This window comes from Paenisporosarcina sp. P4_B8, from assembly GCF_056402175.1.
Map to the genome: position 1 here is coordinate 1 of NZ_JBFUHX010000019.1, position 55939 is coordinate 55939.

Genomic DNA, 55939 nt, shown 5'->3' on the forward strand with positions numbered 1-55939 from the left:
ACTAATCGATCGAGGACTTAACCAAAATGAATTTGAATGGTTTTCAATGACCCGTTTATCCAGTTTTGAGTGAACAAACACTCAAAAAAGTCTAGTGATAATGGCAAAGAGGTCACACCCGTTCCCATACCGAACACGGAAGTTAAGCTCTTTAGCGCCGATGGTAGTTGGGGGTTTCCCCCTGTGAGAGTAGGACGTCGCTAGGCAAAGTAAAAAACCGGTACCTTTCGAGGTATCGGTTTTTTTGTGATCTTTTTTAATGTTTGAAAGGAGCGCAGCGGAAACAAGACCATTAAGTTTTATGGCCAGCCATATTTTGAACCCTAACTCCTAAATGGGAGACATTCCGCTGACGCTGCATGGCTCTTTTCTGTTGGAGAGGGATTCTTTAGAACAAGTCGATAAAAAGACGTCGATGGGTTCAGCAAGTAAACTTGCGAGTGAGACGGCTTTGAGCGATAAAGTGGTTCATATGAGCGATAAATTCCCAGTATGAGCGATAAGTACCGTTATCTGAGCGATAAATATAGGAAAGCAACTTTCCAGAACAAAATCTTGTTTCATGCGCCAACTTAACTTGCCTTATGAGACACGACAATTTGATAAGCCACAAAATGGGAGCCACTCCACTGACGTTGCATGGCTCTTTTTTGTTGGAGAGGGATTCTTTAGAGCAAGTAGATAAAAAGACATCGATGGGTTCAACAAGTAAACTTGCGAGTGAGTGAGACGGGTTTGAGCGATAAAGTTCATATGCGCGATAAATGTCCAGTGTGAGCTATAAATATAGGAAAGCAACTTTCAAGAATAAAAACTTGTTTCAAAGACCAACATAACTCTTCTTATGAGACTGCCAATCTATCATTTCGTTCACGATGACGTCTTTTTTCTCTCAGGAGAGGAAAATGTATATTACAAAAAAGCCTTGCAGATTGGTCATCTGCAAGGCAAATAATTATTTAATGTATTTTGAAGCAATGTAGCCATAGTAAGTCTTGCCATTTTGCTCCACTTTGACAGGATACCATGCAAAAGTATTGGTAGAATACGTTTTTTCGTCATAAACAAGACCTCCAAGGATGATGATTTGGTCTTTAGACGTGATTGTCGCTATTTCTTTAGAGGAAGTTCCAGGAGATGGACGTAGTCGGCCATCATACAGCACAGTATCGTTTCCAGCTTCGAACATTTCTTTCGATAAAGTTCTGTCGGCTGCCGAGACTTCATAATGCATTTTCTTGAACTCGATATTCGCTGTTGAATTTTTATCGTATTGGAAATCAGACGTTCTCATGTCCTTGGGAACAAGATTAACATTCGATAATTCATAGGCTGAATACAATAAACTGTAAACACCTTCTTGATAAGCTGTAGTGTTTGTTAGACCGCTATCTTGGTAGAGTGGGCTGTTTTTAGGTTTAATCCCATTGTACGCCATTACTGCAAAGTACCAGCTTTGCAATTCTTCTCGATTCATTTCACCGATTGATGGCAGATTTTTATTTTTGAAGTTCGTGTTCAACATATCTACTCCAGCATAAATGTTATACGCAAGATCAGATTTTAATAGGTCTACATTGTATCCGGCGGTAGTTGTGATCTGCATCAATCCAATCCCACCATCAGGTGTAATGACAGGAGTACCATCCGAATTAAATTGTTTCCACTGTCCACTTTCTTTTGTAGCAACTGACTTTACAATTTCCGGTGGAATACCTGCTTTGAGCGCTTCTCGCGTCAATAAACAGTTAACTGTTTGTCGATTCGGGTTCTTGTTCGTAACATCATAACCACAAGCTTTTACAGATAACTTGAAGTTCTTATCCGCAGGGTTTAAAGCACGTGCCAGTAGAGAAGAAAATTCACTACGGGTCAATTTTTTAGATGGTTTGAATGTTCCATCCTTATAGCCTTCAGTGACACCCGCGGCTAACAACTTGCGGATAGCAGAGTAAGATTTAGTATTGATAGATATATCTGAGAAAGAAATGACCTCTTCGTCTTTTAATTTAAAAGCCCTAGCGATCATTAATGCCATTTGGCCACGATCAACAGTTGCATATGGATTGAATTTTCCATTGCTGCCTTGGATGATGCCTAGGTCAGCGGCTGACTGGACTGCACCTGAGAAGTCATCAGTTATATTAACGTCTGGGAAATCAGTATCTCTTGGCTTTGTATCTAAATCCAACGCTCTAGCAATCATTAAAGCAGCAGCTGCACGTGAAACCGTATCTTCCGGACCGAAACGTCCGTCCCCATATCCATTAATTATTCCTTCTTTAGATAAATACATGATCATGTCATAAGTAGCACCAGGTTTCACATCCGTAAACCCTTCAGCATTTGCTTGTCCAACATTTGCTGTTAATATCAGAACAAATGAAAATAGTAAAACATAAATCTTCTTCACTCATATCCTCTCCCTTTATCAATAGAATAACAATAATGGAATATAATTGGTACATTTTTCAATGTTTACTTATTTCTAGAACGTAAACATTCTTCCAAACTCTACTATCAGCAAGCACGAAAAAAAACTTTAAAAGTTTTTTCGAAAAACTATTGTAATATTTTCATACATTGGTATAATAAATCTTGTCGTTAAATATTGTGTGGTCCCGTGGTGTAGCGGTTAACATGCCTGCCTGTCACGCAGGAGATCGCGGGTTCGATTCCCGTCGGGACCGCCATTTATCTTAAATTTACAATCCGCAAAGAAAGGAAACTTTCTCTGTGGATTTTTTTGTATAATTAAAAAGCCCATCGCTTTACGCTGCTCTTGTTCAAATAAAGTGAAGTATTGCGGTGGATTCGGTACACTAGAGAAAACATCAGTGAGGTACTAAATATATGACTTATATAAAACGAGTCACATCACTTGAAGAAACTGAACAATTTGGCCAGCGATTAGGGTCTCTTGTTCAAGCACAAGATGTGATTACACTTGAAGGCGATCTTGGCGCAGGAAAGACGACTTTTACAAAGAGCTTTGCAAAAGGATTAGGCGTCGAGCGTAATGTGAACAGCCCAACCTTTACGATATTAAAGCAATATGAAGGCCGCTTGCCTTTCAATCATATGGATGTTTATCGTCTAGCTGACAGTGAAGAAGACTTAGGTTGGGATGAATTGTTTTACGGAGATGCCGTAACGGTGATTGAGTGGGCAAAGTTGATTGAATATGATTTGCCGAAAGAGCGTTTGCAAATCGAAGTTTTCTACGAAGATGAATTTGCTCGACGTTTTGAAATTACGCCTATAGGTGAACGCTATGAGCAATTATGTAAGGAGTTATTTGCATGATATGGTTAGGGATTGATACATCGAATGTGCCATTGACGATAGCGGTAGTTAAAGACAATCATTTATTGGTTGAATGGACAAGCTCGATAAAAGTAACGCATTCTGTAGGGGCTATGCCTGCTGTAGAAGAAGCATTAAGACAAGCGGATATTAAACCGAATGAACTGGATGCAATTGCCGTAGCAGAAGGCCCAGGATCCTACACAGGAGTTCGCATAGGGGTCACAATAGCAAAAACTTTGGCTTGGACGTTGAAAATTCCGGTTGTTGGGGTTTCAAGTCTTCAAACGCTTGCTGGCAACGGTTCACTTTTCAATGGAATCATTTGTCCAATTATGGATGCTAGAAGACAAAATGTATTTTCAGCCATTTATACGAATGAGCTGGAATCTATTCTGCCAGATGGTCATTATGCGTTGGAAGCAGTGTTGGAAGAGTTGGCGACGACAGAAGAAGATATTTTGTTTGTAGGGAAAGATGTAGCGATTCACTGGGAAGCCATTCAACAAGTTTTAGGTGAACGTGCTATTCGTGCACCATTTCATCAGGACTTGCCAAAAGGTTCTGTGGTAATTGAGCAAGCAATGATGAAACCATTGCCTTCAATAGAAGAAACGCATCATTTCGTACCGGATTATAAACGGATTACGGAAGCTGAAACAAACTGGCGTGCTGAACAGCAAAAGGCTGGTCAAACGTATGAGTGAATCAGTCAGCTATAGAAAAATGACCTTTGACGATATTGACGGGGTCTTGAGAATTGAACAGGAAGCCTTCAGTCAACCGTGGACACGCGATGCGTTCGTTCAGGAGATGACAACAAACCTGCATGCGTATTATGTAGTCGCTGAAGATGAAGATCAACAAATTGTAGGTTTCTGTGGGATGTGGCTCGTAATGGATGAAAGCCATATCACAAACGTCGCAGTGACCGAGCATGTGAAAGGCCAAGGAATCGGGGTAGGACTTATGCGTGAAGCGATTCGAGTGGCAAAAGAGCATGGTGTGGTGCTGATGACGTTGGAAGTACGAGTTAGTAATACGATCGCTCAAAATCTGTACCGTAAATTAGATTTTCAAAATGGTGGAATCCGAAAAGGTTATTATTCAGATAATCATGAGGATGCACTGGTGATGTGGGTGGAATTCAAATGACGAAAGATCAAATTATATTAGGTATTGAAACGAGTTGTGATGAGACGGCTGCATCAATTGTGCGTAATGGAAGAGAAATCGTATCCAACGTCGTTTCATCTCAAATCGAAAGCCATAAACGCTTCGGGGGAGTAGTCCCAGAAATCGCTTCTCGACACCATGTAGAGCAAGTGACAATCGTGATTGAAGAAGCGTTGAAGCAAGCGAACATGCAACCAAGTGATTTGGATGCTGTAGCTGTTACCGAAGGACCAGGACTTGTCGGTGCATTGCTAATCGGTATCAATGCCGCAAAAGCATTCGCATTCGCAAATCAATTGCCCCTAGTTGGGGTTCATCATATTGCAGGACATATTTATGCAAATCAGTTAGTGGAGCCTATGCAATTTCCTTTATTGGCCCTGGTCGTATCAGGCGGGCATACGGAAATTGTATTAATGAAAGAACATGGGTCGTTTGAGCTGATTGGAGAAACGCGCGATGACGCGGCAGGGGAAGCGTATGACAAAGTAGCGAGAGTGTTGAAGCTTCCTTATCCAGGTGGTCCGCATATTGACAGGCTAGCGCATGAAAGCGAAGAAGCTATCGCATTTCCACGTATTTGGTTAGAAGAAGGATCGTATGATTTCAGCTTCAGCGGCTTGAAGTCATCTGTCATAAATTATATGCATAATGCTGAACAGCGTGGGGAAGAGATTAAACCACAAGCGGTTGCTGCAGGTTTCCAGAACAGTGTGGTTGAAGTGCTCACAGAGAAGACATTGCGTGCAGCCAAGCAATTTAACGCTAAGCAAGTAATTGCAGCTGGTGGAGTTTCTGCGAACAAAGGATTGCGAAAATCGCTGGAAGACACTTTTGCAAAAGAAGGAATTCCGTTTACAGTTCCACCTTTGTTTTTATGTACCGATAATGCGGCAATGATTGCTGCTGCTGGCTCCGTTATGTTCGAAAAAGGGATTACAAGTACACTGGCAATGAACGGCAGACCGGGTATGACATTATTCGACTGGAATTAAGAAGGATCGATTCTCTAATAAAAGAGAATCGATTCTTTTTTTAGCAAAAATGAATTGTGATGTCAATAGAGAACATCTGTACTTATGCACATTTTGTGGACAACTTGTGTATAAGTGACTGGAATTCAATATATAGTGGTACGATTTACATTGAAGTATGTGTATAAAAACTTTTTTCCCTGTGGATAGTGTGCATAAGTCTGTTGATAGATTGATATATCAGCCTTTTGCATGTGAATAAATTTGTGGAAAGAAAAATGTCGAAATTTGTACTTGACCCATATATATGGGTCTTAAATAGTAAGGAAATACCGCATGTTTTGACATGCGGTAACAGTTAATATGATTCTAACTCTTCTTCTAATTCAACCCATTCTGTCATGAATGTTTCTTGTTCTTCTTTATAAGCATCTAGCTCTGTTTGAAGGGTCATTAATTGCGTATGATCTTGGAAAATGGCTGGGTCACATAATTTTTCTTCCACAGCATTAATTTGTTCCTCAATTGTTTGTAATTGAGTTTCAAGTTCTTCCAAGCGTCTTGTGATTTGTCGTTCCCGTTTCTTTGCCTCTTTATCGATGGTAGAAGTGGATTGCTTCGCCGTTGCAGCTTCTATTGCTTTAGGACCTGCTTGCTCAGCTCGAATTTCTTCTAACTCTTTTTTCTTTTCGACATAGTAATCGTAATCACCTAAATATTCAAAGGCACCATCACTTGATAACTCAATCACTTTCGTGGCAATCCGGTTAATAAAGTAGCGGTCATGTGATACGAATAGGATCGTACCGGGATAATCGATTAAGGCATTCTCCAGTACTTCTTTGCTATCAAGATCCAAATGGTTAGTTGGCTCATCGAGAATCAAGGTGTTGGCTTTCAGCATCATCAGTTTCGCCAAAGCAACACGCGCTTTTTCACCGCCTGATAATGAAGAAATCGATTTAGTCACATCATCACCACTGAACAGGAATCGTCCTAACACATTCCGGACATCTTTCTCATTCATTAATGGCCATTCGTCCCACAATTCTCTCAGTACGGAGCGAGTTCCCGTCAATTTTGCCTGTTCCTGGTCATAGTAACCGAATTGAACATTGGTCCCGTAATGTATGGATCCATCAATCGGTGGGATATCCTTAACCACCGTTTTCAGTAAAGTGGATTTCCCGACACCGTTCGGTCCGACCAGGGCGATGCGGTCTTCACGGAATACACGGAGATTGACGTCCTGAGAGACAGGTTTCCCAGAATAACCGACTGTTACATCCTGCACTTTCAAGACGTCATTGCCACTTTGACGGTCAATAGAAAATCCGAAATTCGCAGATTTTTCATCCCCGTCCGGCGAATCCATCCAATCCGTTTTCTCCAATACTTTGCGACGCGACTGTGACATCTTAGTCGTGGAAGCCCGTGCAAGGTTACGTTGAACAAAATCTTCAAGTTTAGCTTTTTCCTCTTGTTGCTTATCAAATGTTTTCATATCGCGTTCGTACGTCTTGGCCTTTTCATCCAAGTAAGCACTATAATTACCTACAAAACGTTTCACTTTGTGACGGGAAACTTCATATACAAAGTTCACGACTTGATCAAGGAAGTAACGGTCATGCGAAACGATAAGTATCGCACCAGGATATCCTTGAAGATAACGCTCCAGCCAACTGAGCGTATCGATGTCCAAATGGTTCGTCGGCTCATCAAGAATCAGTAAATCTGGCTTTGTTAATAATAATTTAGCCAATGCCAGTCGAGTTTTTTGACCACCCGATAGCGATTGAATTGGTTTTGTGTATTCTTCAGGGAAGAATTGCATTCCGTGAAGGACGGAACGGGTATCCGCTTCATACTGATAGCCACCGGAGTCTTTGAATGCCACTTGTTTATTGTCATAGTCAGACATGATACGCGCATAAGACTCAGCGTTTTCATATACTTCGGGATTCGCCATTTGCTGTTCCAGGGAACGCAATTCTCTTTCAGCAGCCCGGTGATGCTCAAAAATGGTCATCATTTCGTCCCAAATGGATAAGTCGGAGTCAATGCCTGCATGTTGTTCCATATAACCGACTTTTGTGCCTTTAGGAATGATGATTTCTCCAGAGTCATACGACATTTCACCTGCAATGATTTTCAGGAGTGTCGACTTTCCGGCACCGTTTCGTCCGACTAAAGCCACACGGTCACGATGGTTGATTTCAAGTTTGACACCGCTTAATATTTCATCGACGACAAACGATTTATATAATTGATTCACTTGTAAGACAATCATGAATTCCACCTCAGTTCTCACTTAGTTTAATGGATGCCAGGAACTCATGCAACGACTGAACTTTACTTCTCTCATCTACTCATGTAAGATGAAAGCGATTTCGCTTGAATGCAGGAGGAACGGCATGAAACAAGAACCGCTTAAAATTCCACAAGCTACAACTAAAAGATTACCTCTCTATTACCGATTCATCCAAAACTTCTCGAACGCAGGGAAGAAAAGGGTATCTTCACAGGAACTGAGTGAAGCGATGAAAATAGATTCAGCAACTATTCGCCGGGACTTTTCACATTTTGGTGCGTTAGGCAAAAAAGGTTACGGTTATGATGTGCCAAATCTGTTGGCATTTTTCCGTCAAACACTCGATCAGGATGAAGAAACGAATGTCGCATTAATAGGTGTAGGTAGTTTAGGGACGGCATTTCTGAAATACAACTTCCATAAAAATCATAACACCCGAATTGTAGTGGCATTTGATACAAGTGCAACGGAAGATGGGATGATGCTTAGTGACATCCCGATCTTCGAGCCAAGCAAGCTAGAAGAAAAAATACAGGAATACGGAATCGAACTCGTGATTTTAACCGTGCCTTCAAGAGCAGCGCAGGAAGTAACGGACCGATTAACGAAAACATCCGTAAAAGGGATTTTGAACTTCACGCCGATTCGTCTGACTGTCCCTGATACGATACGTGTTCATACCATTGATTTGTCAGTAGAGCTGCAAACACTGATTTACTTCATTAAACAGGATGAAGAAACGTTCACACATAATTCATAGAAGCAAATAGCAAACTAAGCAAAAATGCGTTAAAATAAATATAGACACGAGGAGGTGCCTATCATGCCTACAGGTCCATTGAGTATTTTATTGATTGTGGTAGTGGCTTTACTTGTATTCGGTCCGAAAAAGCTTCCTGAACTGGGACGAGCATTCGGCAGTTCGCTTCGCGAATTCAAAAATGCAACAAGAGGTCTAGTCGATGACGACGAAGATGACGATCATAATAAGAAGAAAAAGATAGAAGAAGATAAGTAAGTACGTTAGGGTGTTTTTCTGATGGAAGAAAGAGACATGACTACAGTTGAACATATTATTGAATTAAGAAAACGACTGATGATAATCGTCGTTTTCTTTGTTATAGCAGTGATCATCAGCTATTTCCTGGCTGGCCCACTGATAGAATTTTTGCAGGTAAGTGAAGAAGCACGCAACATAACATTGAATGCATTTAAAATTACGGATCCATTTAAAATATTAATTTCCGTAATGATGGTTTTGGCAATAGTCATGACATCCCCACTCATTTTATATCAAATTTGGGCATTCATTTCTCCAGGACTCTATCAAAAAGAGCGAACGGCAACTCTTAGCTACATTCCGTTTATCTTTTTGTTATTTATAGCAGGGGTTTCATTTTCCTACTATGTCGTATTCCCATTTGTCATCCATTTCATGGCTGACTTATCAGCTGATCTGAACATTGTACAGACAATCGGGATCAATGAATACTTCGAATTCCTGTTTCAATTGACCATTCCATTCGGTTTTGTTTTCCAAATGCCGGTTATCTTGCTGTTCCTGACACGATTAGGGATTTTGACACCGATGATGCTGACCAAGTATCGCAAGTATATTTACCTTGTGCTTGTGGTGGTTGCGGATATTTTAACGCCACCAGATATTATGTCGCACGTTTTGGTTACACTTCCTCTCATCGTGCTGTTTGAATTCAGCATTGTCATAGCCAAAATAGGCTATCGCAAATATATAAAGGCAGAAGCTCTTCAAAAAATCGAAGAAGCGAAACGCCAAAATGAAAGCCTTCCACCTCTATAATGGTGGAAGGCTTTTTGCTTTTAGTGCTTTTCTTATTGTGAATTGGATAGTGATTCTAAATACTTTTGATAGCGTTCAATGTTCTCCATATTTAATTGAATCAATACGACAAACCCATTCAACAGCATATGGGAGATGATCGAAGTCAAAATTCGTCTAGTTTTATAGTATAAAAATGCGAATATAAATCCTGACACGGCATAGAGTAAAAGGTGTGTGAAATCAAAATGGATAATCGCAAATACGATGGCACTCACTGCACCTGCAATGAAGAAATTTGTTTTTTGGACAAGGTTTCCGAAAATGACCCGTCTGAAAATCAGTTCTTCAAGAATAGGGGCAAACAAGGCAATCGCAAAAATCGCCATTGGCACTGCTTCGGCAATTTGTATTAGTGAAGCGGTATTTTCGGATTCCTGCTCGATGCCAAAGGATTGTTCAATAAGCGAGGCAATGGCTTGTCCGAAGAGAACCATAAAGAAACCGGCAATTCCCCAAAGAATCGAAGCGGGGACAGAACTCTTTTTACCCTTTAAGTGATTTAAAAAAGCACCATCTTTACGAATGATTAGTAAAACAATAAGTGTGGCCACTGCCATGCTCAGGAACACCCACCAGCCACTTGCTAACAACTTGGCTTGCTCGATTGTCATGCCTTCCTGACCTTTCAAATAGCTGAAAATGAGGGGAGCAAATAAGGCGCCAGACAGTTGCATTACGATGTAAACCAATATGAGATAAAACGCTGTTTTGTTATTTTTCACAGATAGTTTCCTTTCATCAAAAGAAGTTCTCTTCCTATTGTATTGTTTTTCGTGAGTCCTCGCAAAGAATACAAAAAATCTGTATGTTCCCACTTGCAAAAATGTGAGTGATTCATTATGATAGGAATTGTGTTAGCACTCAAGGAGAGAGAGTGCTAATAAAATAATTACTACCATTCAAGGAGGTTGTTTCACTTGTTAAAACCATTAGGCGATCGTATTGTAATCGAATTAATCGAAGCTGAGGAAAAAACTGCATTCGGTATCGTACTTCCAGACTCTGCTAAAGAGAAGCCGCAGGAAGGCAAAGTAGTTGCTGTAGGAACTGGTCGTGTACTGGATAACGGCACACGTGTTGAGTTGGATGTAAAAGAAGGCGACAAAATCATCTTCTCTAAATACGCAGGTACTGAAGTGAAATTTGAAGGTAATGAATTCTTGATTTTACGTGAAAATGATATTTTAGCAATTGTAGGCTAATACTTAAACATATTTTAGGAGGGTTTACAAAATGGCAAAAGAAATTAAATTCAGTGAAGACGCACGCAGTTTGATGCTTCGTGGTGTAGATAAATTGGCGGATGCTGTAAAAGTAACGCTTGGACCAAAAGGACGTAACGTCGTTCTTGAGAAAAAATTCGGTTCACCACTTATTACTAACGATGGTGTAACGATTGCAAAAGAGATCGAACTTGAAGATCCATTTGAAAACATGGGAGCTAAGCTTGTAGCTGAAGTTGCTTCTAAAACAAATGAAATCGCAGGTGACGGTACAACTACGGCAACAGTTCTTGCACAAGCGATGATTCGCGAAGGCTTGAAAAACGTAACAGCTGGCGCTAACCCAGTCGGTATCCGTAAAGGTATCGAAAAAGCGGTTGCTGCTGCAGTTACTGAGTTAAAAGAAATCTCTAAAGAAATCGAAGGCAAAGAATCGATTGCTCAAGTAGCATCTATTTCTGCTGCTGACGAAGAAGTTGGTCAATTGATTGCGGAAGCAATGGAACGCGTTGGAAACGATGGCGTTATCACAATTGAAGAATCTAAAGGATTCACAACTGAGCTTGATGTAGTGGAAGGTATGCAGTTTGATCGCGGATATGCATCTCCATACATGGTTACGGATTCAGAGAAAATGGAAGCTATTTTAGAAAATCCATATATCTTGATCACGGACAAAAAAATCACAAGCATTCAAGAGATTCTTCCAGTATTAGAACAAGTGGTTCAACAAGGTAAACCATTGATCTTGATTGCTGAAGACGTTGAAGGCGAAGCTTTAGCTACATTAGTAGTGAACAAATTACGTGGCACATTCAATGCAGTTGCTGTAAAAGCACCTGGATTCGGCGACCGTCGTAAAGCTATGTTGGAAGACATCGCGGTTCTTACAGGTGGCGAAGTAATCACTGAAGAACTTGGTTTAGACTTGAAGTCTGCTAACATCACTCAATTAGGTCGCGCAGCGAAAGTTGTGGTAACGAAAGAAAACACAACAATCGTTGAAGGTGCTGGCCAACCAGAAAAAATTTCGGGTCGCGTAAGCCAAATCCGTTCACAATTAGAAGATACTACTTCTGAATTCGATAAAGAAAAATTACAAGAACGTTTAGCAAAACTTTCAGGTGGTGTTGCCGTGATTAAAGTCGGTGCAGCAACTGAAACAGAACTAAAAGAGCGCAAACTTCGCATTGAAGATGCACTGAACTCTACACGTGCGGCTGTTGAAGAAGGTATCGTTTCTGGTGGTGGTACTGCACTAGTTAACGTCTACAACAAAGTTGTGGAAGTAACTTCTGATGCAACAGGTGACGTTGCAACTGGTGTGAAAATTGTTCTTCGTGCTCTTGAAGAGCCAGTTCGTCAAATCGCAAACAACGCAGGTCTTGAAGGTTCAATCATTGTGGATCGTTTGAAACGTGAAGAAATCGGTATTGGTTTCAACGCAGCAAACGGCGAATGGGTGAACATGATGGAAGCGGGTATCGTGGATCCAACTAAAGTTACTCGTTCTGCACTTCAAAACGCAGCATCTGTAGCAGCCATGTTCCTAACTACTGAAGCAGTAGTAGCGGAAATCCCAGACAAAAATGCAGGCGGCGGCATGCCTGACATGGGCGGAATGGGCGGCATGATGTAACTTGCCCTTCCAGCCCTTGATATATAAGGGTTTGTATGTAAGGTGAGAGTGAAATGCTAACATTTTGCTAAAATATAGGATTTTAATCGAGGCTTCTCATGAGTTCAGCGAACTTTTGGGAAGCTTCTTTTATATATATGTAAAATAAGACAGGAAAGACAATCCTAAAGAGAGTAAAGAAAGTGAAACCGAATGGTTCAAATGGCCTTCAACAGATTCAGGTGGAAGAATATTACATAAGTAGATTAGGAACATACCGTTTATTACAGAATTAAATAAGGGAAAATTAGAGGAATTGAGATGAAAAATCTTAATCCCTCTTTTTTTAATTGTCTGATTTATGAAGAATTGCTACGGATGTTCTTTAAAGAGATTTCAAAGCATCTGCAAAAACGGTCTGTTTCTAAGGCTCTATGAAAACCCAATTCTATATAATGATTATAAAAAACAGATACAAAGCAAATTATAAATCTGACTTTGCGTTCCTATATCTGTTTGGGGTTATGCCGGTACATTTTTTAAATACTGTTTGAAAATGACTTTGCGAGGAAAAAGCCAGATGTAATGCAATTTCAGCATTACTTTTGTTAGTAAACTGCAGTAAGCGCTGAGATTCTAAAATTTTTTCTTGCAAAATATATTGTGTTAAGGTAATACCGGTTTGCTTATGAAACTGATTACTCAAGCGGGAGCGTGATATTCCGAATTCGGCAGCTATTTCTTCAATCTTGATATTGTTAAACAAATTTATGGAAACATAATTTGCACATTTTAAAAATAATTTAGAAGAGCTATTGCAATTATATTTCACCTGTTTTGTACGTTCGGCAAACTCTAATAACATTTGCTTGATTAATGGGTATATGGATGCAGCATTGCGAAGCATTTCCAACTTTTGAATATACAAATCAGATAAATGGAATGCAGTCTGGACATTTAATCCCCCTTCGATTGAGGCCCGAGAAGCTACGGTCGCGCAAGAAATTCCCATGTTCTTAAGTTGGCGCAAGGTATCATTGGCCATTGTTCCGGCCTTTATTTTTGGAAAGGCACTGAATAATTCTTTTAAAGCGTCAGGCTGACCATTTTTTATATAGAACAATAGCATTTTTTCATTTTGATAGTTATCGATAAAAAGAGTACTGGATTCTTTTTCACCAGAAAAAAATAATGTATTCTGCATACTGCTATTCATAATATCATCTTGATGATTTTCTGATTTTGTTTCTACAAATACGTCTTCTACAAAAAGTGGATTCTTATTGATAGTGGAAGCAATAAAGGAAAGGAGCCATCCTATACGTTCGGCAGAAATAGAGGGGGCGCACTTCAGTTTACCAATATATTCTTCATGATATTTTTCTTTTACATCCAATAAAAATAAAAGGTTATCTAATTTATTTTTGTCATTCGTTAAAATGGAAGATGGACCTATCACAATTCGATAATCATCATCCAATGAAACATAACCATAAAATTGAAACAGATCGGTAGTAATGATACCGGCAATATGCTCAGACTGTAGCATGTTTTTCTCATAAAGCAGAAAAGGATCCGGATTCATGGGATATATCGAGTAGTAGTAGACTTGATTTTCTCTTTGGTAAAGTCTGACAGAAGCACTTGTGGATTTGGCAAGTGCTTTACTTAAATATCTTAATTCATTTAAATTCATGTTTATTACCCACTTTCTAAAGGGGCGTGCCTTTTATATAATTTTGAAAACAAATTTGAAATACAAGTATTACTTTATCGTATAAAATTTAATTATTCAAAAAATATATCGCGCGCATAAGGGATGGAGTTAGCATGGAAAAAGTCAATCGTACGTTAAAAAGTGTTTTACCAAGAGCAAAGGAACTTGTGAAGAAGATGTCTCTTGAAGAAAAAGCCAGTCTTTGTTCGGGAAAGAATTTCTGGAATACAAAAGAAATAGAACGTCTTGGAATAAAATCAATGATGGTAACGGATGGTCCCCACGGTTTACGTAAACAGGCAGGAGATTCCGATCACTTGGGTATTAATAATTCGGTATCAGCTACTTGTTTCCCTACGGCTGTAGCAACAGCCTGCAGCTTTGACCGTGATTTATTATATGAAATGGGTATTGCACTTGGAGAGGAATGTGTACAAGAGGAGGTTGCTGTGATTCTGGGACCGGGAGCCAATATAAAGCGCAGTCCGCTTTGTGGCCGTAACTTTGAATACTTTTCAGAAGATCCGCTTCTGACTGGAGAAATGGCTGCTGCACTCATTGGTGGGATACAGAGTAAAAACATAGGTACCAGCCTGAAGCATTATCTTGCGAACAATCAGGAAAAAGCGCGTCTTATCTCAAATTCGGTAATTGATGAGCGGGCATTGAGAGAAATATATCTTACCGGATTTGAAATAGCGATAAAGAAAGCGCAACCTTGGACATTGATGTGTTCATATAATAAGATAAACGACATTTATGCTTCTGGACACAAACTTCTTATGACAGACATTCCTCGCGGTGAATGGGGATTTGAGGGAGCCATAGTAACGGACTGGGGAGCTATGAATGACAGGGTTGAAGGTATCCAGGCGGGACTTGATTTGGAGATGCCAGCTTTTGATGGAGCTTCGGACCGATTGATTGTTGATGCGGTTCGAGCAGGGAAATTGGACGAAAAACTTGTTGATCTTAGTGCTGTGCGAATGACGGCTATCGCACTACAGGCAGAGAAAACACAGGCAACACCTTATGATGCAGAAGCACATAATGAATTGGCACGACGTGTTGCACGTGAAAGTGCAGTGTTGTTGAAGTTAGGAAATGTACTACCGGTAGATAAAAATAAGAAGATTGCTTTAATAGGTGAATTTGCCAAGGTTCCCCGTTATCAAGGGGCAGGAAGCTCAAAGATATCTCCAACCCGGAACACTTCCGTAACTGATGCCTTTGATGCGGAAAATATAAGCTATTCTTTTGCACCAGGTTATTCGGCCACAAGTGAAGAACCGAATGAAGCTTTGATTACCGAAGCACTTGGAGTAGCAAAAGAAGCGGATGTGATATTTGCTTTTGTTGGATTACCGGATAGCTATGAAAGCGAGGGGTTTGACCGTACTCATTTAAATATGCCAAAAGCACACACTAGATTGATAGATGAACTGGTTGCTACCGGACAAAAGATAGTGGCTGTCATAAGTGCAGGGGGAGTTGTAAATATTCCGTGGCGTGACAAAGTTGATTCAATACTTTTGATGAATCTTTCGGGACAAAACAGTGGTTACGCCGCATATGATTTGCTTTTTGGGGATTATTCTCCAAGTGGTAAACTAGCAGAAACCTATCCGTTAACACTTACTGAAACCCCTAGTATTGCTCATTTTGGCACAGGAGGCAATATTGAATACCGGGAAAGTATCTATGTGGGATATCGTTACTATGATAAAGCGCAAAAACAGGTGATGTATCCGTTTGGGCACGGACTTTCCTATACAACATTTACCTATTCGGGATTAAAGCTTAGTGCAATGAAGATTGGAGACAGAGATACACTTCAAGTAGAGGTGGTCGTTACCAATACCGGAAAGCAGGCTGGAAAGGAAATTGTTCAGTTGTATATTTCAGCACCCGAAAGTACTATATATAAACCTATGCGTGAACTTAGAGATTTTGCAAAAGTGGAATTGCAGATGAATGAAAGTAAGACGGTTACATTTACATTGGAAAGGCGTGCATTTGCTTACTTTAATATTAATGTAAAAGACTGGTTTGTGGAAAGCGGCGATTATAAGATTGAAATTGGTGCATCGTCAAGAGATATACGATTGAATGATACGGTTACTGTTGATAGCAGTCAAGAGGGAGCGATACCTGATTATCGTACAGCAGCACCGGGCTATTACAATCTTTTACAACCAGGAACTTATGATGTCCCAAAGGAACAATTTGAGGAAGTTTTAGGAAGAAAAGTACCGGAAGAGCGTTTCCTAAGACCCTTTACGCCCAATTCTACGCTAGGAGATATCAGAGTTCACTGGATTGGACGTATGATGAATAAGCAAGTAGAAAAGTCGACAATGAAAATGTTCGCAGGGGACGAGGGTGATTCAAGTGACATTGTGAAGATGATACAGGAAATGGCAGTAGATATGCCACTGCGTCAGCTGGGTATGTTGTCACAAGGTTCGTTATCAGTTAAAAGGATTGAGGGACTCATAGATATAATGAATGGACATATTCTAAAGGGAATCCGTGGATTGATGAAAAATAGGTGAAAAAGCGTGGTGTATAGTTATGGAAAGAAGGTACTCAAAAGAATTATTAGATAAGCTTGTTGAACGTGAAGAAACCATTATGCTGAAGGGTGTAGAGGTTCTAGTTAAAAACTTGCCAGACAGTGATGAAAAAGGTGCAATGGATCCACGTCTGTATAAAGATATGAAAAATCAGCTTTTATTAATGAAATATATGCCCAAATTTTTAATGAAGATGGACATTTCACCAAAAGGAATTAAAAGGCTTCGGAAAATGTTTAATGGGATAAAAAGTAATCCTATCGTTCAAAAGAATATTGAAATAGAACATAGACATGTGACAGGAGAAGATGGGAATCAGATTCCGATAAGAATTTATACATCAGAAACAATGAGAAAAAATGCCCCGGTTTTATATTTCATCCATGGTGGAGGATTCTTTGGAGGTACTCCTGATGTTGTAGAGGAGTTTGTTAAGTTAATAGTAGAGAATACAGATATCCTTGCAGTGTCAGTTGATTATAGGCTTGCGCCAGAGAATCCATACCCAGCAGGTCATAAAGATTGTTATTCTACTTTACAATGGATTTATAATAATGCAGAAAGTTTAGGTGGGGATAGGGGTAATATTTTTGTTGCAGGGGATAGTGCAGGAGGTAATTTAACACAATATTGTACAACCAGGGATATGGAAGATGGATTAGGAATGGTAAAGGGACAACTGTTACTTTATCCGACAGTAAACATGGCTGGAATTGAAGATGAGCATTACAAATGGAGCATTGATGAATATGAGATGTCGCCTAAACATAGATCAGGTATTAAAATGATGTTAGACATGTTTGGCTCACTAGAATCATTAGGGAATATATTAGGGACTACAGAAATAGATAATGAATATTTAACGCCATATAAGAGAAATCCTAAGGGCTTACCGCCAACCTTTATTACAGTAGGTGAACATGATTATCTCAAGGTAGAAAGCCTAGCCTATGCAGTAAAGTTGGCAAAGGCAGGGGTAGAAACGAAAACGGTTTTATATAAAGGTCTTGGACATGCGTATGCTGATAATGTAGGAGTCTATCCTCAAAGTGAGGATTGTGCAATTGAAATGGGTAAATTTATTTTAGAAAATTCAAAGTAAAAGGACAGGGATATTCGGCAGAAGAAATAAAGAATGGCTAATTAAATTTATTCTTTTACAGTATTCATATTATTGAGAACTTTGTTATGAACTTCAATTTTTTTTATAAACCCTAAATGCTAACATTTTGCTAACGCAATCCAGTGAAAAATAGTAAATTCTCGTTAAAGATGTTACAGCTCAGATTTCTCAAAATATTGATATACCGCACTTTTCGCACAAAAGGAACTTCCACCCGGACGTTCCTTTTATTTCGCTCTCAGAATATTAAATGCAGCATAAGCAGCGTTGTTTTTTATGTAAATCAAAAGAATTGAGTTTAGATTTAGATTTAATGCCCATAATAATCTAATAAAACAATTCAAAGGATGATATTGTGATTTATATATATAATGACTATGGTGGAACTCATACTACAGCTCTGGCAGCTGCATATCATTTAAAAGAAATTATCCAATCAGAACGAGAACTGACAAAAGAAGAAATATTAAGTGTAAACTATTTCAATAAGTTAACTAAAAAGGATTTTGGAAACATCATTTTCCATGGGATAGATGAAAATGGAGACCCAGTGTATACAATAGGTCGGAAATCTTCCAAACTTGTTGTTCCAGCAATGAAAAATTTAATTTTATTGATTCAAAGTAAACATCAATTTCATGAACAAATAATCTTCTCCAATACATCACCAACTGTACCATTAGCGATGTCGATTGGGGGTTTTTTTTCTAGAGGATTAAAAATTGATTTTATTGGTGTGCCATTATTAGTTATTGGTGCAAAACAATGTTGTGATAATATTTTTCGGTTGGTAGAAAATACAAAACAAATAGCCCAAAACAATAAGGATGAAGTGATTATTTTAGAAAATAACGAATTTAAGTAATACTTTTTAATTCATTTATTTCTGTTATAAAAAAATTCTTTAACATGTCAGAGATTGTTGGTTTACAGTAGGAACATTATGCGCAACATTGTTAACACAGATTGAGGTGTGTTTTTTATGCTCATTATTAAAAGGAATTTTCAACAATTCACCACGAGACATCTTAAGCTAGGTAGAAGAGCAGCGGATATTGTAATTTTGCTACATAGTGTATATGATTAGAGGCTTCACATAAATTGTTCAAATTTATGTGAAGTCTCTTTTTTATTTCTTTAGTTCGAATACTGATATCATTCAAGAGGGAATGCTTTTTTTCATTGTCTAAAATTAAAGGAATATTTATATAACAGCAAGAATATAATTGAAAAGGATAATAATTTATTGTAAAACGATAAACATCCTGTTAAAATCAAATTGAAAATAAATAGGAGAGGTGCTTTATATGAAACGAGAAACACTCTTTTTAAAGGTAGTTATTTTTCTTATGGGAATTCCGATTCTTGCTTTATGTATATTTGTGTTGCCTGAGTTCGCTGACCTTTACACAGAATTCGAAAATAGGCTGGCTTATTTGCAATATCCTGTTTTAATATGTATGTATGCATCGGCGATCCCGTTTTTCTTCGCTCTGTATCAGGCATTAAGACTTTTAAGTTATATTGACAAGAACGAAGCTTTCTCGGAATTATCTGTAAAGGCTTTAAAGAATATAAAATACTGTGCAATGACAATCAGTATCTTATATGTGGCAGTATTGCCAGCCATATTTCTTGTAGCAGATGCAGACGATGCCCCTGGACTCATAGTAATCGGAATGGTCATTATTTTTGCTTCAATTGTGATTGCAGTCTTTGCTGCTGTTCTTCAAAAGATATTAATAAATGCCATAAATATAAAATCAGAAAATGATTTAACGGTCTGAGGTGAGTAAAATGGCGATTATAATCAATATTGATGTGATGTTGGCTAAAAGAAAAATGAGCGTAACAGAGCTGTCGGAGAGGGTTGGAATCACAATGGCTAACCTTTCTATATTGAAAAATGGAAAGGCAAAAGCAATTCGATTATCAACTTTAGAAGCTATTTGTAAGGCTTTGGACTGTCAGCCTGGGGATATTTTAGAATACAAAAGTGACATAGACACACTGGGATAATAAGATTAGAAAACAAATTTAATCAACTAACGAGATGCGTTGATCCAAGAAGGATTAACGTATTTTTTGTTGAACTTATTTAACTAACGGGGCAGGTTAGTGTAAAAAGTAGTAGTTTCTTTTGGTACCCTTAACAGAGGATGATGGATATGTTTTTCTGTAATAAAGAAGATGTTAAGATTGAATATTCAATGGAAGAATTTTCAAAGGTAAGAGCAATGCATTAAACATTCCAATAAAAGAAAACTTGCATTTAAAACAGATGATTGAACCTAATAATTCTATTAAGAAAATGATAGTGTAAAAAGGTTTTAAGGAGATAGGTGATTAAATGAAAGACAAATACAAATTAAAAGACCCTTCAAAAAAATATATTGAAGTAGTAGAACAAGCTAATTCTTTGTACGGTTTGTTTTCGAGGAAGAAAAAATTAAGAGCGATAGAGTTTTTAAAAAGTAAATTAAATGACGAAGATTTCGAAGTAGAGGAATTAGCTAGTGGATTTATATTCATAGGCTATTTATATCAAGAAATTAAAGAATATGAATCTGCAGCATTTTACTTTAGTAAAGGTTACAGCTTAGGTAAAGACGTCCTATTTCCTTATAACTCTGAATTAAAAAAAGTATTAAAAACTTTTCTAAAAGCAAGTCGAAAAGATTTATATGATTATTGGCGTTCAGATTTTTTAAAGCGAATTCTTTACGACAAAAAATTCAACAAATTGATGAATTCATAACTCCTCTACTCCTCTTATTAAACTAACGGGTGCTTTAGTTGAATAAGAAAAAAGAAAAAAGCTAACGTCTGAGAAAAGACGTTAGCTTTCAGTATTTATAGGTATGCTCCGCATTTACCGTTTTAACGCAAATAACCCACCATTCCTGTAACGCCCAAAACCCTTGAAGTATAAAGGTTTTAGGCGTTTTTTGTTTAGGTGTTAAGGTTATAGAAAGAAGGATTAACGTATTTTTTGTTGAACTAATTGAACTAAAGGGGCTCCTGTGTGCAGCAAAAGATTAGAGGATACAGTATGTACTGTATCCTCTTTTCTACAAAAGAATCTGGAATTGAGGGAATAACGACTTATTGATCTAAATCTAAACTTCTTTAGTTAAATCATACTTTAACAATTGTCGATGGTCATAAAATTTCTCGAAAATAATACCCATTAAATAGAAAAATAATAAACCAAAACATATGTGAATGAGTGTAAATTTAACTCCAAATGAAGCAAATTCATATATAATAACTGGTAATTTTGCGGTTGTCCAAACTCCTAAAAAAAATACAATGTACCGTATACCTGCCCCTTTTTTTAATAAAAGTGCCGCAATTGGAAAAGCTACGTAGAGGGGACCAGCTGCAATTACTCCTAATAATAGGGAGAACAAAATGCCATAGATGCCGGATTTTTCTCCCATATATTTAATTAGTGTTTCTTTCTCCACCCATTTGTCAAGCAAGCCTACGAATATTAAGACAGGAGGGAGTAGAATCAGCATATCTAAAATGCTTTTTCCTGTTAATTGAAATGCGTTCCATCCCACCGATTGGTTTATAAAAGTAAGGATAATTAGCCCAAATAATAAAATCAAAAAGAAACGATATCTTTTTAATATATTCATACCATCACCAGCCAAATAATATATGAAAATATTAGAGACATTAACAATGCAGATGCGTTGCGAGAATAGGCAAAGCTATGCCCAAATATCTTTTGCTCCATAGGTAAAGTTGTGATTCCTACGGACATTAATGTAGACATTAATACAGCTACTTGAGGTAGTCCAGCACCATTTTGGACTAACGTATGTCCAAGAGGAAATACAACAAAGCTTGGAACTAGTGCAATAGATCCAATTAATGTCGAATAAATAATACCTATCAATCCAGATTTTTCTCCAATGATTGACGAAATTAAGGATGGCGTTAAAATAGATAGAGATAGTCCAACAAAAAGCATAATTGATAACATGTCAGGAATAATATTACGAAAGCTTTTCCATGACTTAAATAGAGCATCTTTTGTTTTATTTCGATCTTTTATAAAAGAAATACTGATAAGAATAATAGCTATACCGTAAAGGATAGCACCATTAATCATGATTAGACTCCCTCCATTTTTTGTATTTATTTAAGAAAAATGATAAATTCTTAATTTTATCTTCGATATCTATTTGAAAATCTTCTAATTTTCTTTTTCCAACTGTAGTAATTTTGTACATTTTCATCGGCTTATCTTGATTAGATGTGTCCAAATAAGACTCAACAGCACCTTCTTTCTCTAATGTTTTTAATGTGCGATATAAGATGGCACTATCTATTGGATTGAGGGGAAGCTCTTCTGCACATTTTTGCAGAAGTTTCCCTCCATAACTATCTCCCTCTGTTAAAAACAGCAAAAGAAATGCACCTGTATGTCTCCCTGTATGTTTCATGAAATAATAACCTCCTAATTTAAATGTGAATTTTTTTCCAACAACTATTACTGTTAATAACAGTATACTGTCAAAAACAGTAATATGTTACCGAAAGTATGTTCTTTTTTAAAAAATTTTGAGGGAGCGCAGAATCAACTCGAAACAAGTAGGGCACTCACAATAATACGGCGACAGTTAGTTTCAAGAAAATTTTGTAACTTTGTTATAAAATTACTGTCTAATTAAAAGGGGGACGGAGGGGGGAGAAAAAGGTGGAGGTGATTCTTAAATTTAAGAATGGTGACCGAATTGCTCTCCCTGTTGCAAGCTCAGGATATTGGGATATAGTCATTCATTTAAAAGAAGTTAATGAAAAAGATTCACCATTCGAAGTTGTTTTGGGGAATGGAGAAATCTACGAAAGTAGTGGTAAAGAGCTGATTTCAGTTGAATTGACATTCTAATAAAATGTTTTAAAATTCAGAATGTCCATAGGGCATTTTTTTGTTTTCGCATAAAACGTACAATAGACATGAAAAAGCATCAGCTGCCGAAACGATTCTGAGTTGTTTCGGCAACAGATGCTTTTTGTTTATCGTTATTTAGCTGACCATTCAGTATGGAATACGCCATCTTTGTCTGTACGTTGGTAGGTATGTGCACCAAAGTAATCGCGCTGTGCTTGGATAAGATTGGCTGGCAATGTCTCAGTACGATAGCTATCATAGTAAGCTAATGCACTTGAGAAAGCAGGCGTTGGAATGCCTTGTTGAATTGCTAAGCCTAGTACTTCGCGAAGGGAACTCTGATATTCTCCTACGATTTCTTGGAAGTACGGATCAACTAATAGGTTAGGCAAGTCGCTGTTCTTGTCAAAAGCTTCTTTAATCTTTTGTAAGAACTGTGCACGAATGATACAACCTCCGCGGAAAATCATAGCTACATCCCCATAAGGAATGTTCCAACCATACTCCTCGGATGCTGCACGCATTTGGGCAAATCCTTGTGCATATGAACAAATTTTGCTCATATACAAAGCTTTACGAATCGCTTCAATCAATTCTTTTGAATTCCCTGCATACACTTTCGACTCAGGGCCTTTAAGTATTTTGCTTGCTGCAACGCGCTCTTCCTTAACAGAAGAAATAAATCGAGCAAATACGGACTCTGTAACGATCGGGAGAGAAACACCCAAATCCAGAGCATTTTGACTTGTCCATTTTCCTGTCCCTTTTTGCCCGGCAACATCTAAAATCTGATCAACGAGTGGATTTCCGCTTTCTTCATCGATCTTAGTGAAAATGTCCGCAGTGATTTCGATAAGATAGCTATCAAGCTCGCCTTTGTTCCACTCGGCAAATATCTCATGCAAATCCTGAGTTGAAAGACCAAGAGCATGTTTCATGATGAAATAAGCTTCAGAGATCAGTTGCATATCTCCATACTCAATTCCGTTATGAACCATCTTCACATAATGTCCTGCCCCATCCGGTCCCATATAGGTACTGCAAGGAGTTCCATCTACTTTAGCAGAAATGGCATTAAGAATTGGTTCAACCTGTTCATAAGCTTCTTTCGAGCCGCCTGGCATAATAGAAGGGCCGTTACGAGCTCCTTCTTCTCCACCCGAAACTCCGGCACCAATGAAATGTAGACCTACTTCTTTTAAGTTAGCTGTACGTCTATTCGTGTCTTCAAAGAATGAATTTCCGCCGTCCATAATAATATCGCCTTGTTGAAGGTGAGGGATAAGAGATTCAATGACCGTATCCGTTGTATCTCCAGCTTTAACCATCAATAATATTTTGCGTGGTGTTTCTAAAGAAGCGACGAAATCTTCTATGCTGTAAGTACCGTGAATATTTTTATCTTTCGCTTCTTTGTTGGATAATTCTTCTGTTCTATCTGTCCAGTAATCATAGACAGATACCGAAAAGCCTTTACTTTCCATATTGAGCGCAAGATTCAATCCCATCACGCCTAAACCAATAACACCGATTTGTTGTTTCTTCATATCCTTACCTCATTCCTTTTAACCTAATATGGATAGGCGGTTCTCTAGTTCTTCTTTTTCTTTTTCGAAACCATCTTTGCCAAGTAATGCAAACATATTATTCTTGTAAGCTTCAACTCCTGGCTGGTCAAATGGATTTACACCGAGTAAAGTTCCACTTATTGCACAAGCTTTTTCGAAGAAATAGACCATTTCCCCAAAGGTGAATTCATTGAGTTCGTCTAGCTCTATTAACAAGTTTGGAACACCTCCATCGATGTGAGCGAGGGTAGTTCCGAGTGCTGCCTTTTTGTTCACTTCATCCATTGTTTTTCCAGTTAAGAAATTCAGACCATCCATATTGTCGACGTCCTCTTGAATGATACGTTCGATTGAAGAATTTTTTACCTGTAGGACTGTTTCTATGAAAAGACGTCGCCCTTCTTGAACATACTGGCCCATCGAATGTAAATCCGTTGAGAAGTTAACTGAAGCTGGGAAGAGACCTTTTTCATCTTTCCCTTCACTTTCTCCGAAAAGCTGTTTCCACCATTCCGCTACAAAGTGCAGACGAGGCTCATAGCTTACAAACAATTCTATTGATTTTCCTTTATTATAGAAAATATTTCTTACTGCGGCATATTGGTAACTTTCATTTGTAGCAAGAACGGGATCATTATATTTGTGGTATGCAGCTTTTGCTCCATCCATCACTTGGTCAATATTAAGACCAGCTACTGCGATTGGCAGTAAACCAACAGGCGTCAGAACTGAGTAACGTCCCCCTATGTTGTCAGGAATAACAAATGTTTCGTAACCTTCTTCGACCGCAAGCTTCCGAAGAGCACCCTTGCTCTGATCGGTAGTCACATAAATTCGATTCTTTGCCTCTTCTTTCCCATACTTCTTCTCCATAAATGTGCGGAAAATACGGAATGCTAACGCAGGCTCTGTAGTTGTCCCTGATTTGGAAATAATATTAATAGAAATGTCTTTTCCCTCTAACACTTGTAGTAAATGTTCGATGTAGGTCGAGCTAATATTATGTCCAGCAAAATATATTTGTGTATTCTCTTTGACTTGATTATGAAACGTATGTGCTAAAGCCTCTATGGCTGCCTTAGACCCTAGATAAGAGCCACCAATACCAATAACTATCAGCGCGTCTGACTGTTGTTGAATTCGTTTAGCAGCATGCTTCACTCTGGCAAATTCCTCTTTATCGTAGGTAAGTGGCCAGTTAACCCACCCTAAGTAGTCAGAACCTGGTCCTGTTTGTTGGTGAATTTGATTATGCGATTGTTTTACAAATTCACTTAGATTTTCAAGTTCACTGTTTTTCATGAACGATAAAACATTGGTGAAATCAAATGAAACTGTCATATTTCATCACTCCTTTTGATTTTGACTTTTTTCTACCACCACTTAATTTCATCGGACAGCAATAGTTGGTTTGCCTCATCTGGACCTGTTGAGCCTGCAGGATAAGAATATAAAGGCAACAGATCCTCCTGAAATGCTACCAATAACGGTTGGATCCACTTCCATGATAATTCGACTTCTTTCCAATGGGAGAAGAAGGTTGCATTACCGAGCATTGCATCAAATAGAAGAAGTTCATATGCTTCCGGCTGACTTTCCGAATTGGTCGAGAAGTTAATCCATGCAGGTTCAAAACGATTACTAGAAGGATCTTTCATGTTCACCCGTAAAGAAATACTTTTGTTTGGACTAATCTCGAGGATTAATAAATTCGGAGTGATTCCTTGTAGCACATCTGAATCTTTCATCTTGTTCTTAAACTCAATGACAATCCGTGTTGACTTCTCATTCATTCTTTTCCCCGTGCGTATATAAAAAGGTATTCCACTCCAAGATGGATTATCAATATATAAGCGAGCCGCGAAATAAGTATCATTTTTTGAGGAACCATCAACACCAGGCTCTTCTTTATAGCCATAAACTGGAGTACCTTGAATCTCTCCGAATTCGTACTGACCGCGGACAACATCCTGGTATGCATTTTCTTTCAGGATTGGTCGAAGAGATTCAATAATTTCCATCTTTTTCACTCGAATTTCTTCTGCCGTTATTTTCTCTGGAAGGTGAATGGCTGTCATCATTACTAACTGAAGAAGATGGTTCTGAACCATATCACGAATGGCTCCTGCTCGATCGTAATAATCAGCCCGAGTTTCAACCCCAACAGTTTCACTTGCTGTAATTTGGACATTCGAAATTTGTTTACGATCTAGTAATGATTTCAGTGCTGGATTGGCCAAAACTAAGGTTTCAAGATTTTGGACCATTGGTTTTCCTAGATAGTGATCAATTCTATAGATTTCATCTTCACTGAAAGTCTTGCTCAAGTTTTTATTTAATTGTCTTGCCGTCTCTAAATCACTTCCAAATGGTTTTTCCACTATGAGACGCTTCCATCCTTTGTTTTGGCATATCCCACTTGAATTAAGATTTGACGTAATAACATCAACCAGACTTGGGGCAACAGACAAATAGAATAGTCGGTTTTGTGGAATACCTAACTCATTTTCTCTGTTTTCAATGAGCTCGTTCAAATGTTGATAGGAATCTTTGTCTGTCGCATCAAATGAACAGTACCGAAATTTGGTTAAAAAATCTTGCAAAACAGATGGTTGTGCAGCTCTTCTAGAATATGCTTGAAGCGCTTTTTCCACTTTGGACTGAAACTCTTCGTTTGAAAAATAGTTTCTGCCTAAAGCAACTATAGAAATGGTATCGGGTAATTTACCATCAAGGTATAAATTATATAAAGCAGGAAATAATTTTCGTTGTGCTAAGTCTCCTGTTGCTCCAAATAAAACAAAGGTCATGTCTTGCATAAACCATTCTTCTTGGAAATCAAGTAAACGATCTTTCAGGTCAAATCCTTCTTCGAGATTATCGTTCCTCATATTCAATTCCCTCCAACTTTTACAATCAGTATTTTCTTTAAACCATTACTGATAATCAGTTCTCAGTATACTAACTTCATTCGAATTATGTAAGTACGCGCATTAAAAACAAATAGTGTATAAAAGTATACTTTAGTTTGCTCATTAATGGAGGAATTAAAATACATAAGCGAAATTGAGTGAACAAAGAAACCTTCGAATTAACATCGTCCTCACTGCGTGCTCTTCCCAGTTCAGTTACGAATAACAACATCATTTAATAGATTCTATAGTAAAGCCATGTTTATAGAGACCAAAGCAGTTTCACTAGACAATTTCACAAATGACATGCGAGGATAGCTTTATAACTAGAAAATATATTGAATAGTGGAAGGGTTGATTAAATATGAAAATGCATGATGTAACAGGTGCAATTTATGAAGGAATGACCGTGTACAAGAACAAACCGGAAAAACAACCAAAATTAAATACAATAACAAATGGATATGTGACTGAAACTCGGCTTGATTTCGACGTACATACAGGAACACATATCGATGCCCCACTACACATGGTCACTGATGGTGATACGTTTGAAACGATTCCATTAGACAATCTTGTAGGACAGTGTAAAGTATTCGACTTAACTGAAGTGGAAAATGGAGTTTTAAAAGCGGACTTAGAAGGGTTTGACATTCAAAAGGGAGATTTTGTTTTATTAAAAACGAAAAATTCATTTGAGGAAACATTTAATTTTGATTTTATTTTTCTCGCACAAGATGGTGCAGAATATCTTTCTGAGCTAGGTATTCGAGGGATTGGAATTGATGCACTTGGAATCGAAAGAAGCCAAGAGGGGCATCCCACGCATAAAACGTTATTTGCAAATAACATCATTATAATAGAAGGACTTCGCTTAAAGGAAATTGAGCAAGGACAATATTTTATGGTGGCAGCACCATTAAAATTAATGGGTACAGACGCTTCACCTGCAAGAGTGTTGCTATTTGAAGGGCTAAAATAAGCTTCTCTATTTTTAACCATTTTGAAATTTATTATTAATTCTTGATTCGATGTATGAATGTAGTAAAGATTATATAGAGAACAATTTGGAAAAGGAAAAGGCTTTTCACCAGTTTACTGAACTAGTGGATGGCCTTTTCTTCCGTGTTGAATCTATATAAGAGGGTGAAGCACAGGAACATTTGAATTAAAGTTAATTTTTTGTGCTATCATAAGGGTGAAATAGAATGCGTGTAGCCGTGTAAACAGGCAATGTGACAGGAGGTTTATTAATGGACAATAATGATATTTTAATCAGACTAAGATATGCTCTGGATATAAAAAATAAAGATATGGTTGAGATATTTAAACTGGGTGGCATGGAATTTACAAAAGAAGAAGTGTTGCTGATTCTCACAAAATCTAAAGACGATTATTATGATGAAATTGATTATGATGATGACGAGAATGAAGAAAATATTAAATGTGATAATGTGATGATGGAGTCATTTTTAAATGGATTTGTTACGTTTAAAAGAGGAAAACAAGAGCCGAAACCAGGGCAACCTGAAAGACCTGCAATAACCAATGAAAGAGTGAATAATCTTCTTCTGAAGAAGTTGAAAATCGCACTTGAATTAACAAGTGAGGATATGCTCGACATTTTAGAAAGCGCAGGCGTCACTGTAACAAAAGGCGAGTTAGGCGCTTTATTGAGAAAAGAAGGACACAAAAATTATAAAGAATGCGGGGATAAATACGCCCGTAATTTCTTAAAAGGACTAGCTATTAAATATAGAGTGTAAGGGACCGTCGGAATGATAATAACTGAAAACGTTTATTGAGTGGATTCGAGGTAAAATCCGCCTGAATATCGATCGTCTTTTTTGTTCTGCTCAGTTTCGACTTTATAAAATAGTATGATGTCTCAATAAATTAAATCAAATTGAAAAAATGGCTCTTGGACAATCCAAGGCCATTTTTTTGTATTTTTTATTCAGGAATATAAGGAAGCTCACCTGATTTAGGAACAGTCAGTACGTGTTCTTCTACATAAGCCTTGAAGGAGCCTCTACAACAACTGGATCCTCATCACCTGCTTCTAGAACGAGCATCGGCTGCATAAGTGTTTTATATCCTTTCAATAATTATAGAATCAACAAAACTTACAGAAAACAGCAGCTGAGAATGCAATTTCAGCTGTTCTTGAACTACGATATAACGTTGTTTAATTCTCATATTCGGATATTCTTCATACACCGGAAAAACATCAAGCTGCTTTCATTGATTAACCAGGGTATGAAGAAAGGAATTTTTCGTGACTGATGGAAAAGATACTTTGATAATTTTTAATCGCATTAATTCTGTCTACTATACTTGGATCTTCATCTAAATACATTTTCATTTGATGGATTTCTTCTTTATTTTTTTGATAATGATCGTTAATTTTATATTTCGCATTCTCAAATAACGTGATTATTTCTTCATTATTGTTATTAACAGGAATGAACACGTAGTATGTGTATTCTTTTCTAATTCCTAAATATTCGCCCGAAGAATCCTTAAAATATTTATATATCATTTTAAATCCCCTATTTTTTTGACATACATATAGTATGTGTTTTTGGGGTGTATTTATTCATTGAAGGGGAGGGGGGCTAAAACTGTTAATCGATGTTTTTCAACCACTACTAAGCCTCAAGACGTAGAAGTAAACACTCCCTAGGTTCATTTTGAATACTTGATGAAAAGGCTAAACTTGATGGAATGATATAAATGATTGTGAGTAGAGAAGGGGTGAACAATTGGTGGATTATACGATAAAGGTTGAACAAGAACTGATAATTTGGAAGCGGAAAATGACAAGACAATCCGGTCTCTTAAGCCGAGTATCCAAGAATGCACAGACGAAAATCAATGGCCTTCTTCCAGAAAAATTTCATAAAGTGATGACTGAAAGCATAAAAAACATGGTGAAAGCAACGCTCGCAGGATCGAACATTACGACGAAAAAACAGTTACCAACGGAATTAAGTCTTTATGAGCGAGACGAACTATTTAAGCAAAAGCTTTCCACGTTTAGAAAAACGGCGACGATTGAAGGAGCGGGAACAGGTGCTGGGGGAATACTTCTGGGAATTGCCGACTTTCCACTGCTGTTATCAATTAAAATGAAGTTTTTGTTTGAAGCTGCATCTGTGTATGGATTTGATACAACTAAACCAGAGGAACGTCTCTTTATTCTGCATATTTTTCTGTTGGCCTTTTCAAGCGAAGAAAAACGAAAAAAACATTGAGTATTATTGAAAACTGGGAGGAACAGAAATCTTTAGTCGCAGACATGGACTGGCGAGAATTTCAACAGGAATACCGTGATTACATCGATTTAGTGAAAATGTTTCAAATGCTGCCTGGTATAGGAGCGGTTGTTGGTGCATTTGCAAATTACAATCTGCTCGATCAACTCGGAGAATGCGCAATGAATTCATACAGATTACGTTTAATGCAAGATAAAGAAAAGGGAGCGGACACACGATGATTTTCAAAAATAAACTCGTCATTTCATTAATTCTATTGATTGTGATTGCAGGTGGCATGACGTTCATGTTCAATACAATGAGAGTGATTGCCGGGAGCGACAATAAGACAGTTCAAGAAGATTCATCATTTACAAACATTGAAGTTACAACAAACGATGCGGAAGTGATTATTGTACCGACCAAAAGCTCAGAAGCCACTGTTGAATATACAGGTGCTAATAAAAAGAAGAAATACATTTTTAATGTAGATGTAAAAGGGGATACGCTTACCGTTCAACTAAAACAGAAACGTCGATTTTTCTCTTTGTTCGATTTTCATACAGGTGACTTGAAACTCACTGTCAATGTGCCGGAAAAACAATATAAAGACCTCCAAGTAAAGAGTGACAATGGACGTATCTTGGTAGAAAATTTACAGGTCGAGAAGGTATTGCTTGAGACAGACAATGGCCAGATACAAGTTAAGGATGTTGAAGCCAAAACAGTTAACGTTGAAAGCGATAATGGCAAAATTATTTTGGACCATGTCCAAGGGGAAATTAATGGCTCTACGGATAACGGGAAAATCTCCTTGATTACAAATAAGATAGAATGGCCGATTGATTTAGAAACAGACAACGGTAGCATTGAGGTTAAAACTGAATCTGAACCGAAAAATACAAGGATTGACGCTAAAACGGATAATGGAATAGTGAACATCTTTGGTGATAGAGACAGCTATGTGACGTACGGCAATGGGAAATCTTTGATTAAGTTGAGAACAGATAATGGTCCAATAACTGTAACGAAATAAGAAGGGGTATAGTACACCCAAGATTGCAGAGAACACGAAGATCCTCAGGGATTTTCGTGTTTTATGTGTCAAATATGTATTATGAAACGTTTCCTTCAAGATATCCCATAAACTTCCCTTGACTTCTCATTGATAATGATTATCATTATTAAGGTAGATAAACAAAAAGAAAGAAGGATTAACTTGAAAAAAATTGCGACGTTTTTATCATTCGTGCTACTTAGCACTTCTTTAGTAGGCTGTGCAGAAAAAGAAGAATCTACGAAGCCAGAAGCGGCTTCAGAAACTGTAGACTTACAAAACGAAGTTGATACATATAAAGAATTTGCGATTGAGCAAATGGATCAATTTGTTATAGAGACAGAAAAATTTGTTGAGGCAGTAAAAGCAGGAGACATTGAAGAAGCAAAAGCACTTTACCCGCTTGCCCGTATGTACTTTGAGCGCTCGGAGCCAATTGCTGAAAGCTTCGGAGATTTAGATCCTCGTATCGATGCTCGCCTGGCAGACCTTGAAGAAGAAGGTAAAGGCAAAGAAGATTGGACTGGTTACCATAAAATCGAATACGGCCTTTGGGTAGAAAACACAACAGAAGGTTACGCAGAAACAGCTGATCAATTATTAGCAGACGCAAAAGAATTGCGTGCACGTGTTGAGACAGTAGAAGTAACACCAGACTTGATGATGACCGGGGCAGTGGATCTGTTAAATGAAGTATCGACTTCTAAAATTACAGGGGAAGAAGAAATTTTCTCTCACACCGATTTATATGATTTTAAAGCAAACATTGAAGGTGCGGAAGAAATTTTCCACATCCTAGAGTCAAAAATCGAAGCAAAAGATGAAAAATTAGCGACGAACCTGCAAGCAAAATTTGATGCAGTAAATGAACTATTGGCAAATTACGAAACAGGCGACAAAGGGTTTGTTTCATATGAAGAGTTGACTTCGGAGGATACAAAATTGTTATCAGACGCTGTTAACCAACTAGGCGAACCGCTTAGTCAAATGGGCATAATAATGGAGTGAGTAAAATGACATCAAACGATGAAAAGTGGTTGGAGAAGAAAATTTCAAGACGTGATATGTTGAAAATTGCAGGGGCAAGTGCAGCTGGAGCGGCTGTCTTTGCTTCTGGAATGGGGAACGTGGCGAAAGCACTCGGCTTTGAAATATTTGAAGACGACCCTACCGCAACAAATAAGATTTCATTTTACGGGAAGCATCAGTCGGGTATTATGACAGATGCACCTTCCCACGTTTACTTTGCTTCGTTGAATGTGCTTGTTCAATCACAAAGCGAATTGCAGGAGTTGTTTAAGATGTGGACTCCATTGGCAGTACGTTTAATGAACGGGGAGCAGCTCGAGGAGCTTTCTAAAGGTGGATTTACGCCACCTAAAGATACCGGAGAGTCAAAAGGATTGGATGCTTCTAATCTGACATTAACGTTCGGAGTAGGGCCATCATTATTCAATAACAAGAAGCTAGGTCTCGGTTTGAAACGACCAGCTGAACTGAAAGAGTTGCCACATTTCCCTAAAGATCAAATCGATGAAAAATACGCAGGTGGAGACATATGTATTCAGGCTTGTGCCGAAGACCCACAAGTGGCTTTCCATGCAGTTCGTAATTTAGTGCGTGCAGCGTCAGGAAAAGTCACGTTGAAATGGACGCAAACTGGATTCACTTCAACGCATAAGCGAAAAAACAAAAAAGAAACGCCTCGAAATTTATTTGCATTTAAAGACGGCACGGTTAACCCAAGCCCGAAAAGTGCTTCTGACATGAAGGAAGTCGTTTGGGTTCAGCCGAATGAATCGAAAAGCTGGATGACAAATGGAACCTATTTAGTCGTGCGGAAAATCCAAATGCATTTAGAAACGTGGGACCGCACTTCACTACAAGGACAGGAATCAACTTTCGGCAGACATCGCGATAGTGGTGCACCACTCGGGAGCAAGAAGGAATTTGATGAAGTTGATTTAAATGCAAAAGATGAAAAAGGAAATCCTCACATTCCGGCTAATTCACATATGGCGCTCGCACGAAAAGTGAAGGATCGAATTATGAGAAGAGGTTTCTCCTACTCAAGTGGCTTGATTGATGAAACAGGAGCGTATGACGCGGGCTTGTTATTCATTTCATTCCAAAAAAATCCTAAACAGTTTATTAACATTCAAAGCGCATTGGGACGTGATGATAAGCTAAACGAATATATTACCCATCGAGGTAGCGGCGTCTTTGCTTGCTTCCCAGGTATACAAAAAGGGAGCTATATCGGTGAGCAACTTTTTAACATTCTTTAAGATACTTAGTCTAGTGACTATGTTGCTCGTTGTTCCTTCTCAAAACAACGTCTCTGCTGCACAGTCTTTTGGCCATTTATATATCGCTATTACTGATGCCATTATGAGCACAAAAAATGACGATGACGCAAAAGCTAATGAAGCGATTGAGGCTTTTCAAACGGATTGGAAGCAACTGAACATTACAGAAGGGGAAGAATCCGCGGATGTAAATGAAGCGCTAGAAAAAGCTTCGAGTGCAACAACCAGCGAGAAACGATTGTCCGCATTGACGGATTTATCAAAAGCCCTGACAGTTTATGAGAAATCTGAAAATCCAGTAGATGAAAAAGCCAATCGTGAGGCCTTTCTGAAGGCAGTAGAGCCTTCTCTTAACGATTTGAAAACAGCAATCGATTCTAGCGATAAAGATGAAATCCAAGAGGCTTATTCCATCTTCCTGAAAAAATGGACGAAAAACGAGCGGGTTGTTCGCGAACAGAATATCGCAGCATACGGACAAATTGAAACACAAATGTCATTCATGCGAATTTCTTTAGCTGGTGACGAGCTCGATGTCACTAAGTTAAAGGAACAAGTTGAATCGTTGAATCAAACGATTCAGGACTTTGTTGCAGGAAAAGTGAAGAATGCGGAAGTCTCGGGAAACTATTCACTGACGACGCTGACAGGTTTGTTGGATGAAAGTAAAGCATCTGTTGAAGAAGGAAACTACAATCAAGCAGCCGAATCGTTGAAAAAATTCATCACAATTTGGCCAGGTGTTGAAGGAGATATCCGTACAAAGAATGCCAGATTGTATAGCGAAATTGAATCTGGTATACCTCTACTTGTAAGTGATTTATTGCGTGACGATGTGGAAGCATCTGCAATTACGGGTAAATTAGATTCCTTTAAGCAGCAAATAGATTTCATTCAACAAGACACGACGTATAGTTTTTGGGACTCAGCCCTAATTTTGCTTCGTGAAGGATTGGAAGCATTATTGATTATTTCGGCACTCATAGCTTTCTTGAAAAAAGCAGGTCAACAACATATGCAGCGTTATATTTATGTTGGAGCGGGCACTGGAATCAGCGTGAGTGTTATCGCAGCTATATTGATGTCCACGTTGCTTCAGTCGGGAACAATTGGAACAAGCCGTGAAGTAATGGAAGGGTATGTAGGGATAGCGGCTGCAGTTATGATGCTGGGAGTTGGAATTTGGCTGCATAGCAAATCTACCGTCACATCATGGAACCGTTACATTTCAAAACAAATGACACACGCATTGTCGATGCAAAGTGTATGGGCGCTGACATTTTTAAGTTTCCTGACGGTATTCAGAGAAGGTGCTGAAACTGTTGTGTTTTATATGGGAATTGCCCCGAAAATGTCGACGTTTGATTTCATATTGGGGATTGTCCTTGCGATTTTGATTTTAGTTGCGACAGCATTCTTTTTTGCGAGAGCCAGCAAAAAGATTCCTCTGCATTTGTTCTTTGGTGTAGCTACTGTATTCATTTACCTATTGGCGTTTAAAATTATCGGTGCAAGTTTACACACGTTGCAATTGACGAACGTCTTACCGACACATATTATTCCTAATTTACCAGTTATAAATTTCATCGGCTTCTATCCATCAGTTGAAACGTTGACTGGTCAGGTAATTTTGCTGATTCTAATCGCAGGCACGATTATCTATAAGAAAATGGCAACAACTGTAAGTAATACAAGTTTACAGAGTTAGCTGGAAACACGAAATCCTATCATGGGTTTCGTGTTTTTTTTTGGCGATATTGGGTATACAATTAGAATGACAAAATATTGAACTTAATTAGGAGGAGAATGAACAATGGAAAAAATTGAAGTTGGCGATATTTTTACCTTAATGGATGAAAACGATCAGGAGCAAGAAATTGAAGTATTAGGAACTTTAACTTTAGATGATGTGGAATATGCTGCAGTTGCTTTTGCCGATGAAATCGATGAAGATTCTGAAGGGGATATCGACGTTTTCTTTTTAAGAGTGGAAGATGATGAGCAATTGTCCCTGATTGAGAGTGATGAAGAATTTGATCGTGTGTCCGCTGCGTTCAAAGATTATGAAGAAGAAGAGTAAAAGAAAATCGGTTAGACTTGTGATAGAAATAAAATAATTTGTGAATTACAAAAGACCTTCCGTATGTTCAAAAACGTACAGAAGGTCTTTCAGCTTGTTGACAGAAGAATATTAATCAATATAAAAGTATAAAAATTCGCATTCTTATCTTTTGCACTCTATCGAAAATTTTATGGTCGGCTATTTCTTTCGCTTTCCGCGGACGAAACGCTAGCCTCCTCGGCTCAGCTGTCTATGACAGCTGAGCCTGTGGGGTCTAGCTTATTTCGTTTTTCCGCAGGAGTCTTCAGAAATTACCGACCATCTTACTACTAAAATAATATGAAGAGATACGTAAACAGAAGCGAAATCCGTGATTGGAGTGGAGGCGGCGACTTCAGCGGGAACAGCACGAGCTGAAGGCCCCGCAGGAACGTAGTGACGAGGAGACTAAAGCCGTGCCCGCGAAACGCGTCCGCCGCAAAGGAAATCAACATTTTCTTGCATACGCTCTTTTTCATTAGTATACAGTTATATTCACTCTTTTTATTTTTTCTCTACAGTCTGGGTCTTTTTCTAATTTCTTAGTTAATTCATGAAATATAATGCCCTAATATCCTGTTCCTTCTTAATAGAATTGAATATATATAATAAAACGGACATTCAAGTAAAATACTTTGAAGAAAGGTTAATGTTAATGTATGAGTTTGGAAATTGTAATGACGGTTTTTGTGTTTCTAATGACCATGTTAGTAATATTCTGGAGACCTAATGGAATGAATGAAGCATGGCCTGCATCGATTGGGGCCGCAATTATATTACTACTCGGCATCGTATCACGTGAAGATATCTTGGATATTATTAATAAAATCGGTGGAGCCTCAATTACCATAATGGCAACGATTGTCATGGCAGTAATATTGGAAAGTTTCGGTTTTTTCCACTGGTCAGCTGCAAGACTTGTCAGTTTATCAAAAGGATCAGGTTCTCGTTTATATTGGAATATTCAATTGTTATGCTTTTTAATGACCCTCTTATTTAATAATGATGGAAGCATCTTAATAACAACCCCTATTTTAATTCTCCTGCTAAAAAATCTTAGGCTTAAACCTCATCAACAAATACCATATCTATTAAGTGGAGCTCTCATTGCAACTGCATCCAGTGCCCCCATTGGTGTAAGTAATATTGTGAACTTGATCGCCTTAAAGATCGTTCATATGAGCCTTTATATGCACACAGCCATGATGTTTGTCCCTGCGACGTTGGGATTATTGTTTATGTCATGTTTGATGTATTTGGTTGTAAGAAATAAATTGCCTAAAAAATTACCTCACTCTGCAAATGAAATAGAGGAAAGTTTTTTTACTAAACAATTTCATCCATTAAAAACAGGTGCTAATGTAGAAACAAAGCGACAACGTACTAAATTTATGCTGAAAATATTACTTTTTGTCTTTGTCATACGTTGTCTTCTATTTGTAGCATCTTATGTTTCTGTTCCGATTGAACTAGTTGCAGTACTCGGCTCGCTTGTTTTGCTGATTTGGAGATGGTATCACTTACGAACAAATCCTATTGATATTTTGAAAAAAACCCCCTGGCATATTCTCATCTTCGCTTTTTCTATGTATGTAATTATTTTTGGTTTGCACAATATAGGTTTAACTGAGTTGCTCGTTCAAATTTGCGAACCAATTGTAAACCAAGGACTATTTCAAGCGAGCTTTATTATGGGAGGATTAGTTTCTATTCTTTCTAACGTTTTTAATAATCATCCTGCACTAATGATTGGTACCATAACACTAACTGAAATGGGACTTGAACCCATTACTCTTAAGACTATTTATCTCGCAAACATTATTGGAAGTGATATGGGATCATTGTTATTACCTATAGGAACACTTGCCTCTCTTATATGGATGAATATCCTCAGAGCAAATAAGATAAATGTAACATGGAAGGACTATTTAAGTTTATCTTTGATGGTTGTGCCGCCAACAACGATCGTCTCTTTATTATTATTATTCTACTGGGTACAATTGGTATTTGCATAAAATACGATGTACCCCCTAATAAAATGACCCCGGAACAATTCCGAGGTCACTTATTAGCTGTCTAGGTAGCAGGATCTTTCATAAAACTGTTCATTTTATGGATGTAGTCTTTTTTATTTCTTGAATTTGCAATTCAGAATTGGATCAAAAAAGTAATTTAGAAAATTAACCAAGGGTAATAGGGGGATTTTAGATGTGGAAGAAATGAATGGAACATTTTATTTGGGTAGAGTATTCAACTTTTCTCTCAGTTCTGATTCTAGTTTAATATAGTGCTCCAATCTCTTTTCTGTTGCTTCTAATATCCCTTCTAATATTTTTATCCTTAACTGATCTTCTGACAAAGCTTTTACATTAATTAATTCGTTTGAATTTCTCAGCGATTTTTCAAATTCCTGTTGATTAATCATAGTCCTTGTATCCTTCCTTTTTGAATAAACAAAAAATATTTCTGAGTATTGTTCAATTTCATTAATTGTACTGTTGTGATTAATTTCAACTGGCACCATACTCTCAAATACTTCTCTGTCAGGAAAATCATAGAACAGATATTCCTGATTGGAATTAATGAAGATGATAATAGACTCGTGATCAATTGATTTAATAAAATTACATATGTCACTAGATTTCTGCAAAGTATTATGGTTAAGATCATCAATTATAACAATACTTTTATGAGGAATTCGCCTCGAATTATTAACACTAATAACACTCCTGTACAATTGATTTCCAGAACAATTCAATAAATTTTCCAGAAGCAGTTTATCTGAATTCATTTCATAAATTTCATAATCTGCCGCTAACTCATTGATTAACTTCACAACACAATAATATCGATGTGTAATATTAAAATACCTTTCAAATTCAATGGAAAAATTTATACAATTTTCAAAATGACCCATTATGTTATTTAAGCGAGGGGAAGTTATTGTCATTACTGTTTTCGGTTTTTCATTAAAAATAAAAGGAATTAACTCAGTTGGAAATTCCTTTTTTATTACAGTTGCCTGCTGAAATATCCCATTATAGAACATTAAATCATCAGGATGGGGGTGTATCACTAACCTGATTTCCGGTTCCGGTACGAAGTAATCAACCATTAGTTGATATATTTTTTTTTGTTCTTCGTAAGTCATAAAATTAGAGAGAAGTTCTGTTAATAAGATTGTTGAATCTTTATTAATTTGAATTTTTTGCTTGATACCAAAAAATACAAGAACTTTATCAAGAAAACTACGATACATTCTATCCATACTTTCAATCAAATCAATATGTTCAAGGTTAGGTTCATCGAATCCTATGACTCTTTTGTTGAAGTTTCCCATTTTCTTGGTGATTAACTGATTCTTTCTATCGTTTCCGCTGCCATCTTTCAAGGAAGTGAAATTAATTTCTTTTTCAATCAAATAAATTCCAAAAATACTATCCGGGCTCTCTACAATTATTTCAGTAAATTCGTGGGGATTAATCTTATTTTCCACGAGATATTTTTCAATTACATAATTATTTTTTTCGGTATCTAATTCATGGGTATTTAAAAAAAAGATTTTATCAAAAAAGAGACCTTCCATTTCCTTAAACTGAGGGAATTTTTCTTTAATTGAATCTGTTAATAGAATGTAACAAACCTGTTCCTTATGAAAAAGTTCTTTATATATGATGCAGTGTAACAATTGATGAATTGTAACTACATGGTACAAAATCATAATGTTCACTCCGAATCTAAATTGTAAAAAAACATATTTCTGCTTAATTAGTCGACTTATAGATTAGCCCGATCCATTATGTCATTTAATGTTTCGAAAGATTGATTTTCAGTATCCGCAATTACTCCTCTGGAAAAACTCAAGTCACCAAAATTTTCCCTTATAAATCGAAGGTCTCTTATGATCATTCTGAATGGTAAATACGCATCGTACCCAGATATGTTAAAGAGATACTCATAATTCGAAAACGTCTTCTTATATAACTTTACAAAATCATAAATACCTAGATGAATTTGTTCAATAATCTTATAGTTTTCAACTTCAGGGACATCGAATAGTAATTTATATCCTTCTTCAGTTCTCTTAAAACCGGAGAATGAAGGATAGCAAGCCTGCGTAAATAACTCGAAAAATACGTTATTATGTTTAGTACTTGTATGTGTATCGTATAAATTTCTGTTTAGCATTCTAGAAAAAATGTAAACGCCTATTTCTTTCTTCATGATCTGGCTTAGATTACCTGTATGGTTCGAGTGTCTACAAGCGGCTACTAAACTGTGAACTTCACAATTTAACTTCCATTTTTGTTCAATCAAATATTTAATCCCTGACCCCCCAGATCCAACCCAGCCAACATCAACTACTGCAACTTTTTTACTTCCTTGAATTATATTCATAAAATACTCTTTTACAATTGCATGATCTTCAGTTAGTTTTTTTACAACAGTTTCCCAATTTTTCACTAAAAAAGATTGAATTAATTTTACATTTCCTTTATGAATCATATCGTCTTCTTTTAGGTCATGCTGAGTCAACAAACTAAATAATTCATCTAACTCCAAGGACTCAAACAGACCTTTGATTGTAATTCCTAATGCACTTTTTGCTTTGTGTTGAACCATTCGTTTCAAGAAATCATATCGATTTTTTTCTATTGTATATTTCGCATTAGCAATTCGAGACCAGTAAACATATTCATTATCCATATCAGTGAAAAGAAAATTAAATACTTTCCTATAAATGTCTCCGTCTCTTGAAAGAAACAAAATTTTATCTATATTATTTTGTTTTGCATAATCATAAATCCATTTGCAGTAGCCCAATATATACAAACCACCATAAATGAAACCATATTCATAATGAGGAGTAAATTGCTTAATACCATTATGCAAATGAGTATTAACAATTCCACTGTATGTGGAAGCAATTAGTTCGGACATATCGTCTGGGCGGTATTGATTTCCAGTCTCATGAACGTTATTGTAATATCTTGCCTCTATACCTAGTTCTTGAGCGCTTTTTATATCTGATTCATAATTCGCCCCGACGTGTACCATACTCATATCCTTGCCTAATTTTGTTAAAGCTATATTGAATAATTGTTTATCGCGTTTACTGCAATGGTTCTCACAGGAAACAAAAACGTCAAAAAAACCACTAAAACCTGAGTTCTCCAACAATTGTTCAATCATTGGCTTTGTTAAATACATATCAGAAATAGCAATTATTTTCTTATTTTGGGACTTAAGTATTTCAAAAACATCTTTCATATATGGATTAGCAAAACAAAACTCTAATTCTGTTTGTAACTCTAACTGCACGCCATATTGTTTATCAATACCTGTTCTTAACTCAACTTGTTCGTAAATATCATATATTGTTACTTCGCTAATTCCTTTTTTTCTTTTTGCTTGATTCCGCGCTTCCTTTTCTGCTTCCCTTCGTATAGCCATAAAATTTACACAGCTATGTTTTTCCCCTAATATCATGAAAAGATGATGAGGTTGGGCAAACGGTCTTAATAACAAAGTGTCAAATACATCAAACGAAATAACCTCGTATTCTAATATACTCCTTGCAAAATCAAGTGCTTTTGGTCGGCTTATTATTTTCGACTCCGAGCCATCTAAATAAGGCAATTTTAGTTTCTCTTTTGGATTAAATGGTAATGCATCTATAAATATCCCTCCTTTTACACATTGGAATTTCTGAGTAGGAATAACCCAACGGTTGCCCGTGGCACATTTAAGCAAATAACAGTCGTATAAATATCGTCTTCCATTTATGACTCCATTATCTTATTCTGTTTGTTCAATTGAAGTGAAGGTGAGCCTGGAGGTTTAGACAAAAAAGCATCTTCAGTAGTATATGCATTGATAAAATTTTTGAGGAAACATGCCGTGATTTTTTATGAACTAGTAATCCAAAGGAAGTGTTTTATTTAGAGGAAAAGGACATTAAAGTATTATTGAAAGACTAAAAATGAGGAAGAACGGAAACGTCATTGAGTTCAATGGTTCAGTCCTTCTAAGCCCCAGCCAAAAGACAATTGCCGTGACGTAAGAATCTATCGCACAATAATCTAGAAAAAAGGAAAGAAAATGTGGACGACTATCACAAAATCACTATAAAAAAAACAAATAAAGGCTTGAAAATTAAAAACCCGACCAATTACGAATTGATCGGTAAAGGAATGCAGGGGGGCTGTTTTCAAACTTTCTGATGACCGATGTTTAAAGATATATGCAAAAGAACGACACTGTCTGAGAGAGAGCAAAACATTGAACGAAGGGAAGGTCTCCTCAATTGTTCCCAAGGTTTTCGAAGTCTGCTCGAATTATATTGTTATGGAATACATCAAGGGTCAACCTTTGAAGGATTATCTGAAATCGCACCTCAGCATCTCGGAACCAATAGCCAAACAACTGGTTTATATATTTAAGGAAATGAAAAGGATCGGTTTTACCAGGATCGATGCCAGTATACGCCATTTATTCGTAACCAATGTTGGAGAGATCAAAGTGGTAGACCATGTGAATTCATTGAAAATACAACAAGAGTGGCCAATTCGTTTCTTTCGTGCCCTCAAAAAATTAAAGCTGCTGGACACGTTCCTGTATCAGTTGAAGGAAATGGATCCGGAGTTATATGGGGAATGGAAAAAATTGATGGATGAAAGCAAGGAGTAATAACGTAACCCAATTTACTATAGAAATAATAAGTAACCATAGAAAGGTGATGCAGGAGTTCGATAACACTTCCGCATCATCTTTTTATTGTGGATTTCGGAAGGTTTTTTCTTTATAAATCTGTCTTTTTGGAGATGGCTAAAGTGTTTGATATAGTTATTCATAGATTTAGTGTCATCAAAAAGGAGTAATAAAGGATGAAAATAGTTTCGTGGAACGTAAATGGCATTCGAGCTTGTGTGAAAAAAGGATTTCTCGAGTACTTTCAACAAGTAAATGCTGATATATTTTGTCTGCAGGAGACAAAGTTGCAGGCTGGTCAAATAGAATTGCATCTAGAAGGATACGAACAATACTGGAATTATGCAGTGAAAAAAGGCTATTCTGGTACCGCCGTATTTACTAAGAAAAAGCCGCTATCCGTCAGATACGGAGTAGGGGACATGATTGAAGAAGCGGAGGGGAGAATTCTCACCTTGGAATATGATCAGTTTTATTTAGTAAACGTCTATACGCCGAATGCCAAGCGGGATTTAACAAGACTTCCCTATCGCTTGGAGTGGGAAGATGAAATGCGTACCTACTTACAGCAACTCGACCAAATCAAACCCGTGATTATGTGTGGGGATTTAAATGTGGCACACGAAGATATTGATCTCAAAAATCCCAAAACAAATAGAGGGAACTCTGGCTTTACAGTGGAAGAACGTGGCAAGATGACCGCACTGCTTCAAGAAGGGTTCACCGATACATTCCGCTACTTTTATCCTGATACAGAAGGGGCATATACGTGGTGGTCATACATGAGTAAAGTGAGAGAACGTAATATTGGATGGAGAATTGATTACTTCATAGCATCCAATAGACTTGAAAACAGACTCCAAGATTCGTATATTCATCCTCAAATACTTGGTAGCGATCATTGCCCAATCATATTGGAAGTAGACATGTAAAAAGCCTTTCATGAGTTCATTGAACTTGTGATAGGCTTTAATATTTGTTATGCAGGAATACGCTTGAACAAGCTATTGTTTGTTTGTAAAGTCGAACCAATGTAGCCTGCAAGATAGGCAATAAGCATAACAAAGATGAAGGTTAAATCAATTGAAAAATGTCGGCTGTAAAATTCACTTAATATGATGAAGAGAGCTCCACAAATACCACCGATGTGTGGAGATGATTTAATATAATAGCGCATCGCCACTAACCCGCCACTAACCGCGATAACGAAAAAATTGATTTTCACGAGTAATTCGTATGACATGGCGTGCAATAGCTTAATTTCTATGAACAGTAAAAATTGCAGAATGAAAAATTGAGCAACTAAAGAAAGCAAGATAACAGGCAGCCAATCAAATTTTTTTCCTTTCAAAATGAACAACCTCCTTGTATCAAATTGTATGCATACTAGGCATCAAAAAGAAGAAGTGAGGGTTCATTGTCTTAATATGATGGAAATAATGAAAATGACGATAGAAAATTTCCAGTATTGGCCGTATTTCGAGTATAATGAAGAGAAGCAAAGACCAATTATATCTCTCCGAAGGAGGAAATTACATGACAGAAAACAACGAAAACAACCAACAAGAAGCACCGAAGAAAAAAATGAGTTTAAAAGAAGCGATGCAAAAGCAGTTGGAAGCGAAGAAAAACCAATCGAATGAAAACAATGCCAAAGGAAATTCAACGCAATCAGCGAAAAAAATGCAAAGTCAACAAACAAAAAAAGTGAGCAATACACGTAGAAAAATGGGTACATAATTTATCAACGCAAACCAATTTCACAATTGGTTTGCGTTTTTGTTAGGGAAGATAAGATTTCGGGTAAATGGTGTATACTAAGGACTATTATGATCGTGGAAGAAGGTTTAATGATGACTTCAAGATATGCTGATGATGGACTTGCATTACATACAGACTTATATCAAATCAATATGGCGGAGGCCTACTGGGCTGACGGAATACATAACAGAAAAGCGGTATTTGAGTTGTTTTTCCGCAAGCTTCCATTTGGCAATGGTTATGCCATTTTTGCGGGACTAGAGCGAGTACTGGATTTTCTCCGGGAGTTTCATTTCTCCGATAGTGATTTAGCGTATTTGCAGGATGAGCTGGGGTACAAGGAAGATTTTATCAGTTATTTACGCGAGGTCCGTTTTACAGGTGACGTTTATTCCATGGTGGAAGGTGAACTTGTTTTTGCCAATGAGCCAATCATTCGTATAGAGGCTCCACTCGTGGAAGCGCAATTGATTGAAACTGCACTCCTGAACATCGTCAATTACCAAACGCTGATTGCGACGAAAGCCAGTCGAATTAAACAAATTGTAAAAACTGATACCGTGATGGAATTTGGTACACGTCGGGCACAGGAAATGGATGCCGCAATTTGGGGCGCACGTGCTGCCGTCATCGGTGGACTAGAAGCAACGAGTAATGTACGGGCTGGTAAAAAGTTCGGCATTCCTGTTGCAGGAACCCATGCACATTCTCTAGTACAAGCTTACAAAAGCGAATATGAGGCTTTCCATGCTTATGCAAAACGCCATAATGATTGTGTGTTCCTTGTAGATACATACAATACATTGAAAATTGGTGTACCAACGGCTATTCAAGTGGCGAAAGAGCTTGGTGATAAAATCAATTTCATTGGCATTCGTCTGGATAGCGGTGACATTGCCTTCCTTTCTAAAGAGGCGCGCAAAATGCTCGACGAAGCCGGATTTCCGGAAGCGAAAATTGTTGTATCAAACGATTTAGATGAATATACAATCTTAAACTTAAAAGCACAGGGCGCAAAAGTAGATATGTGGGGAATTGGCACAAAGTTAATTACAGCTTATGACCAACCAGCCCTTGGAGCAGTATACAAAATTGTATCAATCGAGAGTGATAAAGGTGTGATGGAAGATACAATTAAAATTTCTTCTACAACTGAAAAGGTTACGACACCTGGTCGGAAAAAATTGTATCGGATTATTGATCGTGAAAATGGAAAAGCAGAAGGCGATTACATCACAATGTTTGATGAAGATCCAACCCATGAAAAGCGCTTGAAAATGTTTCACCCAGTTCATACATTTGTGTCTAAATTCGTGACTAACTTTGAAGCTAAAGATCTTCATACAAAAGTTATTGAAAATGGACAAATCATCTATTCAAATCCAACTTTGTTTGAAATGCGTGATTATGCATCGACGAACTTGGAACTGCTTTGGGATGAGTATAAACGTTCATTAAATCCAGAAGAATATCCAGTGGATTTAAGTCAAAAATGTTGGGATAACAAGATGCGGAATATCCAGGAAGTTCAAGAAATGGTCGACCGCATGCATTATGCTTGAGGAGGCGCTCTCATGACAAACTTACAGCAGACAATTATAGAAGAATTGAAAGTTAAATCATCGATTGACCCCCAGGAAGAAATTCGGACGTCGATTGATTTTATGAAAAGCTATTTAACAAAGCATCCATTCCTTAAAGGAATGGTGCTTGGGATTTCAGGCGGACAGGATTCTACACTTACAGGAAAACTGGCACAAATGGCCGTGAATGAATTAAATGAAGAAGCGGGAACTGAAGCTTATTCATTCATTGCAGTACGGCTGCCATATGGCGTCCAGTTTGATGAAGATGATTGTCAAGATGCACTGGATTTCATTCAACCATCAAAAATTTATACGGTAAATATTAAGGAAGCGGTCGATGCCAGCAAACGTGCACTTGATGCATCTGGAATCACTCTTTCCGATTTTGCCAAAGGCAATGAAAAAGCACGTGAGAGAATGAAAGTTCAATATTCAATAGCAGCGATGCACAGTGCGGTCGTTCTTGGAACGGATCATGGTGCTGAAGCCATCACAGGATTTTATACAAAATTTGGGGATGGTGGCGCAGATTTAGTCCCGTTATTCAGATTAAATAAACGTCAAGGCAAGCAAATGTTAAAAGCTTTGAGTAGTCCTGAACATTTGTATACGAAGATTCCAACTGCCGATTTGGAGGAAGATCGACCGGCATTACCGGATGAGATTGCACTTGGTATAACTTATGATCAAATTGATGATTATTTAGAAGGCAGAGAGATTGCTTCCGAACCACGAGATAAATTGGAAAATTATTATTTACGCTCTAAACACAAAAGACATTTACCAATAACCGTCTTTGACGACTTTTGGAAATAAGCCAAAGCACACATGGAAATCATCCGTGTGTGCTTTTCTTATATAATAATAAGTTGTAAAAAAGGGTAATTTTAGTTAAACTAACGTTATAATGTGTCAATTTTCTAAAAAATATAATAATTAAGTAGGACAATTGGGGGAGTAATGAGATGAGAAACCAAGAGAAAATACATGCAATTGTGGATAATATTGAACGTGTAATGATTGGGAAACGTGAAGTTGCCGAGTTAAGTGTAGTTGCGTTAATTGCGCAAGGACATGTATTACTTGAAGATGTGCCTGGCGTTGGAAAGACCATGATGGTACGTGCTTTAGCAAAATCTGTTGGTGCTCAATTCAAACGAATTCAATTCACGCCGGATTTATTGCCATCGGATGTAATTGGTGTATCGATTTACAATCCTAAAGAAATGGAATTCCAATTCAGACCAGGTCCGATAATGGGAAATATCGTATTGGCGGATGAGATCAATCGGACTTCCCCTAAAACTCAGTCAGCACTTTTGGAAGGTATGGAAGAAGCAACCGTGACAATCGATGGTGAAACCATGACGATTCCTAAACCGTTTTTCGTAATGGCCACTCAAAACCCGATAGAATACGAGGGGACATATCCGCTTCCAGAAGCGCAATTGGACCGATTCCTTTTAAAACTTCGCATGGGATACCCGTCACACACACAAGAAATTGAAGTATTGAAGCGTGCAGAGAAGTCAGTTCCAATAGAAAACTTGAATTCTGTTATTTCTTTGGAGGATCTGATTCTTCTGCAAAAAGAAGTAAAAGACATCGTGGTCGATGATACAATCAAAAACTACATCGTCGATTTAGCAAACCGTACAAGAAAAGATTCATATATTTACTTAGGTGTCAGTCCTCGTGGGTCACTGGCATTGATGAAGGCATCGCAGGCGTTTGCGATGTTGAAGGGAAGAGACTTTGTAACACCTGACGATATTCAATATTTAGCACCATTTGTTTTCAGCCACCGCATGATTTTACGTTCAGAAGCCCGCTATGATGGCATAACACCAGAGGAAATTGTGGAACGCATCTTAGCCAAAACGAATGTTCCAATTAAAAGGTTAGTTAAACAATGAAGAAAGCTAAATTTACATGGGCAATTGGAGGACGACTCCTTTTTGTCCTCTTTCTAGTCATTTTTTCGTTTGCATTTGCCATGTTCCAAGGTGGTTTCGTCAGTTGGTTCATTTTTTACTCAATAGTTCCGTTTGCCTTATATTCTATTGCGTTCTTCTTCAGTCCCATTTCGAAAATAGAAATTGAGCGCTATATTCAAACTGCTCAAATCCGCAAAGGTGGGAAATTGATTGTGACGGTGAAATTAAAGAGACCGTCACGTTTTCCAATGCTTTATCTTATCGTAAAGGAAGTAACACAAAGTGCATCCCTTATCCAACATGCAAATAAACAATTGAAAACTGTGAAAATGGTAGGGTTTCAACGAAACATCGAGTGGACCTATGAAATCGATCAGATGCCACGTGGCGAACATTCTTTGGATGGTATTGAAATTTCCGTAAGTGATTTTTTTGGCTGGGTGAAAAAAACACATGTACTTCCATTAAAACAGACCGTCATCGTTTACCCGAACATATCGGAAATGATTTATATGCCAATTGAAACTCGATACGATCAAGGCGCCGCAGCCTCACCATTTACAATTGTTAAGGATACTACGATGGCAACAGGGGTTCGGGACTACCAACCAGGTGACCGGGTTTCTTGGATTCATTGGAAATCATTTGCTCGTACTCAAACCTTACGTACGAAAGAATTTGAAGATCGACAGTCACAGGATTTGTTCATTATGGTCGACCGAAAACCGTCGGTTAATTTTGAAGAACAAATTGAATTGACAGCGTCAGTGTTACAAGCAGTTGTTCGAAACCAAGCAAGTGCGGCATTCTTGTCATTAGGTGCTTCTCGCTTTTATTTCCCTGCTGTTCAAAGTGAGGAACAACTGCAACGAACGATGTTTCATTTAGCTAAAGTCGAAGCTGATTTGAAGCAGCCAATCGAAAAATTATTGCTGACAGATCCAGCCATGTCGAGTGCAACATCCATTTTGCTAATTACTGGTGAATTAACCACAGCATTAATTGAATCAATTCCACGAGCTGCCAAAAACTTACGTCAGTGTACTGTTTTTGTTGTTGTTAAAAAAGGCGAAAAGTTATCGAAACAAGCAATGACATTGCATCAACTTGCTCGTTCGAGAGGAATGATTACGCACGTGCTTTCTCAAGATCATTTCGCAAATGCCTTTACGGAGGTAGGTCGCAAATGAAAATTGGACTTCAAAATAAATGGCTACAAGCCTTATTTTATTTACTGGTGTTCTTTCTATTCCGAGAATGGTTATTGCCAGTATTAGAGTTGACCGAAACCAACTATTTATCTATATTCCTAGCTTTCATCGTCTTGTGCTTTGTATTCAGTTTCTTATCGGTTCCATGGTGGCTTTCGGTTCCTGGAAAACTGGTTTATATTGCCTGGGTCATTGTATTTGTTTATACGGACGAAGTATTTTTCACAAGCGAAGCAGTTTCATTTTTGTTTGGGGAATTAATGATAAATGTAGGTGCACTTTTCAGTCGTGACTGGTCAGTCGTGACTGATTCTTTCAGGACGGTGCTGTTTTTCTCATTATTATGGATGACAGCATATTTAATACATCACTGGATCAGTATCCGTTTTAACATTTTCTTATTCTTCTTCATGACCGTTGTTTTTATTGCGGCACTGGATACATTCAGTCCGTATAAAGGTGATGGAGCGATTCTTCGTATCATGATTCTGGGGTTATTATTATCGGGGCTATTAAAAGTAGCGAAAATAATGGAACAAAATCAAATAACCATGACCAGGGAGAAATATGTTTTTCTTGTTATTCCTCTTGTAATGCTAGTTGCATTCAGTGGTTCAATCGGCTATTTACTTCCTAAAGCCGGACCGATATGGGAAGATCCTGTCCCGTTTATTCAATCATTTGCTGAAGGAGCAGGTGCAGGACCCGGAGGAGCAGTTGGCATCGGGAAAATTGGCTATGGTGAAGATGATTCCAATTTAGGCGGTGCTTTCAGGTCAGATAGTACTGTTGTGTTTGAAGCGATTGTGCAAACACCCCAATATTGGAAGATTGAAACGAAGGATACTTACACATCAAAAGGATGGGAACAATCCGTTTCTTCCAATGAAATTCGTAATTATACAGTAGGCGATACGCTGGATACAGGAATTCCAACAGGTCCTGAAGAGGATAAAGATGTTGCCAAGTATAGTTTCAGCTTGGAATATCCATTCTTAATGTATCCGTATGGTTCCGTGACAGTGGACGCACCTGAAGGTACAACATTCTCAATATCCAACAATACACAAAAAATCGAGACCTATCGGGAGAACGATGAAGTCCAATTAAAGGCCTATAGTATAGCTTTCAGTGAACCAACTTACAGTTTAAAGGCATTACGTGCAACGACTCACGAAGGTTTGTCTATACTATCTCAAGACTTTTCACGTTATTTACAGTTGCCTGAAGAATTACCTGAACGCGTTCGGGAATTGGCTCGAACCATTACTAAAGATGAAACCAATCTATATGATAAAGCTCGAGCAATTGAACGCTATTTTCCACAAAACGCCTTTGTTTACGATCAACAGAATGTTTCTGTTCCAAAAAAAGATGAGGACTATGTAGATCAATTTCTATTTGAAACAAAACGTGGGTATTGTGATAATTTCTCTACATCCATGATTATTATGCTCCGTTCTTTAGATATCCCGGCACGGTGGGTTAAAGGATTCGCTGAAGGGAAAGAGCTTCGGACTGAAAATGGGGAAAGAATGTACCAAGTTACAAATAATAACGCCCATTCTTGGGTCGAAGCTTATTTGCCAGGAATCGGCTGGATGCCATTCGAACCGACCATTGGTTTTAGTGGAACTGGAAATATTGATTTCGATTTGGAGTTAAACTCGACTGATACGCCTGAAAAACCAGTTGTCCCAGCTCAACCGGAAAAACCTGAAACGACAGACAAAGGAGAAACTAAACCATTTTCAGAACGATTCACGGATATGATTCAGAACTTTACTGACTGGATGTCGGACAATAAAGGACAAATCATTCTCTGGAGCATCATCGCGCTTTTATTCTCATATATGTTGTTCCGTATTCGAAAAAAATGGATGCCGAAAATCTTGGTTCCTTATTACCGTTTACGTAAAGATAACTGGCAGTCATTTGAGCATAGCTACCATAGTTTGTTAAAACAACTTGAGTTGTATGGGATTCAACGGAATGAAGGACAAACATTGCAAACTTATGCAAAATATGTGGATTCATTCTTCGGCTCAAAAGATATGAAAGTATTGACGACAGCTTATGAAAAAGGCTTTTATGGGAAAAATATAGAGTCTCACGAATGGCTTCAACTGAGAGAAAGTTGGGAAAATTTAATCAATCGCACCAGTGGTTGATTTTAAGGCGGACAACCTGTAGAATTGAGAAAAATTATACAGACCGGTTTGCCCTCATATATGTCCGATAATAAGGTTCGGATGTTTCTACCAAGTCGCCGGAAATGACTTGACTATGAAGGCGAATGCACCCATGTCTATTTATGGACATTTATTTGCATTCGCCTTTTTAACGAGAAGAGACTTAAATGTCTAGTAGCAAGCGTCAGTCTGCACCTAACCTTGAGATATTCAACTGGAACGGTTTTTCCGCTTCATTTCTTTCAGGGCGGGTCCCAGACTTCAGTGACGTTTCAGCTTTTCTTGTGTAGAGCAAAAGAGCGCGTAGAAAGGTTTTCTTTCATACGCGTTTTTTCTATATTAAAGGGAGTCCGAAAATCAAAGTGAAGAGGTGGCCATATTGTCAGCAACTCCTATGTTGAAAGAACAAGAAAAAATCGTCGTACTTGACTTTGGTAGTCAATACAATCAGTTAATCACTCGCCGTATCCGTGAGTTCGGTGTTTACAGTGAATTACATCCGCATACAGTAACCGCTGAAGATATTAAATCTATGAATGCTACAGGTATCATTTTCTCAGGTGGTCCAAATTCGGTTTATGATGCAAATGCTTTCCATATTGACCAAGCAATTTTCGATTTAAACATTCCGATTTTAGGAATTTGCTACGGTATGCAATTAATGTCTCAACATTTTGGTGGGAAAGTTGAAAAAGCTTCTCATCGCGAATACGGCAAAGCTGAAATTTCAGTTGTTAAAGAAAGTACATTATTCCATGACTTACCGAAGGAACAAATTGTTTGGATGAGTCACGGAGACCACGTGACGGTTGCCCCAGAAGGTTTTGAAGTAATTGCTACAAGCCCATCATGTGCGGTAGCAGCTATCGCTGATGAATCACGCGGGTTATATGCGGTTCAATTCCACCCTGAAGTACGTCACTCGGTTTACGGTATTGAATTGATTCGTCAATTCGTATTTGGTGTTTGTAAAGCTAAAGGTGATTGGTCAATGGAAAGCTTCATTGAGCTTGAAATTGAAAAAATCCGTCAAGAAGTCGGCGATAAAAAAGTATTGTGTGCATTAAGCGGTGGAGTGGATTCCTCTGTTGTCGCAGTATTGATTCACAAAGCTATCGGCGATCAATTAACGTGTATGTTTGTCGACCATGGTTTACTTCGTAAAGGCGAAGCGGAGAGTGTAATGAAGACTTTCGCTGATGGCTTCCATATGAATGTCATTAAAATTGATGCACGTGAACGGTTCATGAACAAACTGGCTGGCGTTTCAGATCCTGAAACAAAACGTAAAATTATCGGTAATGAATTCATTTATGTATTCGACGATGAAGCAGCTAAACTTGAAGGAATGGACTTCCTAGCACAAGGTACGCTTTATACAGATATTATCGAGAGTGGCACAGCTACTGCACAGACTATCAAGTCTCACCACAATGTTGGCGGACTACCTGAAGATATGCAGTTCAAATTAATTGAACCATTAAACACGCTATTTAAAGACGAAGTTCGTGCACTTGGAACAGAGCTTGGAATGCCAGATGAAATTGTATGGCGTCAACCATTCCCAGGTCCAGGTCTTGGAATTCGCGTTTTGGGAGCAATTACAGAAGAAAAACTTGAAATCGTTCGTGAATCTGATGCGATTTTACGTGAAGAAGTAGCTAAAGCTGGTCTTGAACGAGATATCTGGCAGTACTTCACGGTGTTACCTGACATTCGAAGTGTCGGTGTAATGGGTGATGCACGTACTTACGATTACGCTATCGGAATTCGTGCAGTAACTTCAATCGATGGGATGACATCTGACTGGGCTCGTGTGCCTTGGGACGTATTGGAGAAAATCAGTGTCCGCATCGTCAATGAAGTGCCGAACATCAACCGTGTACTGTATGACATCACGAGCAAGCCACCTGCAACAATTGAGTGGGAATAGTAGGTTGTAAAGAACTTTTTTAAAACGTCTCAAACCTTGATATATCGGTGTTTATAGATGTTTTATTGAAAGTGACTTATACCACCAGCAACAATTGACTATTAACAAATACTCTCTTTTATTTGCGATATTTTGCAAATAGAAGGGAGTTTTTTTATGTTTAAAATTGTTGAGTTACTGGATGATTTTCAATTGAATCAAAAAATCGAAGGCAAAAAACCACATCACGAGCAAGCCACCGCAACAATTGAGTGGGAATAAAGAGTTCAGTTGGAAATGAATGTTTATTTCCGAACTATGGAGACAATTTTTTAATTATTGTTCGGAAAAATGATTGAAACCTCTACAAATAGATGTTATAGTACTATTGTAATTAAATACTGTCGTCGTATAAAGTCGGGAATATGGCCCGAAAGTTTCTACCGAGTTACCGTAAATGACTCGACTACGATTTAGAAAGGCGGACCGTTCCGTCTTTCTTACTTCACATTAACATCGTTAATGGAAGAAATCGGAGGCATGCGACTTTTTGTTGCATGCCTTTTTGTTTTTTATAATAGAAAGCATTTAGCGCAAGTCGAATTCAATTCGGAGGTTAACATCTCTATTAAACTGGGTACCTGTTTTATAGACTGAGAGTTGAGTTGAGTTAAGATCTGACGCTGAAACTTAATTATTATAGAGGAAACAAATGTGTACACGACAACACGGAGGAAAAAACATGAAAAAGTATTTTCAATTTGAAGAACTTGGAACGAATTATCGTCGCGAGATTATCGGTGGACTGACTACGTTCTTATCGATGGCCTACATCTTGATCGTCAATCCATTAACTTTGTCACTAAATTCGGTGCCTGATTTACCTGACGCAATGCGCATGGATCCAGGTGCAGTATTTGTAGCAACTGCTTTAGCAGCGGCCGTCGGTTCTCTCTTTATGGGATTGATAGCCAAGTATCCCATAGCCCTTGCACCGGGAATGGGATTAAATGCATTCTTTGCTTATACAGTTGTTCTAACTTACGGAATTCCTTGGCAAACAGCTTTAACAGGTGTTCTATTTTCCGGACTAATTTTTATTGTTCTTTCATTATCAGGAATTCGTGAAACCATCATCAATGCCATTCCTGCTGAATTAAAATATGCTGTTGGAGCAGGTATCGGTTTATTCATCACCTTTATCGGCTTACGAAATGCAGGGATAATCGTCAATAACGATGCTACACTAGTTGGATTAGGAGATTTATCTGCAGGAAATACGTTGCTAGCCATCTTTGGATTAGTGTTAACAGTTATCTTTATGGTAAGAGGCGTTAAAGGTGGTATCTTTTACGGGATGCTATTAACGGCAGTAGCGGGGATGATTTTCAATTTAGTAGATGTTCCTTCTTCTATAGTAAGTAAAGTTCCAAGTGTGGCTCCAACTTTCGGGGTGGCGTTCGAACCTATACTGAATGATCCCGGATCATTAATGACCATCCAATTCTTAATTGTAGTACTGACATTCTTATTCGTGGATTTCTTTGATACTGCAGGTACTCTTGTTGCCGTTGCCAACCAAGCCGGCTTAATGAAAGACAATAAACTTCCGCGTGCGGGTAAAGCATTGCTAGCAGATTCACTTGCAACTGTAACGGGAGCGATTTTTGGTACTTCAACGACGACTTCTTATATTGAATCAAGTGCAGGAGTTGCCGCAGGCGCGAGAACGGGATTTGCAGCAATTGTTACGGGTGTCTTATTCTTATTGGCATTATTCTTCTCACCAGTATTATCCGTAATGACTTCTGCAGTAACAGCACCAGCCTTAATCATTGTCGGTGTCCTGATGGTTTCATCTTTGAATAAAATTGAATGGAATCGATTTGAAATTGCGGTACCGGCATTTTTAACTATTATTACGATGCCCCTTACGTATAGCATCGCAACAGGAATCGCTATAGGATTTGTATTTTATCCGATTACAATGATCTTGAGCGGGAATATTAAAAAGGTTCATCCTATCATGTACGGCATGTTCGCTATTTTTATTCTATACTTTGTGTTTGTAGAAGGGCACTAATCAATATAGGAAGGACAATACTTTTATTAGTATTGTCCTTCTTTTTTATTGGTAGAGAAGCAGCGTTTCACTTTATACTATTGTCATAAATTGGTGGTTGAAAAGCTCCTAATATTCTGATAATATAAACCCATAACAAATCTATAAAATAGTGTTGACTTATATAAGTGAGACTGATATATTTATAAAGTTGCTGATTTGAAAGCGACAAAGTGAAAAAAGAATATCAAAACTTTTTGTTGACATAGCAAACTGGATTTGATAAGATATTAAAGTCGCCATTACAACAACGGCGAACAAATGAACCTTGAAAACTGAACAGCAAAACGTCAACAATAAAGCGGAACACACTTCGGTGTGGGAAGCAAAAACTTGAACTTAATTGTTCATTTTAAAACGTCATTAATTTGACGCCAGCAACAAAGTCGAGCTAATCGACTCACCTATTATGGAGAGTTTGATCCTGGCTCAGGACGAACGCTGGCGGCGTGCCTAATACATGCAAGTCGAGCGGAATGATGAAGAAGCTTGCTTCTTCTGATTTTAGC

The 55939-nt window shown here is 37.8% G+C and carries 48 protein-coding genes, 1 tRNA gene, 2 rRNA genes, 1 pseudogene and 2 riboswitches; of the genes and pseudogenes, 38 read left to right on the forward strand and 14 right to left on the reverse strand.

Annotation, left to right across the window (positions count from 1 at the left end; translation table 11 throughout):
* Positions 1-90: 90 nt before the first annotated feature.
* Positions 91-206: ribosomal RNA gene (rrf, locus tag AC1DSK_RS14845) — 5S ribosomal RNA — on the forward strand.
* A 749-nt stretch (positions 207-955) separates the two neighbouring features.
* Here the strand turns inward: rrf and AC1DSK_RS14850 are convergent.
* Complete coding sequence (locus AC1DSK_RS14850; RefSeq protein WP_477548508.1) at positions 956-2413, reverse strand: S-layer homology domain-containing protein; 1458 nt, start codon at positions 2411-2413, stop codon at positions 956-958.
* Between the two features lie 204 nt (positions 2414-2617).
* Here AC1DSK_RS14850 and AC1DSK_RS14855 point away from each other — a divergent pair.
* The 5 genes from AC1DSK_RS14855 to tsaD all read left to right on the forward strand — a co-directional run bounded on the left by AC1DSK_RS14855 (position 2618) and on the right by tsaD (position 5477).
* Positions 2618-2693 (forward strand) — tRNA-Asp (locus AC1DSK_RS14855).
* A gap of 160 nt (positions 2694-2853) precedes the next feature.
* Positions 2854-3306, forward strand: a complete 453-nt coding sequence (gene tsaE, locus AC1DSK_RS14860) for a tRNA (adenosine(37)-N6)-threonylcarbamoyltransferase complex ATPase subunit type 1 TsaE (RefSeq protein WP_477548509.1) — start codon at positions 2854-2856, stop codon at positions 3304-3306.
* Positions 3303-4013 carry a tRNA (adenosine(37)-N6)-threonylcarbamoyltransferase complex dimerization subunit type 1 TsaB gene (tsaB, locus tag AC1DSK_RS14865; RefSeq protein WP_477548510.1) on the forward strand — a complete coding sequence of 237 codons (711 nt, stop codon included), beginning with the start codon at positions 3303-3305 and terminating at the stop codon, positions 4011-4013. Before tsaE ends, tsaB begins: the two co-directional genes overlap by 4 nt.
* Positions 4006-4461, forward strand: a complete 456-nt coding sequence (gene rimI, locus AC1DSK_RS14870; RefSeq protein WP_477548511.1) for a ribosomal protein S18-alanine N-acetyltransferase — start codon at positions 4006-4008, stop codon at positions 4459-4461. Before tsaB ends, rimI begins: the two co-directional genes overlap by 8 nt.
* On the forward strand, positions 4458-5477 hold the full coding sequence (gene tsaD, locus AC1DSK_RS14875; protein ID WP_477548512.1) for a tRNA (adenosine(37)-N6)-threonylcarbamoyltransferase complex transferase subunit TsaD: 1020 nt from the start codon (positions 4458-4460) through the stop codon (positions 5475-5477). The genes rimI and tsaD overlap by 4 nt, the downstream gene beginning before the upstream one ends.
* Positions 5478-5814: 337 nt before the next feature.
* Here the strand turns inward: tsaD and AC1DSK_RS14880 are convergent, their stop codons facing one another.
* Complete coding sequence (locus AC1DSK_RS14880; RefSeq protein WP_477548513.1) at positions 5815-7746, reverse strand: ABC-F family ATP-binding cassette domain-containing protein; 1932 nt, start codon at positions 7744-7746, stop codon at positions 5815-5817.
* A gap of 124 nt (positions 7747-7870) precedes the next feature.
* Between AC1DSK_RS14880 and AC1DSK_RS14885 the strand changes: the two genes are divergently transcribed.
* The 3 genes from AC1DSK_RS14885 to tatC all read left to right on the forward strand — a co-directional run bounded on the left by AC1DSK_RS14885 (position 7871) and on the right by tatC (position 9586).
* Complete coding sequence (locus AC1DSK_RS14885) at positions 7871-8527, forward strand: redox-sensing transcriptional repressor Rex (protein ID WP_477548514.1); 657 nt, start codon at positions 7871-7873, stop codon at positions 8525-8527.
* Positions 8528-8590: 63 nt separating this feature from the next.
* Positions 8591-8785 (forward strand): twin-arginine translocase TatA/TatE family subunit, encoded by a 195-nt coding sequence (gene tatA / locus AC1DSK_RS14890; RefSeq protein ID WP_477548515.1) that lies wholly within the window; start codon positions 8591-8593, stop codon positions 8783-8785.
* Positions 8786-8806: 21 nt separating this feature from the next.
* Entirely contained in the window at positions 8807-9586 is a 780-nt protein-coding gene (gene tatC, locus AC1DSK_RS14895; RefSeq protein ID WP_477548516.1) for a twin-arginine translocase subunit TatC, read from the forward strand.
* Between the two features lie 32 nt (positions 9587-9618).
* Here the strand turns inward: tatC and AC1DSK_RS14900 are convergent, their stop codons facing one another.
* The gene (locus tag AC1DSK_RS14900; RefSeq protein WP_477548517.1) at positions 9619-10350 is read right to left on the reverse strand and encodes a lysostaphin resistance A-like protein; all 732 of its coding nucleotides are present in this window, start codon (positions 10348-10350) and stop codon (positions 9619-9621) included.
* Positions 10351-10545: 195 nt separating this feature from the next.
* Between AC1DSK_RS14900 and groES the strand changes: the two genes are divergently transcribed.
* Complete coding sequence (gene groES / locus AC1DSK_RS14905; protein ID WP_016429475.1) at positions 10546-10830, forward strand: co-chaperone GroES; 285 nt, start codon at positions 10546-10548, stop codon at positions 10828-10830.
* A gap of 31 nt (positions 10831-10861) precedes the next feature.
* A complete protein-coding gene (groL, locus tag AC1DSK_RS14910) occupies positions 10862-12490 on the forward strand; it encodes a chaperonin GroEL (protein WP_016429474.1) in 1629 nt (542 codons plus the stop codon).
* 463 nt (positions 12491-12953) lie between these two features.
* Here the strand turns inward: groL and AC1DSK_RS14915 are convergent, their stop codons facing one another.
* The gene (locus tag AC1DSK_RS14915) at positions 12954-14165 is read right to left on the reverse strand and encodes an AraC family transcriptional regulator (RefSeq protein WP_477548518.1); all 1212 of its coding nucleotides are present in this window, start codon (positions 14163-14165) and stop codon (positions 12954-12956) included.
* A gap of 134 nt (positions 14166-14299) precedes the next feature.
* On the opposite strand from AC1DSK_RS14915, the gene AC1DSK_RS14920 reads away from it, so the two are divergent.
* From AC1DSK_RS14920 to AC1DSK_RS14945, 6 genes are all read left to right on the forward strand, one after another.
* Entirely contained in the window at positions 14300-16741 is a 2442-nt protein-coding gene (locus AC1DSK_RS14920; protein ID WP_477548519.1) for a glycoside hydrolase family 3 C-terminal domain-containing protein, read from the forward strand.
* Positions 16742-16760: 19 nt separating this feature from the next.
* Complete coding sequence (locus AC1DSK_RS14925) at positions 16761-17864, forward strand: alpha/beta hydrolase (RefSeq protein WP_477548520.1); 1104 nt, start codon at positions 16761-16763, stop codon at positions 17862-17864.
* A gap of 376 nt (positions 17865-18240) precedes the next feature.
* Positions 18241-18750, forward strand: a complete 510-nt coding sequence (locus AC1DSK_RS14930; RefSeq protein WP_477598340.1) for a DUF3189 family protein — start codon at positions 18241-18243, stop codon at positions 18748-18750.
* Positions 18751-19192: 442 nt separating this feature from the next.
* Positions 19193-19672, forward strand: a complete 480-nt coding sequence (locus tag AC1DSK_RS14935; protein WP_477548522.1) for a DUF2975 domain-containing protein — start codon at positions 19193-19195, stop codon at positions 19670-19672.
* 10 nt (positions 19673-19682) lie between these two features.
* The gene (locus tag AC1DSK_RS14940; protein ID WP_016429471.1) at positions 19683-19904 is read left to right on the forward strand and encodes a helix-turn-helix domain-containing protein; all 222 of its coding nucleotides are present in this window, start codon (positions 19683-19685) and stop codon (positions 19902-19904) included.
* A 331-nt stretch (positions 19905-20235) separates the two neighbouring features.
* Complete coding sequence (locus tag AC1DSK_RS14945; protein ID WP_477548523.1) at positions 20236-20643, forward strand: hypothetical protein; 408 nt, start codon at positions 20236-20238, stop codon at positions 20641-20643.
* Positions 20644-21004: 361 nt separating this feature from the next.
* On the opposite strand, the gene AC1DSK_RS14950 is transcribed toward AC1DSK_RS14945, so the two are convergent.
* The 3 genes from AC1DSK_RS14950 to AC1DSK_RS14960 are packed head-to-tail and all read right to left on the reverse strand — an operon-like array spanning position 21005 to position 22345.
* A complete protein-coding gene (locus tag AC1DSK_RS14950; protein WP_477548524.1) occupies positions 21005-21532 on the reverse strand; it encodes a permease in 528 nt (175 codons plus the stop codon).
* A complete protein-coding gene (locus tag AC1DSK_RS14955; protein ID WP_477548525.1) occupies positions 21529-22011 on the reverse strand; it encodes a hypothetical protein in 483 nt (160 codons plus the stop codon). Before AC1DSK_RS14955 ends, AC1DSK_RS14950 begins: the two co-directional genes overlap by 4 nt.
* The gene (locus AC1DSK_RS14960) at positions 22004-22345 is read right to left on the reverse strand and encodes a PadR family transcriptional regulator (protein WP_477548526.1); all 342 of its coding nucleotides are present in this window, start codon (positions 22343-22345) and stop codon (positions 22004-22006) included. Before AC1DSK_RS14960 ends, AC1DSK_RS14955 begins: the two co-directional genes overlap by 8 nt.
* Before the next feature lie 254 nt (positions 22346-22599).
* On the opposite strand from AC1DSK_RS14960, the gene AC1DSK_RS14965 reads away from it, so the two are divergent.
* The gene (locus AC1DSK_RS14965; RefSeq protein WP_477548527.1) at positions 22600-22791 is read left to right on the forward strand and encodes a hypothetical protein; all 192 of its coding nucleotides are present in this window, start codon (positions 22600-22602) and stop codon (positions 22789-22791) included.
* A gap of 134 nt (positions 22792-22925) precedes the next feature.
* Here the strand turns inward: AC1DSK_RS14965 and gndA are convergent, their stop codons facing one another.
* From gndA to zwf, 3 genes are read right to left on the reverse strand one after another with little or no spacing between them, the layout of a single operon-like run.
* The gene (gene gndA, locus AC1DSK_RS14970; RefSeq protein WP_477548528.1) at positions 22926-24341 is read right to left on the reverse strand and encodes an NADP-dependent phosphogluconate dehydrogenase; all 1416 of its coding nucleotides are present in this window, start codon (positions 24339-24341) and stop codon (positions 22926-22928) included.
* A gap of 18 nt (positions 24342-24359) precedes the next feature.
* Positions 24360-25703, reverse strand: coding sequence for a glucose-6-phosphate isomerase (locus AC1DSK_RS14975; RefSeq protein WP_016429460.1), 1344 nt, complete (start codon positions 25701-25703; stop codon positions 24360-24362).
* 32 nt (positions 25704-25735) lie between these two features.
* The gene (gene zwf, locus AC1DSK_RS14980; RefSeq protein ID WP_477548537.1) at positions 25736-27181 is read right to left on the reverse strand and encodes a glucose-6-phosphate dehydrogenase; all 1446 of its coding nucleotides are present in this window, start codon (positions 27179-27181) and stop codon (positions 25736-25738) included.
* 457 nt (positions 27182-27638) lie between these two features.
* Here zwf and AC1DSK_RS14985 point away from each other — a divergent pair, with 457 nt between their 5' ends.
* Together AC1DSK_RS14985 and AC1DSK_RS14990 are read left to right on the forward strand one after the other, a co-directional pair.
* Positions 27639-28256 carry a cyclase family protein gene (locus tag AC1DSK_RS14985; RefSeq protein ID WP_477548529.1) on the forward strand — a complete coding sequence of 206 codons (618 nt, stop codon included), beginning with the start codon at positions 27639-27641 and terminating at the stop codon, positions 28254-28256.
* Positions 28257-28527: 271 nt separating this feature from the next.
* Positions 28528-29040, forward strand: a complete 513-nt coding sequence (locus tag AC1DSK_RS14990) for a YehS family protein (RefSeq protein ID WP_016429457.1) — start codon at positions 28528-28530, stop codon at positions 29038-29040.
* A gap of 482 nt (positions 29041-29522) precedes the next feature.
* Here AC1DSK_RS14990 and AC1DSK_RS14995 read toward each other — a convergent pair whose 3' ends face one another.
* The gene (locus AC1DSK_RS14995) at positions 29523-29816 is read right to left on the reverse strand and encodes a hypothetical protein (RefSeq protein WP_477548530.1); all 294 of its coding nucleotides are present in this window, start codon (positions 29814-29816) and stop codon (positions 29523-29525) included.
* Positions 29817-30093: 277 nt separating this feature from the next.
* Here AC1DSK_RS14995 and AC1DSK_RS15000 point away from each other — a divergent pair.
* The 7 genes and pseudogenes from AC1DSK_RS15000 to AC1DSK_RS15030 all read left to right on the forward strand — a co-directional run bounded on the left by AC1DSK_RS15000 (position 30094) and on the right by AC1DSK_RS15030 (position 38013).
* Positions 30094-30773: pseudogene (locus AC1DSK_RS15000) on the forward strand (EcsC family protein).
* Entirely contained in the window at positions 30770-31567 is a 798-nt protein-coding gene (locus AC1DSK_RS15005) for a DUF4097 family beta strand repeat-containing protein (RefSeq protein ID WP_477548531.1), read from the forward strand. The pseudogene AC1DSK_RS15000 and the gene AC1DSK_RS15005 overlap by 4 nt, the downstream one beginning before the upstream one ends.
* Before the next feature lie 183 nt (positions 31568-31750).
* On the forward strand, positions 31751-32596 hold the full coding sequence (efeO, locus tag AC1DSK_RS15010) for an iron uptake system protein EfeO (protein ID WP_477548532.1): 846 nt from the start codon (positions 31751-31753) through the stop codon (positions 32594-32596).
* A 5-nt stretch (positions 32597-32601) separates the two neighbouring features.
* Positions 32602-33876 carry an iron uptake transporter deferrochelatase/peroxidase subunit gene (efeB, locus tag AC1DSK_RS15015; RefSeq protein WP_477548533.1) on the forward strand — a complete coding sequence of 425 codons (1275 nt, stop codon included), beginning with the start codon at positions 32602-32604 and terminating at the stop codon, positions 33874-33876.
* Entirely contained in the window at positions 33851-35605 is a 1755-nt protein-coding gene (locus tag AC1DSK_RS15020) for an FTR1 family iron permease (RefSeq protein WP_477548534.1), read from the forward strand. Before efeB ends, AC1DSK_RS15020 begins: the two co-directional genes overlap by 26 nt.
* Before the next feature lie 105 nt (positions 35606-35710).
* The gene (locus AC1DSK_RS15025; RefSeq protein WP_016429449.1) at positions 35711-35977 is read left to right on the forward strand and encodes a DUF1292 domain-containing protein; all 267 of its coding nucleotides are present in this window, start codon (positions 35711-35713) and stop codon (positions 35975-35977) included.
* 680 nt (positions 35978-36657) lie between these two features.
* Positions 36658-38013 (forward strand): arsenic transporter, encoded by a 1356-nt coding sequence (locus AC1DSK_RS15030; protein WP_477548535.1) that lies wholly within the window; start codon positions 36658-36660, stop codon positions 38011-38013.
* A 218-nt stretch (positions 38014-38231) separates the two neighbouring features.
* Here the strand turns inward: AC1DSK_RS15030 and AC1DSK_RS15035 are convergent, their stop codons facing one another.
* Both AC1DSK_RS15035 and AC1DSK_RS15040 read right to left on the reverse strand, forming a co-directional pair.
* Positions 38232-39719: a hypothetical protein gene (locus AC1DSK_RS15035; RefSeq protein WP_477598343.1), complete on the reverse strand. Its 1488-nt coding sequence runs from the start codon at positions 39717-39719 to the stop codon at positions 38232-38234.
* Positions 39720-39775: 56 nt separating this feature from the next.
* A complete protein-coding gene (locus AC1DSK_RS15040; protein WP_477598345.1) occupies positions 39776-41638 on the reverse strand; it encodes an HAD family hydrolase in 1863 nt (620 codons plus the stop codon).
* Between the two features lie 642 nt (positions 41639-42280).
* Between AC1DSK_RS15040 and AC1DSK_RS15045 the strand changes: the two genes are divergently transcribed.
* Both AC1DSK_RS15045 and AC1DSK_RS15050 read left to right on the forward strand, forming a co-directional pair.
* Complete coding sequence (locus AC1DSK_RS15045; RefSeq protein WP_477548658.1) at positions 42281-42688, forward strand: AarF/UbiB family protein; 408 nt, start codon at positions 42281-42283, stop codon at positions 42686-42688.
* A 197-nt stretch (positions 42689-42885) separates the two neighbouring features.
* Entirely contained in the window at positions 42886-43641 is a 756-nt protein-coding gene (locus AC1DSK_RS15050) for an exodeoxyribonuclease III (protein WP_477548657.1), read from the forward strand.
* Between the two features lie 47 nt (positions 43642-43688).
* Here the strand turns inward: AC1DSK_RS15050 and AC1DSK_RS15055 are convergent, their stop codons facing one another.
* Complete coding sequence (locus AC1DSK_RS15055; RefSeq protein ID WP_477548656.1) at positions 43689-44060, reverse strand: hypothetical protein; 372 nt, start codon at positions 44058-44060, stop codon at positions 43689-43691.
* A gap of 185 nt (positions 44061-44245) precedes the next feature.
* On the opposite strand from AC1DSK_RS15055, the gene AC1DSK_RS15060 reads away from it, so the two are divergent.
* The 9 genes from AC1DSK_RS15060 to AC1DSK_RS15100 all read left to right on the forward strand — a co-directional run.
* Positions 44246-44449 (forward strand): hypothetical protein, encoded by a 204-nt coding sequence (locus AC1DSK_RS15060; protein WP_342542920.1) that lies wholly within the window; start codon positions 44246-44248, stop codon positions 44447-44449.
* A 113-nt stretch (positions 44450-44562) separates the two neighbouring features.
* A complete protein-coding gene (locus tag AC1DSK_RS15065) occupies positions 44563-46032 on the forward strand; it encodes a nicotinate phosphoribosyltransferase (RefSeq protein ID WP_477548655.1) in 1470 nt (489 codons plus the stop codon).
* A gap of 12 nt (positions 46033-46044) precedes the next feature.
* Positions 46045-46872: an ammonia-dependent NAD(+) synthetase gene (gene nadE, locus AC1DSK_RS15070; protein WP_477548654.1), complete on the forward strand. Its 828-nt coding sequence runs from the start codon at positions 46045-46047 to the stop codon at positions 46870-46872.
* Between the two features lie 149 nt (positions 46873-47021).
* Positions 47022-47972 (forward strand): AAA family ATPase, encoded by a 951-nt coding sequence (locus AC1DSK_RS15075; RefSeq protein WP_477548653.1) that lies wholly within the window; start codon positions 47022-47024, stop codon positions 47970-47972.
* Positions 47969-49183 (forward strand): DUF58 domain-containing protein, encoded by a 1215-nt coding sequence (locus tag AC1DSK_RS15080; protein ID WP_477548652.1) that lies wholly within the window; start codon positions 47969-47971, stop codon positions 49181-49183. The genes AC1DSK_RS15075 and AC1DSK_RS15080 overlap by 4 nt, the downstream gene beginning before the upstream one ends.
* A complete protein-coding gene (locus tag AC1DSK_RS15085) occupies positions 49180-51375 on the forward strand; it encodes a transglutaminase-like domain-containing protein (RefSeq protein ID WP_477548651.1) in 2196 nt (731 codons plus the stop codon). Before AC1DSK_RS15080 ends, AC1DSK_RS15085 begins: the two co-directional genes overlap by 4 nt.
* A 34-nt stretch (positions 51376-51409) precedes the next feature.
* A riboswitch (purine riboswitch) is annotated at positions 51410-51511 on the forward strand.
* A 279-nt stretch (positions 51512-51790) separates the two neighbouring features.
* A complete protein-coding gene (gene guaA / locus AC1DSK_RS15090; RefSeq protein ID WP_036660253.1) occupies positions 51791-53329 on the forward strand; it encodes a glutamine-hydrolyzing GMP synthase in 1539 nt (512 codons plus the stop codon).
* 366 nt (positions 53330-53695) lie between these two features.
* Positions 53696-53797, forward strand: a riboswitch (purine riboswitch).
* A 253-nt stretch (positions 53798-54050) separates the two neighbouring features.
* Positions 54051-55391 carry an NCS2 family permease gene (locus AC1DSK_RS15095; RefSeq protein WP_477548650.1) on the forward strand — a complete coding sequence of 447 codons (1341 nt, stop codon included), beginning with the start codon at positions 54051-54053 and terminating at the stop codon, positions 55389-55391.
* Between the two features lie 445 nt (positions 55392-55836).
* Positions 55837-55939, forward strand: a 16S ribosomal RNA gene (locus AC1DSK_RS15100); the annotation flags it as partial.

Excerpts from the sequence above, each read along its gene's own strand:
- tsaE (WP_477548509.1), top strand. The coding sequence starts at position 2,854 with ATGACTTATATAAAACGAGTCACATCACTTGAAGAAACTGAACAATTT.
- tsaB (WP_477548510.1), top strand. The coding sequence starts at position 3,303 with ATGATATGGTTAGGGATTGATACATCGAATGTGCCATTGACGATAGCG.
- rimI (WP_477548511.1), top strand. The coding sequence starts at position 4,006 with ATGAGTGAATCAGTCAGCTATAGAAAAATGACCTTTGACGATATTGAC.
- tsaD (WP_477548512.1), top strand. The coding sequence starts at position 4,458 with ATGACGAAAGATCAAATTATATTAGGTATTGAAACGAGTTGTGATGAG.
- AC1DSK_RS14880 (WP_477548513.1), bottom strand. The coding sequence starts at position 7,746 with ATGATTGTCTTACAAGTGAATCAATTATATAAATCGTTTGTCGTCGAT.
- AC1DSK_RS14885 (WP_477548514.1), top strand. The coding sequence starts at position 7,871 with ATGAAACAAGAACCGCTTAAAATTCCACAAGCTACAACTAAAAGATTA.
- tatA (WP_477548515.1), top strand. The coding sequence starts at position 8,591 with ATGCCTACAGGTCCATTGAGTATTTTATTGATTGTGGTAGTGGCTTTA.
- tatC (WP_477548516.1), top strand. The coding sequence starts at position 8,807 with ATGGAAGAAAGAGACATGACTACAGTTGAACATATTATTGAATTAAGA.
- groL (WP_016429474.1), top strand. The coding sequence starts at position 10,862 with ATGGCAAAAGAAATTAAATTCAGTGAAGACGCACGCAGTTTGATGCTT.
- AC1DSK_RS14915 (WP_477548518.1), bottom strand. The coding sequence starts at position 14,165 with ATGAATTTAAATGAATTAAGATATTTAAGTAAAGCACTTGCCAAATCC.
- AC1DSK_RS14920 (WP_477548519.1), top strand. The coding sequence starts at position 14,300 with ATGGAAAAAGTCAATCGTACGTTAAAAAGTGTTTTACCAAGAGCAAAG.
- AC1DSK_RS14925 (WP_477548520.1), top strand. The coding sequence starts at position 16,761 with ATGGAAAGAAGGTACTCAAAAGAATTATTAGATAAGCTTGTTGAACGT.
- AC1DSK_RS14935 (WP_477548522.1), top strand. The coding sequence starts at position 19,193 with ATGAAACGAGAAACACTCTTTTTAAAGGTAGTTATTTTTCTTATGGGA.
- AC1DSK_RS14940 (WP_016429471.1), top strand. The coding sequence starts at position 19,683 with ATGGCGATTATAATCAATATTGATGTGATGTTGGCTAAAAGAAAAATG.
- AC1DSK_RS14945 (WP_477548523.1), top strand. The coding sequence starts at position 20,236 with ATGAAAGACAAATACAAATTAAAAGACCCTTCAAAAAAATATATTGAA.
- AC1DSK_RS14950 (WP_477548524.1), bottom strand. The coding sequence starts at position 21,532 with ATGAATATATTAAAAAGATATCGTTTCTTTTTGATTTTATTATTTGGG.
- AC1DSK_RS14955 (WP_477548525.1), bottom strand. The coding sequence starts at position 22,011 with ATGATTAATGGTGCTATCCTTTACGGTATAGCTATTATTCTTATCAGT.
- AC1DSK_RS14960 (WP_477548526.1), bottom strand. The coding sequence starts at position 22,345 with ATGAAACATACAGGGAGACATACAGGTGCATTTCTTTTGCTGTTTTTA.
- gndA (WP_477548528.1), bottom strand. The coding sequence starts at position 24,341 with ATGAAGAAACAACAAATCGGTGTTATTGGTTTAGGCGTGATGGGATTG.
- AC1DSK_RS14975 (WP_016429460.1), bottom strand. The coding sequence starts at position 25,703 with ATGACAGTTTCATTTGATTTCACCAATGTTTTATCGTTCATGAAAAAC.
- zwf (WP_477548537.1), bottom strand. The coding sequence starts at position 27,181 with ATGCAAGACATGACCTTTGTTTTATTTGGAGCAACAGGAGACTTAGCA.
- AC1DSK_RS14985 (WP_477548529.1), top strand. The coding sequence starts at position 27,639 with ATGAAAATGCATGATGTAACAGGTGCAATTTATGAAGGAATGACCGTG.
- AC1DSK_RS14990 (WP_016429457.1), top strand. The coding sequence starts at position 28,528 with ATGGACAATAATGATATTTTAATCAGACTAAGATATGCTCTGGATATA.
- AC1DSK_RS14995 (WP_477548530.1), bottom strand. The coding sequence starts at position 29,816 with ATGATATATAAATATTTTAAGGATTCTTCGGGCGAATATTTAGGAATT.
- AC1DSK_RS15005 (WP_477548531.1), top strand. The coding sequence starts at position 30,770 with ATGATTTTCAAAAATAAACTCGTCATTTCATTAATTCTATTGATTGTG.
- efeB (WP_477548533.1), top strand. The coding sequence starts at position 32,602 with ATGACATCAAACGATGAAAAGTGGTTGGAGAAGAAAATTTCAAGACGT.
- AC1DSK_RS15025 (WP_016429449.1), top strand. The coding sequence starts at position 35,711 with ATGGAAAAAATTGAAGTTGGCGATATTTTTACCTTAATGGATGAAAAC.
- AC1DSK_RS15030 (WP_477548535.1), top strand. The coding sequence starts at position 36,658 with ATGAGTTTGGAAATTGTAATGACGGTTTTTGTGTTTCTAATGACCATG.
- AC1DSK_RS15035 (WP_477598343.1), bottom strand. The coding sequence starts at position 39,719 with ATGATTTTGTACCATGTAGTTACAATTCATCAATTGTTACACTGCATC.
- AC1DSK_RS15050 (WP_477548657.1), top strand. The coding sequence starts at position 42,886 with ATGAAAATAGTTTCGTGGAACGTAAATGGCATTCGAGCTTGTGTGAAA.
- AC1DSK_RS15060 (WP_342542920.1), top strand. The coding sequence starts at position 44,246 with ATGACAGAAAACAACGAAAACAACCAACAAGAAGCACCGAAGAAAAAA.
- AC1DSK_RS15065 (WP_477548655.1), top strand. The coding sequence starts at position 44,563 with ATGACTTCAAGATATGCTGATGATGGACTTGCATTACATACAGACTTA.
- nadE (WP_477548654.1), top strand. The coding sequence starts at position 46,045 with ATGACAAACTTACAGCAGACAATTATAGAAGAATTGAAAGTTAAATCA.
- AC1DSK_RS15075 (WP_477548653.1), top strand. The coding sequence starts at position 47,022 with ATGAGAAACCAAGAGAAAATACATGCAATTGTGGATAATATTGAACGT.
- AC1DSK_RS15080 (WP_477548652.1), top strand. The coding sequence starts at position 47,969 with ATGAAGAAAGCTAAATTTACATGGGCAATTGGAGGACGACTCCTTTTT.
- AC1DSK_RS15085 (WP_477548651.1), top strand. The coding sequence starts at position 49,180 with ATGAAAATTGGACTTCAAAATAAATGGCTACAAGCCTTATTTTATTTA.
- guaA (WP_036660253.1), top strand. The coding sequence starts at position 51,791 with ATGTTGAAAGAACAAGAAAAAATCGTCGTACTTGACTTTGGTAGTCAA.
- AC1DSK_RS15095 (WP_477548650.1), top strand. The coding sequence starts at position 54,051 with ATGAAAAAGTATTTTCAATTTGAAGAACTTGGAACGAATTATCGTCGC.